The sequence below is a fragment of the Micromonospora sp. NPDC049559 genome (genome assembly GCF_040676675.1).
Taxonomy (GTDB): domain Bacteria; phylum Actinomycetota; class Actinomycetes; order Mycobacteriales; family Micromonosporaceae; genus JBFAPK01.
Genome location: NZ_JBFAPK010000041.1, coordinates 25,914 through 80,802, shown reverse-complemented (window position 1 = coordinate 80,802; position 54,889 = coordinate 25,914). Strand labels below are relative to the sequence as shown.

Below are 54,889 nucleotides of genomic sequence, written 5' to 3'. Positions count from 1 at the left end.
CGGGCCGAGCGCGCCCCCGGCCGCGGCGCGGGCGGGCCGCCGGGCCCCCGCGCGGCGCGGGGGGGGGTCGCGGCGGGGGGGGCGGCCCCGGCCGGGGCCCCCCCGGCGGTGCGGCGGCGGTCGGTCACCAGCCGACGGCGACCAGCAGGTACTGCGGGTCGCCGTGCGAGATGAACGAGGACTGGCTGGCGTAGTCGTCGTACGGGAAGCCGTACGCCAGGTGGTTGATGGCGTGGTCGTGCCAGAACTTGGCGTAGTAGTTCGCCGGCGGCGCCTGGTAGTACAGGCTCGGTGTGGACCACTGCGACTCGGGTAGGTGCGCCACGTGCCGGTTCAGCGCCGAGCACATCCCGGGCGCCTCGGCCAGCGGCCCCGCACAGCCGGTGATCTCCGAGGTGGCGGCCGAGACCCCGACCGACGCGGCGTAGTCGCGCAGGTAGTTGGCGTACTGTCCGCCGGCCCGGAAGGCGCTGTCGCTGCCCGGGGCGGGGATCCGGTACGGCGCCTGCACCTGCGCCAGGTGCTTGAACTCGGTCGGCACCTCGTCGACGAAGCGCTGGAAGGTGGCGGCCCGGTCCTCGGCGAAGATGCTCTGGTCCTCCCCCACCGAGACGTCGTACCCGTCGCGGGCGTGCAGCCGCATCGCCAGTTTCAGCCCGAAGGCGTCGACCCGGGTGGTGTTGCCGTTGAAGACCGACGGGCCGACCGTGAACTCGATGAAGTCGGCGTACTGGCTGTTCGGCGAGCCGAGGTAGAAGTACATCCGCCCGGCCGTGTTGACCGGCATGTCGAAGTACGGCTGCTCGGCGATCGAGTGGGCCTGGCCGTTGTAGCTCCAGTAGACCTGGCTGTCGGGGTAGCGGCCGTTGGTCCGGTTGAGGATCTTGAGCATGACCACGTTCCGCGCGGGCGGGATGGTGCTGGTGTCGCCCCAGAAGCCGCCCGGATCCGGGTTCCCCGTCGGGCTGGCGGTGGGGCTGGCGGTGGGGCCGCCCGCGACACGTACCGCGAACTCCCAGAGCGAGTAGCCGTACGCGGTGGCGCGGGCGGTGCCGTACAGCCGCACGTACCGGCCGGTGCCGCTCACGGTCAACGTCTGCGTGCCGCCCGTGCCGGTCGTGGTCGAGTAGACGCTGGTCCAACTCGTACCGTCGGCCGAGACCTGGAGCTGGAACGCGCGGGCGTACGCCGCCTCCCAGCTCAGCACCACCTGGCAGAGCTGCTGTGCGGCCCCGAGGTCCACCTGGAGCCACTGCGGATCGGCGAACGCGCTCGACCAGCGGGTGCCGGCGTTGCCGTCCACCGCCGCCGTGGCCGAGGTGGCGGCGCTCTCCGCCGAGGAGGCGGTCGCCGGGCGGTTGAGGGCCGCGTTCGTCGCGCCGCAGCCGGTACCGCCGCCGCCGGAGGTGCCGTAGACCTGGAGTTCGAAGAGCGAGTAGCCGTACGCGGTGGCGCGGGCGGTGCCGTACAGCCGCACGTACCGGCCGGTGCCGCTCACGGTCAACGTCTGCGTGCCACCCGTGCCGGTCGTGGTCGAGTAGACGCTGGTCCAACTCGTACCGTCGGCCGAGACCTGGAGCTGGAACGCGCGGGCGTACGCCGCCTCCCAGCTGAGCACCACCTGGTTGACGGTGGCCGGCGCGCCGAGGTCCACCTGGAGCCACTGTGGATCACCGAAGGCGCTGGACCAGCGGGTGGCGGGGTCGCCGTCCACGGCGGCCGAGGCGGGCACGGCGGCGTTCTCCACCGACGACGCGGTGGCGGGCCGGCCCTGGGAGAGCAGGGCGGGGGCGGCACTGGCCCGGGTGTCGGGGCTGACCGTGAGGTAGCCGAGCAGCAGTACGACCGCCGCGGCGGCGACCGCGAGCGGTCGCGCGGGCCGGCGGCGGCGGTGCGGGGTACGCGGGAGCGGTGGCATGGGACTCTCCCTGCTTCGGGGGTGGGGCCGGACGCGGCCGACCGGCCGGCGGGCGCGACGCGGGCGCCGGCGGGGTGGGTACGGGCCGGTGGTCCGGGCTGGTGGGTGCGGAGGTCACGGGGCTGGAGAGCGCTCTCACGCCGAGAATCGTCCCGGGATCGACTTCTGTCAAGACGAGAGACAAGTCGGCCGAACGGCCGAACGGAAGACGACCGGGAAGCAGTTGAACATATTTCCCTTTTATGCTATGATGGGAGTAAATGCGATCTAGCCTGGGGGCGTGCAGAACGCCAGCCAATCCCGCGGCCGGACCGGCCAGCCCAGCCAGACCGCCCTCACCGCCGCCGCCGCTCGCGCCGCCCACCCGATCGTCGACGCCGAGCCCTTGATCTTCACCGATCCGCTCGCCGCCCGCCTGCTCGGCGAGCGGGCCGAGGAGCTGATCGCCTACCACCGCCGGCGCGGCGACCATCCGGTCCTCGCCGGCGCCCGTACCCAGGTGACGCTGCGCAGCCGGTACGCCGAGGAGCGCGTCGCCGACGCCCTCGACCGCGGCGTCACCCAGTACGTCATCCTCGGCGCCGGGCTCGACTCCTTCGGCTACCGGTCGCCGCTGGCCGACCGACTCCGGGTCTTCGAGGTGGACCATTCCGCCAGCCAGCGATGGAAGCGGGATCGGCTGGCCGACGCCGGCATCCCGGTCCCCGGGACCGTCCACCTCGTACCGGTCGACTTCGAGACCGACGCACTGACCGAGCGCCTCGCCGACGGCGGCTTCGACCCGTCCCGGCCGGCGGTCGTCAGCTGGCTCGGCGTCACCCTCTACCTGACCCGGGCGGCGATCGACGCCACGCTCGCCGAGGTCTGTCGCTGGGCACCCGGTACCGAGATCGTGCTGGACTACCCGCTCTCCCCCGAGCTGCGGGACGCGGCCGGCCGGGCGTACGCCGAGGCCGTGGCGGGCTTCGCCGCCGAGCGCGGCGAACCGTGGCGGAGCGTCTTCACCCCCGGGGACCTCGCCGCGCTGCTGGCTCGGCACGGGTTCACGGTGGTCGAGCAGGCCCACCAGCGCGACCTGGGCCCCTGGGACCGCGCGGACGCCCTACGCCCCGCCGAGCTGTCCGTCCTCGTGCACGCCCGGCTCGCCCGCGCGGCCCGCTGACCCGCCGTCGTCGGGGAACGACCGTGGCACCGACCCCCCGGCCTCGGCCCGCTCGGCGCGGAGTCGGGCCGCGTCGCGTCCGGGCGGTACGCCGAACATGCGACGGTATTCGCGGCTGAACTGGGACGGGTTGTCGTAGCCCACCGCATAGCCGGTACTGGCCACGTCGCGGGAGCTGGCGAGCAGGCGGGCGCGCGCCTCGTGCAGGCGTAGGTGCTTCTGGTACTGCAGGGGCGTCATCTGGGTGATCGCCCGGAAGTGCCGGTGGAACGAGGTGACGCTCATCAGCGAGCGCGCGGCCAGCTCCTCCACGTGCAGCGGCCGGTTGTAGTGGGTGCGAATCCAACTGATCGCGTGGCCGAGCTGGGAGAGGTGGCTGTCCGGGAGGCCGACCTGGCGCACGGTCGCACCGTGCTGACTGGTGATCAACCGCCAGAGGATCTCCCGCTCGTACAGGGGGCCCAGCGCCGCGGCGTCCCCCGGGCGATCGAGCAGGCGCGCCATCCGCCCGATGACGTCGAGCAGGTCCGGGTCGGCGGTACCGGTCGCGAGCCCCGCGGCGCCGGTCGATCCGGTGCCCGTCTGCGGGACGGGAGAGGCGAGCAGGAGCTCCGCGATGATCGCGGGTTCGAGGCGCATCGCGAAGGCGAGATACGGTTCGCGGGCCGTCGCGCCGGTGATCGCACAGGTCACCGGAAGGTCGACCGCGACGACCACGAACTGCCCCGCGCGGTAGCGGATGGTCCGGTCGCGGAGAACGGTACGCACGTCGCCCTGTACCACGAGAATGACGCTCGGGCCCACCGTGTCACCGGCCGGCGCGGTGGCCGTGCTGGCGCGGGTCAACTGGACCCGCGGCAGCGCCGTGGCCACCCGCCCCTCCCGGGCGTGCCGGGCGATCACGTCCCGAACCTGTCGCAGCGCATGCACCTGCCCAAGTCAAGCACGCCGCCGGTGCGATCCGCCCGCCCCGGTGAAGCACGTCGCCGTCGCCATCGGCCCGAGCTTGGCAAGATCGTGCAACCGGCCGGTACCAATGGTCTAGGCGACGGGACCGAGCCCTGGTGACGTGGTGAGCATGAGTTCACGGGAGGCGGGCACACTCCACCGACCCGCCTCGCTTACCACCACAAAGCAGGAGAAACAACCCATGAACATCGTCATATTCGGTACAGGCTTCGCCGGCACCGCCATCGCGAGGGAACTCACCGGCCGGGGGCACCACGTCACCGCCGTCTCCCGTTCCGGCAACCGGGAGTTGCCCGAGGGGGTCGCCTCCGTCACCGGGAGCGTCCACGAGCCCGCGTTCGTCGACTCGGCGACGTCCGGGGCCGATGCCATCGTGTCGGCGCTGCCCGCCCTCAGCCCCGACGGAGACCTCGACACGTCCGTCACCGCACTCCTGCGGGCGGCGCGGACCGGCGGCGCGCGCCTCGGGGTCGTCGGCGGCGCCGCCGTCGTCCCCACGGAGCCGGGCGGCCCTCGCCTGGTCGACACCCCCGAGTTCCCCGCCAAGGCCGCCCCGGTCGTCGAGGCCCACCAGCGGGCCCTCGACGTCCTGAACTCGGCACCGAAGGGCGTCGACTGGTTCTACCTCGTACCCGCGCTGGAGTTCGGCGCCCACGCCCCGGGCACCCGTACCGGGTCCTATCGGACGAGCGATACCGCCCTGGTCCGCAACGACGAGGGCCGTTCGGCGATCGGCGGGGCCGACTACGCCATCGCGTTCGCCGACGAACTCGAAAACCCGCGCACCCATCGCGGCTGGCTCGCGATCGGTTACTGACGGACCAGTACGCCCAGCGGTACGCCGGCCAGCTCGCGCACGTCCCGGGAGAGGTGCGGCTGGTCGGCGTACCCGGCCCGGGCCGCCGCCTCGGCCGCCGGCACACCGGCCCGTACCAGCGCCAGGGCGCGCTGCATCCGCAGGATCCGGGCGAGCGTCTTGGCGCCGTACCCGAAGAGGTGGTGGCTGCGGCGGTGCAGCGCCCGCGCACCGAGCCCGAGCGCGGCGGCGGTCGCGGCCACCGGCCGCCCGGCGTCGAGGTGGGCTACCAGCGCCCCGGCGATCGGGTCCGGGCCACCGGCGGCGCGCAGCCGGTCCTGTGCGATCGACTCCAGCAGCGGGCCCGGGTCGCCGTCGAGGGCCCGCTCGGCGTACTCCCGGGCCAGCGCCGACGGCCAGAGCGCGTCGAGCGGTACCTGCCGGTCGCGCAGCTCGTACGCGGGCAGGCCGAGCACCGCCGGACCGGTGCCAGGCGGCAGGCGCAGCCCCACGTGGCGGACGCCGGGCAGGGCCTCGTCGAGCTTGGCCGTGCGGTCCGGTCCGGCCACGAAGAGCCCGTCGCGGTTCGACCAGATCAGGTCGATGCAGCCGTCCGGGAGGATCCGGGTCGCTGCCGCGCCCACCCCGGTCCAGCTGCGCCACAGCACCGCCCCGGCGACCCGGGATCCCGCCTCGCGATACACGCCTTCCAGGTTGCCACCTCCGCGCCGAGGGCGCTCAGGTCCAGCCGTGTCGGGTGGCGACGCGGCGGCCCAACCTGCCACCGCCGAGCCCGGGAGGGCTCAGATCCAGCCGTGCTCGGCGGCGACGCGGGCGGCCTCGTGCCGGTTGGCGACCCCCAGCTTCGCGATGGCGGCGGCAAGGTAGTTGCGCACCGTGCCGGGCGAGAGGGAGAGGCGCCGGGCGATCTCGTCGACGGGTGCGCCGTCGCGGGCGAGGGCGAGCACGTCGGCCTCGCGCGGCGTGAGGGGCGAGTCGCCGGCACTGATGGCCTCGGCGGCGAGTTCGGGGTCGACATGGCGTCCGCCCCCGGCGACCTTGCGTACGACCTGCGCGAGGGTACGCGCCGACACCGTCTTCGGCAGGAACCCGCGTACGCCGGCGGCGAGGGCGGACTTCAGGTAACCGGGACGGCCGTGCGAGGTGACGATGATGGATCGGCAGTCGGGCAGCTCGGCCGCGAGCCGGCGGGCCACCTCGATCCCGTCCGGCGCGGGCATCTGCAGGTCGAGCAGGGCCACGTCCGGACGCAGGCGCAGGGCGCGGGCGAGCGCCTCGTCGCCGGTCGCGGCCTGCCCGACGACCTCGAAGTCGTCCTCCAGGTCGAGCAGCCGGGCGATCGCGTCGCGGATGAGGTGCTCGTCGTCGGCGACGAGGATGCGGATCACGCTTTCTCCCTCCCCGGAAGCGGGACGACGGCGTCGACCAGGAACCAGTCTCCGTCACGTCGCGTCTCCATCCGGCCGCCGAACGCGCCGACGCGTTCGGCCATCGCGCGCAGCCCGGTGCCGGCGTTCGGGTCGGCGGGGCCCGGCTGCCCGGTACCGGCACCGTCGTTCGCGATGGTCAGCTGGGCCTCGCCGGCCTCGACGGAGGTGGCGATCGTGACCCGGGTGGCGGCCGAATGGCGCAGCACGTTCGTCACGCCCTCGCGCACCACCCAGGCCAGCGCGTCGGCGCCCGCCGCGGGCACCGGGTCGCCGGTGACCAGGCACTGGATGCCCGCGGAACCGAGCAGCGACCGCGCGCCGTCGAGCTCCGCCTGCCAGGTGGTCCGCAGTTCGCCCCGAACCACCCGGCGCACCTCCGTGCCGGCCTCCCCCGCCAGGCGGCGCACCTCGGCCATCTCGTCGGCGGCGCGCTCGGCGCGCCCGCGGCGCACCAGTTCCGAGGCGAGTTCGCTCTTCACGGCGATGGCGGCGAGGGTACGGCCGAAGACGTCGTGCAGGTCGCGGGAGATGCGCAGCCGCTCGTTGGCGAGGGCGAGCGCGGCCCGATCGGCGTGCGCGCCCTGCAGTTCGTGCAGCACCCGCAGCGTCCACACGCTCGACCAGCACGCCCAGAGGGCCACGCTGACGATCAGCGCGCTCACGACCAGCAGCGGAGGGTCGACGAGCACGGCGAGCGGGATCGCGAGCGCCCCGACGCCCGCGTTCAGCGCCAGCGTGCGGCGCGCGTCGAGGAGCGGTACGAGGCTCGCGGCGGCCGATCCGACGGCTGCGGCGACCGTGACGGCCGGTACGGGTCCCGGGATGGTGAGGAGCACGGCGACGGTCGCCACCAGCAGCCCGCCCCAAGCCACGAGGCCGGCGGCGGGTGGGCGCCGGCCCCGGCCGACGACCAGGTCGACGCTCCGCCGGCTCACGAGGACGTTGCCGACGACGAGCAGCACCGCGAGCACCGCCGCCGCGACGACCGTGTCGCGGTGCCCCCGGGTGGGGAATCCCGTCCCGGACAGGCCGCTGAGCAGCGTGACGAGCGGGGTGGTGACGACCGCGTACGTGGACCAGCGCACGAACGTCTCGAACCGTCGCGCGCTGACCACCGGCCAGTCGCTCATGCCCTCATTGTGCCTTTCGGGGTATCCGCCGCAGCCGGCCGCGTCCCGGGGCCCGGCGTGCGGGCGGGACCGGCGCGACGGGTGCGGACCCAGATCACGGTGGTGACGATCGCCAGCAGTGTGCACGGGATCAGGAAGATGACCGAGCCGACGCCGGACGAGCGGTCCGCGCCGGAGACGGGATCGCTGTGCGTCACGAGCATCAGCAGGAACGCGAGCGTGTTGTTCGTGGCGTGGATCACGATGGAGGTTTCCAGTCCCCCGGTACGCCAGGTGATGAGCGACCAGGTGACGCCCAGGCTGAGGTAGTAGACGTTCAGCCACGGGTCGGTGGAGGCGTGGATGACCGCGAACAGGAGCGTCGAGACGGCGACGCCGATCACGAGCGAGGTACGCGTTCCCCGGCCCCAGGAGGCGGCGACGCGGAACGCGAGCCCGCGGAAGCCGTACTCCTCCCCGGCGGACTGCAGCGGCTGGAGAACGATCGTGATCGCGAAGATCCAGAGCAGGTCGGACGTGGCCCACTCCGACACCCGGGACGGCGAGAGCGCCGTGAACACCGTCAGGTAGACGGCCCAGACCGGCAGCAGGATCAGCACGGCGCGGCCGACGAGGGCGGGGCGCAGCGTCGAGAGCACCGAGTGCAGCGAGGCGCCCCGTACCCCGTAGAGCCAGCGCTGGAGGAACATGCTCCACGGGATGAGCAGCGCGATCGAGACGACGTTGCCGAGGTGCGTGATCGGCGTGAACTCGGTGCCGCCGGCGATGACGCTGTGGCGGCCGAAGACGTGCAGGTCGAGCTGTCCCCCGGCGTAGGTGACGAGGCCGCCGAAGCCGAAGAGGCCGAGCAGCAGCAGCGCGAGGGCCAGCACGCCGCGCCCGACGCGCCTCCGGTCGCCGGCGAGGACGCGGTGGTACTCGACGCCCGGCGGCACGGGTCGGGGGCCGCGACGCGGGGTCGTGGCGCCGGCGGTTCCGGAGCCGGCGTCCGGCGCGGAGGGCGTGGTGCGGAAGTCGTTCTGGGTCACGCCTCCATCGTTTTCGGCCCCGCGTACGCCCGGCAGTGCCGTGGTTCACGAGATTCGGTGCGATCCGCACGGTCGGCGTACTGACATCTGTCACACCGCGCCCGTCGGGGGTCTCCGGCGGCTCTCCTGCCGACCCGGGCTCTCGTTCGGCCGGATGGATCCGGCATCGGCGGATCCGGCGGTCCGTGATCCGTCCGACCGGCTGGGGCGACCCGACACCGGACCAGCGGAAACCCTGCCAGGGTGGGTGGCATGGCGACCTTCGCTGGTCAGAAGATCGAGGCGTACGTCGGGCCGCGGGAACTCGGCGCCGCCGACGAACTGGAACGGGTGATCGTCGAGTTCGTCGCCGGCGCTCGGCACAGCCTCGACATCGCGGTACAGGAACTGGACTCGATGCCGATCGCGCAGGCGCTGCTGGACGCGCGGTTCCGGGGCGTGAGCGTACGGGTCGTGCTGGAGCAGGACTACCTCTGCACCGCGAAGCTGCCCAAGGTGGCGGCGCGGGCCGGCGAGTCGGCGGAGGCGGCGCGCCAGCGGGTGCAGTGGGCGGCCGAGCCGGGCAGCCGGAGCCTGGAGCCGAACCGCGAGATCCTGGCCGCGCTGCTGCGCTGCAACGTCGACGTGAAGGCCGACTACAACCCGGCGATCTTCCACCAGAAGTTCATCGTGCGCGACTACCGGGACCGCGCCGAGGGCGCCGCCGCGGTCCTCTCCGGCTCGGCGAACTTCACCGGTACGGACTGCCACCGCAACCTCAACCACGTGGTCGTCTTCCACGACGTCCGGATCTGCCGGGAGTACGCGGGCGAGTTCGCCCGCCTCCGGGCCGGGCGCTTCGGGCGCGGCGAGCACGGCGAGGTCCCCCGCAGCTACAACCTGGCCGGGGTACCGGTGAAGGTGCTCTTCGCGCCCGACCACACGCCCGAGCTTGAGATCATGAAGCAGATGCTGAAGGCGACCGACCGGGTCGACTTCGCGATCTTCACCTTCGCCGGTTCCTCCGGCATCGACGACGCCATGATCGCGCTGTCCAGCGCCGGGCGTACCGTGACCGGCGCGGTCGACCCGGGCCAGGGCGTACAGAAGTGGGCCGCCACGCACGACCTCGACCGGGCCAACATCGCCCTGTACGCCCCCGTGCGCTCCCCCGCCTTCGGCAAGCTGCACCACAAGCTCATGGTGGTCGACGACGCCACCGTGATCGCCGGCTCGTTCAACTACACGGCACCGGCGAACCAGTACAACGACGAGAACATCTTCGTGATCGGCAGCCCGTACCCGGACCTGCCGGCGCGCGAGGGCGGCCCGGTCGACCACGACCGCTGTGCCGAGATCGCCGGCTTCTTCCGTACCGAGATCGCGCGGATCGAGTCCGTCGGCGAGCGCTTCACCGGCCGCCGCTGACGGATCCGCACCGGGGCGGGGTCAGCGTCCGACCGCGCGCGAAGCCGGCGTGCTCGTCCTGCACGGCCTGCAGACGAGAGCGGGAGCACACCGCCCCCGCTCGACCGGGCAGTCCTGGCCCCCGGTGTTGCGACTCGCGGCGCTCCTGCTGCTGGCCTACGCCACCGCCGCCAGCCTGGCCGAGACCGGCCGGGTCGTCCCTCGGATGATCGCCGAGCGCGCGATCGAGTACCCACAGGAACTGCTCTATCCACTGGGTACCGCCGTCGCGGCCGTGGCGGTGGTGACGGTGGCGCGCGGACGGTACGTGGCGGGTCTGTTGGCGACGCTCGGCGCGCTCGCCGCAACGCTGGCCGCGCTGTTCTTCACCAGCGTGGGCGTCGACGTCGTCACCGGTGAACTCCACTACCCACCGATCGAACTCGCCGTGGATTTCGCGATGGCCGACGCGACGTTCTGGCCGCTGCCGCTCGCCCTGCCGTTGCTCGTACCGTTGATCCTCTGGCGGGCGACCGGCACGCGGCGGTCGCTGGCCTGGCTGCTCGCCGTCCCGGTCGCGGTACTCCTGTTGCCCACCGACTACGAGGTGACGATCGGCGTACAGCCGTGGGCGACCCTCGTGGTGATGGTCGGTTTCCTGTTGTGGATCGTCGTCGACGCCCGGGTCACCATTGCCGCGAGCCTGCTTCCCCTGTCGTTGACCATCGCGCCACTGACGATCTATGCCCAGGGCGGCCTGGGACAGCCCGACGTCCTCGGCAACGTATGGTTCTGGATGTTCGTCGTCGGCGCGGTGGTCCTGCTGACCGCCGGGACCGTCGGGCTGCACCGGCAAGCGCGCATCTAGGGCAGACGGCGGCCGGCCGGTCCCGGTGCGGTTGCCGGGATCGGCCAGCCGGTCGCCGCCCGCCGACACGGCGCCGGGGTCAGGGCGTGGTCAGGAGAGCCGCCGTTCGGTCGGCTGCTCGTCCGGACGCGTCATCAGCGCGGTGAACAGCGGGCTGGGCTCATCCGTACCCCCACCGCCGCGGAGTTGCCCTGACGTCGGCGTCAACGTCTAGCGTCACCGTCGCACCCGGCAATGGAAGAGGTACGGCGATGAGGTTCGCGGTCAGCTACAGCACTCCCTTCTACGGCGTCGATCCCGACCGGCTCGTCGGCTACGCCCGGCACGCCGAGGAGTGCGGCTTCGAGGGACTCTACCTGCCCGAACACGTCGTGCTCTATCCCGGCGCGACGTTCGGCGAGATGCCGCTGCCGCCGACGCTGCCGTACGGCGACCCGCTCGCCTGCCTGACCTTCGTCGCCGCCGCCACCGACCGGCTGCTGCTTGGTACGGGGGTGCTGCTGCTGCCGTACCACCATCCGGTGACCCTCGCCAAGCGCCTGGCCACCATCGACGTCCTCTCGAAGGGGCGGATGCGGCTGCTGACCGTGGGGCTCGGCTCGCTGCCGGGTGAGGCCCGGGCGGTGGGGGTGGACTTCGCCAGCCGGGGCCGGCGCACGGACGAGGCGATCGACGTGCTGCGGCTGCTCTGGGCCGGCGGCGCGGAGGGCGTGAGCTACCACGGCGAGTTCTTCGACTTCGACGACCTCGTCAGCTTCCCGAAGCCGTACCACGCCACCGGGCTGCCGATCCACGTCGGCGGTTCGAGCCGCGCCTCCGCGCGCCGCGCCGGCCGGCGGGGCGACGGCTACTTCCCCGGCGGGGCGCTCATGCCCCAGGAGCGCGCCGCCCAGCTCGACCTCGCCCGGTCGGCCGCCGCCGCGGCCGGCCGCGACCCGGACGCGTTGGAGTACACCCGGTGGGCCTCGATCGACCTGACCCCGGAGGGCGCCGAGGCGCTCGCCGCGCAGGGCGTGACCCGCCTCGTCGTCGCCCCCACCAGCCCCGATCCGGAAGAACAGCACGATCAGCTCTCCACCTTCGCCGACCGCTTCCGCCTCCGCTGACCCCGGCGCCCCGCACCTCGTTGGCGCCGCGCCACGTTGGCGCCGCACCTCGTGCGTTTAAACCGCTCCTCGCCGGGGACACCTCCGCCATTTGAGTGGCACGGGGGTGGTTATGGCCTTGGTGAACCCAGCTCCGGACTATTTCGAGCCCGAAGACGGCATGTTCCTCGCGACCCTGCTCATCGTCCGCGACCTGGACCGTTCCCGCGAGTACTACGAGCGGGTCTTCGGGGCGACGTGCGTACACGAGAGCAACCCGCTGATCATGAAGTTCTTCAACAGCTACATCATCATCAACGTCGAGGGTGGTCCGACGGACGACAAGCCGATGGTGCAGGCCAGGGCGCCTGTTGATCCCGACATCCTGAGCTGCGCGATGAACGTCCGGGTCCGGGACATCCGGAAGCTCTACACGGAGTGGAAGGCCAGGGGCGCGGACTTCATCACCGAGCCGAAGGACCACGGTACGGAGATCCGTTGCTATCTGCGCGACCCCGACGGGTATCTGGTGGAGGTCGGGCAGGGTCTCTGAGCACGACCATGGGGCATGGGCCTTTCGATGGACGTGAACCGGTCAGGCAGCCGGCGCCGCTGTCCTTTGTGCCGCAGCGACAGGACCGGGGTGGGGCCCGCCGTGCCACGCGAAGACATCAAGCCTGACGGGCTTCGCGGGGTACGGCGGGCCCCACCACGACCGCAACCGGGTCGAACCTCAGCGGGAAGCCCCCGCGCGCCGCTTGGTCCAGACGTCGAACGCGACGGCCGCGAGCAGCACCGCGCCCTTGACCAGCATGACCTGCTCGCTCGGCGCGCCGATCAGGGACATGCCGTTGTTGATCACGCCCATGATCAGGCCACCGGTGATCGCGCCGACGACCTTGCCGACGCCGCCCTGCACCGCGGCGCCGCCGATGAAGGCCGCCGCGATCGCGTCCAGCTCGAAGGAGGTACCGGCGGTCGGGCCGGCCTGGTTGAGCCGGCCGGCGAAGATGACCCCGGCGAGCGCGGCGAGCACGCCCATGTTGACGAAGAGCCAGAAGACCACGGACTTGACCTTGACGCCGGAGAGCGTGGCGGCCTGGAGGTTGCCGCCGACCGCGTAGATCTGGCGGCCGAAGACGGAGCGGTTGGAGAGGAACGAGTAGATCAGTACCAGCGCGGCGAGCAGCACCAGCACCCAGGGCAGGTTGCGGAACCGGGCGAGCTGCACCACCACGAAGACGACCAGCAGCGACGGTACGACGATCTTGGCGAGGAAGAGCGGCATCGGGTCGACGGTCTGCCGGTACCGCAGCCGGCCCGCCCGGGTGCGCCACTGGGTCAGCGCGATGCCGGCGATCGCCACCACGCCGACCAGCAGGCTGAACAGGTCGGCGCCGCCCAGCGCGTCGCCGAGACCGACGTTGCCGAGGTAGCCCTCGGTGAAGCCGTTCGACAGGGTACGCAGTTGGTCCGGGAACGGGCCGATGCCCTGGTTCTTGAGCACGGTCAGGGTGAGCGCGCGGAACAGCAGCATGCCGGCGAGCGTGACGATGAACGCCGGGATGCCGAAGTACGCGATCCAGTAGCCCTGCCACGCCCCGATCACGCCGCCGGCGATCAGGGCCGCCAGCAGCGCGAGCGGCCACGGTACGCCGTGTTCGACGGTGAGTACGGCGGTGATCGCACCGCAGACGGCGACCACCGAGCCCACGGAGAGGTCGATGTGGCCGGCGATGATGATCAGGATCATCCCGATCGCCAGGATCAGGACGTACGAGTTCTGCACGATGATGTTGCTGATGTTCTGCGGCTGCAACAGGTCGCCGCCGGTGAGCACCGCGAAGAGCGCGATGATCAGCGCGAAGGCGATGTAGATGCCGCTCTCGCGCAGGTTGAGCTGGAACCGCCGGGAGGATCCGGCGGCCGGGCTGCCGGCACCGCCCGGGGTGGGGTCGACCGCCAGGTCGGCATTGGTGGGTGCGACGCTGGTCATCGCGGTCTACTCCTGTCCCTTTGTCATGAAGGTCATGAGGCGTTCCTGGGTGGCCTCCGCCCGGGGCACCTCGCCGGTGATCCGCCCGGCGGAGAGCGTGTAGATCCGGTCGCAGAGGCCGATCAGCTCCGGCAGCTCCGACGAGATGACCAGGATCGCCTTACCCTCGTCGGCCAGCCGGTTGATGATCGTGTAGATCTCGTACTTGGCGCCGACGTCGATGCCGCGCGTCGGCTCGTCGAGGATCAGCACGTCCGGGTCGGTGAATATCCACTTCGACAGCACCACCTTCTGCTGGTTGCCGCCGGAGAGCTTGCCGGTGACGCTGAGCACGCTGGGCGCCTTGATGTTCATGCTGTGCCGGTACCCGTCGGCGACGCGGAACTCCTCCCGGTCGTCGACCCAGCCCCGGCGGGCCAGCTTGCCGAGGGCGGACGCGGAGACGTTGCGCTTGATGTCCTCGACGAGGTTCAGCCCGTACCGCTTGCGGTCCTCCGTGGCGTACGCGATGCGGTGCCGGATCGCGTCCCGTACCGAGCGCAGCACGATCTCCTTGCCGTCCTTGACGAGCCGGCCGGAGATGTTCGCCCCGTACGAGCGGCCGAAGACGCTCATCGCCAGCTCGGTACGGCCGGCGCCCATCAGGCCGGCCAGCCCGACGATCTCGCCTCGGCGCAGGGTGAGGTTGGCGTGGGAGACCACGACCCGCTCGCGCTGGGTCGGCGAGTGCACGGTCCAGTCCTCGATCCGCAGCACCTCGTCGCCGATGCGCGGCTCGTGCGGCGGGAACCGGTGCTCCAGGTCTCGGCCGACCATGCCGGAGATGATCCGGTCCTCGGTCACCCGGTCGTTCGCCATGTCCAGGGTCTCGACGGTGCGGCCGTCGCGCAGGATCGTGATCGAGTCGGCGATCGCGATCACCTCGTTGAGCTTGTGCGAGATGATCACGCAGGTGATCCCCTCGTCCCGCAGCCCGCGCAGCAGGTCGAGCAGGTGTGCCGAGTCCTCGTCGTTCAGCGCGGCGGTCGGCTCGTCCAGGATCAGCAGCCGGACCCGCTTCGACAGCGCCTTGGCGATCTCCACGAGCTGCTGCTTGCCGACCCCGATCTCGTTGACCGGGGTGACCGGGTTCTCCCGCAGCCCGACCCGGCGCAGCAGCTCGCCGGCCTCGTGGTTGGTGCGGTTCCAGTCGATGAAGCCACGGCGGGCGCGCTCGTTGCCGAGGAAGATGTTCTCCGCGATGGAGAGCTGCGGGCTCAGCGCCAACTCCTGGTGGATGATGACGATGCCGCGCTGCTCGCTGTCGCGGATGCCGGTGAACCGGCACGGCTCGCTGTCGAAGAGGATCTCACCGTCGTAGGAGCCGTGCGGATACACCCCGGACAGCACCTTCATCAGCGTCGACTTGCCGGCGCCGTTCTCTCCGCAGATCGCGTGGATCTCGCCCCGCCGCACCGACAGGTTCACGTCCTGGAGCGCCTTGACCCCGGGGAACGTCTTGGTGATGCCCTGCATCTGCAGGATGTTCTCGCTCATGTCTCTCCCCTCGCTCCGGCACCGCCGCCGGTCCGGGCCGACCGGGTCGGCCCGGACCGGCGGCGGCCGCCCCGGTCGCGACGCACCGCGACCGGGGCCGGCACGGATCAGCCCACCTGGGCCTGGGTGTAGGCGCCGGTGTCGATCAGGGCGGACTTGTAGTTGTTCTTGTCCACCACCACGAAGTCGAGCAGATTCGACGGGACGACCTTCTTGCCGTTGTTGTAGTCCGTGGTGTTGTTCACCTCGGGCTTGCCGCCCTTGAGCACGACGTCGGCCATCTTCACCGTGACGTCGGCGAGCTTGCGGGTGTCCTTGTAGATGGTCGAGTACTGCTCACCCTTGACGATCGACTTGACCGAGGCGAGCTCGGCGTCCTGGCCGGTGACGATCGGGTACGGCTGGCCGCCGGTGCCGTAGCCGCTGCTCTTCAGCGCCGACAGGATGCCGATCGACAGCCCGTCGTACGGCGAGAGCACGCCGTCGACCTTGGCCCCGCCCTTGTACGTCGAGGTCAGCAGGTCCTCCATGCGCCGCTGCGCGGTCGCCGGGTCCCACCGCAGGATGGCGATGGTGTCGAAGTCCTTCTGCCCACTCTTGACGACCAGGGTGCCCTTGTCGATGTACGGCTGGAGCACGCTCATCGCGCCGTTGAAGAAGTAGCTGGAGTTGTTGTCGTCCGGCGAGCCGGCGAAAAGCTCGATGTTGAACGGGCCCTTGGCCTCGCCCGGCGTACCGTCGGCCTTGAGCAGTTTCAGCCCCACCAGCAGCGAGGTGGCCTGCTGCACGCCGATCTTGAAGTTGTCGAAGGTGGCGTAGTAGTCCACGTTCGGGCTGTTCAGGATGAGCCGGTCGTAGGAGATGACCGGGATGTGGTTGGCCGCCGCCTGATCCACCTGGTTCGTCAGCGCCTTGCCGTTGATCGAGGCGATGATCAGCAGCTTCGCGCCCTTGGTGATCTGGTTCTCGATCTGGTTCACCTGGGTCGGGATGTCGTTCTCCGCGTACTGCAGGTCGACCTTGTAGCCCAGCTTCTCCAGCGCCCTCTTGACGTTGTCGCCGTCGTGGATCCACCGCTCCGAGGACCGCGTCGGCATGGTCACGCCGACCAGCGCGCCCGCGTTGTCGCCGGCCTGCGGCTGCTCGTCGACCTTCTTGGTGCTCGAACCGCAGCCGGCCAGGGCCACGGCGAGCACGACGGTACCCGCCACCGTCGCGAACCGTACGGATCTCATGTGCACTCCCTTGTGTCTGAGCTTCGTGTCTGTCGAGTCGGTTCTCATCGCCCGCCGGGCAGCCCCTCGGCCAGCCGGTAGTAGGCCTGGTTCCAGCGCAGCCGGTCGGCGACGTCCGCCGTGGTGGCCCGCTCGTCGATCAGCACCAGCTCGGTACGGAGCATCTGGGCGAAGTCGCGCAGCGCCTCGGCACCGACGGCCTGGGTCAGCACGGTGTGGTGCGGGCCGCCGGCCATCAGCCACGACTCGGCCGAGGTGGTCAGCGACGGGGCCGGCTTCCACACCGCCCGCGCCACCGGCAGTCGGGGCAGCGGCTCGTCCGGCGGTACCACCTCGATCTCGTTGGCCACCAGCCGGAACCGGTCGCCGAGGTCGGCCAGGCCGACCACCAGCCCGGCCCCGGGCGCGGCGTCGAAGACGAGCCGGACCGGGTCCTCCCGGCCGCCGATGCCGAGCGGGTGGATCTCGCAGGACGGCTGGCCGGCCGCGATGCTCGGGCAGACCTCCAGCATGTGCGCGCCGAGGATCTTCGGCTCGCCGGGGCCGAAGTGGTAGGTGTAGTCCTCCATGAAGGACGTGCCCGCGCCGGTGCCGGCGCCCATCGCCTTCACCGCGGCGAGCAGCGCGGAGGTCTTCCAGTCGCCCTCGCCGCCGAAGCCGTAGCCGTCGGCCATCAGCCGCTGCACCGCCAGGCCCGGGAGCTGGCGCAGGCCGCCGAGGTCCTCGAAGTTGGTGGTGAAGGCGCCGAAGTCGCCCTCGGTCAGGAACTCGCGCAGGCCCAACTCGATCCGCGCGGCGTAGCGCAGCGAGGAGTGCCGCTCGCCGCCGGCGTCGAGCCCGGGCGCGAGCCGGTACCGCTCGGCGTACTCGGCCACCAGCGCGTCGACCTCCGCGTCGGCCACCCGGTCGACCCGCGTGACGAGGTCGTTCACCCCGTACGTGTTGACCGAGACGCCGAAGCGCAGCTCCGCCTCGACCTTGTCCCCCTCGGTGACCGCGACGTCGCGCATGTTGTCGCCGAAGCGGGCCAGCCGCAGCTCGCGCAGGTGTTGTACGCCGATCGCGGCGCGCGCCCAGCCGTCGACGCGCGCGACCACGGACGGGTCCGAGGCGTGTCCGGCGACGGTCTTGCGCGGCACGCCCAGCCGGGTCTGCACGAACCCGAACTCGCGGTCGCCGTGCGCCGCCTGGTTCAGGTTCATGAAGTCCATGTCGATGGTGGACCAGGGCAGGGCCGCGTTGAGCTGCGTGTGCAGGTGCAGCAGCGGCTTGCGCAGCGCGTCCAGGCCGGTGATCCACATCTTGGCCGGCGAGAAGGTGTGCATCCACGCGATCACGCCGACGCACTCCGGGTCGGAGTTGGCGTCGAGCATCACCCGCCGGATCGCGGCGGCGTCGGTGAGCACCGGGCGCCAGACGATCTCGGCGGCGATGGCGCCGGAGCCGTCCAGCATCCGCTGGATCTGCTGCGACTGCTCGGCCACCTGCGCCAGGGTCTCCGGCCCGTACAGGTGCTGGCTGCCGGTGAGGAACCAGATCTGGGGTTTCACGCGGGTAGCGATGTCGGTTCCTTTCCTCGGGAGCATGGCTAGGACGCCTGCCCGTACACGTTCTGGTAGCGCGCGTAGAGCGCGTCCACGTCGGCCTGGTCGATGGCGAGCGGGGTACCGAGCTGCCGGGCGATGTGCACGGTGCGGGCCACGTCCTCGCACATCACCGCCGCCTTGACCGCGTCGCGCGCGGTACGGCCGATGGTGAAGACGCCGTGGTTGCGCATCAGCACCGCCGGGGAGCGGTGCCCGGCGAGCGTCTGCACGATGCCCCGGCCGATGGAGTCGTCCCCGATCAGGGCGAACGGGCCCACCGGGATCTCCCCGCCGAACTCGTCGGCGATCATCGTGAGCACGCAGGGGATCGCCTCCCCCCGCGCGGACCAGGCGGTGGCGTAGGTGGAGTGGGTGTGCACCACTCCCCCGACGTGCGGCATGTGCCGGTAGACGTAGGCGTGCGCGGCGGTGTCCGACGAGGGCGCCAGGTCGCCCTCGACGAGCCGGCCGTCGAGGTCGGTGACGACCATGTTGTCGGGGGTGATCTCGTCGTAGCCGACGCCGGACGGCTTGATGACCAGCAGGTCGGCGTCGGGCACCCGGGCCGAGACGTTGCCGGCGGTCCAGACCACCAGCGCGTTGCGGGGCAGCTCGGCATGGAGCGCGGCCACCTGTTCGCGCAGCCGCCGCACGGTCGCGCCGACCGCGCCCGTGATCGTCATCGGGACGTCACCGCCCGCCGCTGGATGGCCCGCAGTCTGCGCATCACGCCGTTGCCTCCTCGTCCGAAGTAGTCGTGCAGCCGCCGGTACTCCTCGAACAGCTCGTCGTAGCGGGCCGCGGCGTCCGGGTCCGGGGTGTAGACGGCGCGCTCGACGCGCCCCATCGCCGCGGCGGCGGTACGGACGTCGGGGTAGAGCCCGGCGGCCACCGCCGCGTGGATCGCCGAACCGAGCGCCGGCCCCTGCTCCGAGGTGATCAGCGAGAGCGGCAGCCGGGTCACGTCGCTGTAGATCTGCATCAGCAGCTCGTTCTTGACCAGACCGCCGACCACGAACAGCTCCGAGACCGGCACGCCGGCCGCCGTGAAGGTCTCGATGATCGTGCGGGTACCGAACGCGGTCGCCTCGATCAGCGCCCGGTAGATGTCCTCGGGGCGGGTGGCGAGCGTCTCGCCGACCAGCACCCCGGAGAGTTCGTGGTCCACCAACACCGAGCGGTTGCCGCTGTGCCAGTCCAGCGCGATCAGGCCGTGCTCGCCCACGCGCTGCCGGGCGGCGAGCCGGGTCAGGTACTCGTGCACCGAGACGCCCTCGGCCTCGGCGGCGTGCCGGTACTCGGCCGGCACGTGGGTCCGTACGAAGTGGGCGAAGATGTCGCCGACGCCGCTCTGGCCGGCCTCGTAGCCCCAGCTGCCGGAAACGATCCCGCCGTCGACGACCCCGCACATGCCCGGTACGGTCCGCAGCTCGTCGCCGTTCATTACGTGGCAGGTCGAGGTCCCCATGATGGCGACCATCTGGCCGGGCGCCAGCGCGTTGCCGGCGGCGGCGGTGACGTGGGCGTCCACGTTGCCCACCGCGACCGCGATGCCGGCCGGCAGCCCGGTCCAGCCGGCCGCCTGCTCGGTCAGCCGTCCCGCCGCCGCGCCGAGCTGCCCGATCGGCTGCTCCAGCCGGGTCTTCACGAAGTCGGCGAAGGCCGGGTTCAGCTCGGCCAGGAACTCCGGGTCGGGGTACCGGCCGTCCTGGAGGATGCCCTTGTAGCCGGCGCTGCACGCGTTGCGGACGTAGCTGCCGGTGAGCTGCCAGACGATCCAGTCGGCGGCCTCGACCCAGCGCTCGATGCGGGCGTAGACCTCGGGGTCCTCCTCCAGCACCTGCAACGCCTTGGCGAACTCCCACTCCGAGGAGATCATGCCGCCGTACCGGGCCAGCCACGGCTCCTGCCGCCGGGCGGCCAGCTCGTTGATCCGATCGGCCTGCGGCTGGGCCGCGTGGTGGCGCCAGAGCTTGACGTACGCGTGCGGCCGGTCGGCGAACTCCGGCAGCTCCGACAGGGGCGTGCCGTCGGCCAGGGTGGGCACCATCGTGCAGGCGGTGAAGTCGGTGGCGATGCCGACGACCCGGGCGGGGTCCACACCGGCCCGCTCGACCGCCTCCGGTACCGCGTGCCGCAGCACCTCGACGTAGTCGTTCGGCACCTGGAGCGCCCAGTCCACGCCGAGCCGGACGTCGTGGCCGGGCAGCGTCTCGGTCAGCACCGCGTGCGGGTACTCGAAGACCGCGGAGCCCAGTTCGGCCCCGTCGGCCGCGCGTACCACCACGGCACGTCCCGAGAGCGTGCCGAAGTCGACTCCCACCAGCAGCGCATCCGCGGCGTCGAGCGGCATGGCGGCACCTTTCGTCGCAGGGCCCCGGACCGGTGGCAGCGCCGACCGCGCGGGGACGGTGATTGGTGATGGTGGAACTTTCGGACGATGTTATCGCTAACAATTGCCCGGTCAACCGCTGGCCGTAACAGTCCGGTAACGAAGGTCAGACCGCGTCGATCATGGAGCGGTGGCGGCGACATAGGCCGCCAATAGGGCGTACCGCCGACCACAACTCCATGCTCGACCGTGCCCGGCAGACCACGGGGCGCGCGGCCCGGGGTCAGGCGGCGGGTGGTGCGACGCTGTCGCGGGTCACCAGGGTCGGTGCGATCGTCTCCCGGCGCGACGCCGGGCGACCCGACTCGATCTGCTCCAGCAGCAGCGCCAGCCCCGCGCGGGCGACCGCCGGGAAGTCCGGGCGGATGGTCGTCAGCGGCGGGATGAAGTACGCGGCCTCCGGTACGTCGTCGAAGCCGACGATGCTGACGTCCTCCGGCACCCGCCGGCCCCGCTCGCTCATCGCCCGCAGGATGCCGAGCGCCAGATGGTCGTTTGCCGCGAAGATCGCGGTCGCCTCCGGCACGCGGGCCAGCATCTGGCCGGCGCGGTAGCCGGCCGCCGCGGTCCAGTCGCCGGAGACCAGGGGCGGAACCTCCGCGCCGGCCTCCCGGAGGGCCTGCTGCCAGCCCTCGATCCGGCCGGCGCTGTCGAACCAGTCCGGCGGGCCGGAGACGTGCCAGACGGTCCGGTGGCCCGCCGCCAGCAGGCAGCGCGTGGCGTCCCGGGCGCCGGCGACCTGGTCGACGGTGACCAGCGCGGTCGTCGAGGCGGGATCGCCGTCGACGCTCACCAGCGGGACGTCGGTACGCAGGCCGTCGAGGGCCGCCGTCGCCGAGGTGACCGGGGCGATGACCATGATCCCGGCGACCCGCTGGTCGAGATGGCGCTCCACCGCCTCGGCGATCGAGCGGTGGTCCAGCAGCCGTACGCTGCCGACGCTCACCGCGAAGCCGGCCTCGGCGGCCACCTGCTCGAAGGCGGCGAGCAGCGAGGCGGGCCCGTAGAGGGTCGAGTTCTGCGCCACCACGCCGATCAACTGGGACCGGCCGGTGACCAGCGTCCGGGCGGCCCGGTTCGGCCGGTACCCCAGTTCGGCGATGGCCGCACGGACCCGTAACCGGGTCTGTTCGCGGACGTTCGGGTGGTCGTTGAGCACCCGGGAGACGGTCTGGTGCGAGACGCCGGCGAGCCGGGCTACGTCGGTCATCGCGGGGCTGCGGAGCGTTCTGTCACTCACCGTCTTGTCACTCACCTGGTACCTCTTCCGACGTCCGGCCCGGACCGCCGCGCCGGGACGCCGTTCAGCGTACGACCCCCGCGCGGCACACCCGGCCGCGACGGATCATGCCGGCGACGACCGCCCGTCCGGCCACCGTCGCCCGGCCGGACCCGGCGTGGTGCAGCCGCTCCACCAGCGGTTTTGTGGCTGTACCGGGCCGGCTGATCTTGTTAGCGATAACATTACCTCGCCCTCCGCCGGAATCGGCGGCGCGACCCGCCGGACGCGCGTACCGCCCGCCCACCCGGACAACCCGTCACGCCGGCGCACCCGCGCCGACCGGGCCGGTCGGTCGCGCCAGCGTCGTGAAAGCCGCGTGCAAGCCGGACCTGGAAGCCTCGGGTGTGGTCCGGCGCCGAGCGGCGCCGGAGCGGCGGACGGAGAGGAAGTCGAGACATGAAGAGAACCGGTCGGGCGACCGCCCTGGCCCTGACGGTGGCGGCCGGGGTCCTCGCACTCGGCGCGCCGGCGGCGGCAGCGACCACCACCGCGGCCGAGGCGCCGCGCGAGCGGGTCAGCGTCTCCGCGCCCGCCACGGCCGAGGGCTTCTGGGCCCTCTCGCCGTTCTTCTCGGACTACGGCACGTGCGAGGTGTACCGCATCGTCGCGTCGTTCGACTACGAGACCGACGGCTGCTACTTCGACCGGGGCGCCGGCGGCTGGTACTTCTGGTATCTGATTCCGTGACCCGGTCGCGAGCGCGGCGGGCGACCGTACCGGCGTGGGCGAAGGTTCGATCGGCCGGCTGTCGGTACCAGCGCCCGATCTCCTAGGCTCGCCGGCATGGCTGACGCTGTCGTCGTTCCCGGCCTATGGTTCGGACCCGGGGCACCGCTGCTCATGTACTCCGGCGACGCGGCCGAGCGGCGGGGCGCGACGGTGCACCGGCACTCGTGGTCGCAGGAGCCGCCCGAGCCGCTCGACGACGCGCGGACGGAGGGCTGGGTACGCGGCGAGGTCGCCCCGCTGCTCGACAGGCTCGACGGGCGCGGCCCGCACGAGGTGCCCGACCGGCGTCCGCTGCTGATCGCCAAGTCGCTGGGGTCGAACGCCGCGGCGCTGGCCGCGGAGCGCTCGTTGCCCGCCGTGTGGATCACGCCGCTGCTGCACCTGCCGTGGGTCGCCGCCGCCCTGGCCCGGGCGAGCGCGCCGTTCCTGCTGGTGGGTGGCACCGCCGACAGGAGTTGGGACGGCGCCCTGGCCCGCCGGCTCTCCCCGCACGTCTTCGAGGTCGAGGGTGCCAACCACGGGATGTACGTGCCCGGCCCGCTGACCGACTCGGTGGCGGTGCTGGGCCGGGTGGTCGTGGCGGTGGAGGAGTTCCTCGACGCGATCGCCTGGCCCGGTTGATCCATCCCGGATCGCCGCCGCGCCTTCCACCGCTGGCTACCCGGTGGTAACTTGCCGGAGACGACCGGTGGGCGCGATCACCCGACACCGGCAGGCGCGGTGAGAGCGGCGGCGCTCACCGCCGGGCGGCGGTGGGAGCGGCCGTGACAACCGACGACGGGCGTCAGCGGGTCCGGATCGCCATCCTGGGCGCCGGCTTCGGCGGCATCGGCGCGGCGATCCGGCTCCGCCAGCGTGGCCACCACGACCTGGTGATCCTCGAACGCGGCGACGAGGTCGGCGGCACGTGGCGGGACAACTCGTACCCGGGGTGCGCCTGCGACGTGCCGTCGCGCCTCTACTCGCTGTCGTTCGCCCCGAACCCCGACTGGTCGCACCGCTTCTCCGGACAGCCGGAGATCTGGGCGTACCTGCGGGACTGCGTGTCGCGGTACGGGCTCGCGCCGTACCTGCGGCTGGGCCACGAGGTCACCGGCGCGACCTGGGACGGCGACAGCGGCACCTGGCTGGTCGACACCTCCCGTGGCGGCTACCGGGCACAGGTCCTGGTGCTGGCCACCGGGCCGTTCTCGGCGCCGGCGGTGCCACGGCTGCCCGGGCTCGACCGCTTCGCCGGGGAGGTCTTCCACTCGGCCCGCTGGAACCACGGGTACGACCTGCGCGACCGCCGGGTGGCGGTGGTCGGTACGGGCGCCTCGGCGGTCCAGTTCGTGCCCCGGATCGCCCCGGCCGTACGGCGGCTGCACCTCTTCCAGCGGACCCCGCCCTGGATCCTGCCGCGCCACGACCGGCCCACCGGGACGGCCGCCCGGCGGCTGTTGCGGGCCGCCCCGGTCGCGGGGTGGGCGGCCCGCGCGGCCGTCTACTGGGGACGGGAGTGGCGGGCCGCCGCCTTCCTGCACCCCGCCGCCATGCGCCTCGGGCAGGCGATGGCGCGCCGGCACCTGCGCGCCGCCGTCGCCGACCCGACGCTGCGCGCCGCGCTCACGCCGAGCTACACGATGGGCTGCAAGCGGGTGCTGCTCTCGGACGACTTCTATCCCGCCCTGCTCCGCGACAACGTCGAGCTGGTCACCGACGGGATCGCCGAGGTACGCCCCGACGCCGTGGTCACCCGCGACGGCACGGTCCGCGCCGTCGACGCGATCATCCTCGGTACCGGTTTCCGGGTCACCGAGGTGCCGCTGGCCGCGCGGATCCGCGGCCGGGACGGGCAGCGCCTCGCGGACGCGTGGCGGGACGGGATGCGCGCCTACCGGGGCACCTCGGTGGCCGGCTTCCCCAACCTGTTCCTGCTGCTGGGTCCGAACACCGGCCTCGGGCACACCTCCGTGGTCTTCATGATCGAAAGTCAGCTGCACTACCTGCTCGGCCTGCTGCGGCACCTGGACCGCACCGGCACCCGGGCGGTCGAGCCGACCCTGGCCGCGCAGGACGCGTTCGTCGCGGCGGTGGACCGGCGGATGCGCGGTACGGTCTGGCTGCGCGGCGGCTGCCGGAGCTGGTACCTCGACGCGAACGGGCGCAACTCCACCGTCTGGCCCGGCTACACCTGGTCGTACTGGCTGCGGACGCGCCGCTTCGACGCCCGCGCGTTCCGCGGCGTACCGGTCGGCCCGGACCGCCGGGGCGTGCCGGTGCGCGGAGCACGACGAGAGGGGGCGACGTGGGACGAGGGCTGACCGGCGAGGTCGTGCTGATCACCGGGGCGGCGCGGGGCATCGGCGAGCACACCGCCCGGCTCGCCGCCGCCCGCGGCGCCCGGCTCGCGCTGGTGGGGCTGGAGCCGGAACGGCTGGCGGCGCTGCGGGCCGAACTCGGCCCCGACCACGTCTGGTTCGGCGCGGACGTCACCGACCAGGCCGCGCTCACGGCGGCCGTGCGGGGCACCCTCGCGGCATTCGGCCGGCTCGACGCGGTCGTCGCCAACGCCGGCGTCGCCAACCGGGGTACCGTCGCCGCCGGCGACGTCGAGGCGCAGGTCCGTACCGTCGAGGTGAACCTGATCGGCGTCATGCGTACCGCCGCCGCCACCGCGCCGGCGCTCATCGCCAGCCGGGGATACCTGCTGCTCGTCTCGTCGGCGGCGGCCTTCGCGGCGCTGCCGGGGATGGCCGCGTACTGCGCCTCGAAGGCCGGGGTGGAGCAGTTCGGCAACGCGATCCGGCTCGAACTGGCCCACCACGGCGTACGCGTCGGCACCGCCCACCCGTCCTGGGTCGACACCGACCTGGTCCGCGACGCGCGGGAGGACCTTCCCTCGTTCCGGGCCGCGCTGGACCGGCTGCCCTGGCCGGTCGGCTCGACCACCTCGGTCACCGCCTGCGCCGAGGCCATGGTGGACGCCGTCGAGCGGCGCCGCCGCCGGGTCTACGTACCACGGGCCGTCGGGCTGGTGCAGGCCGCCCGGACCCTGGTGCTCAGCCCGGTGAGCGACCTGGTGCTCGGCCGCGGCGCCCGCCGGTCGGTACCGGTGCTGGAGGAGCAGGTCCGCGCCCTGGGTCGCTCGTTCGGGCGGCACACCGCGGCGCGGGAGGGCACGCCGGCCCCCGCGCCGGTTCCCGCGCCGCGCCCCGGCGCCGCGCAGTCCGCCGACGCCCGCCCCGAGGGGGCGTGACGGTGCTGCCCGACGTCGTCTTCGACCGGCGCGGCGCCGGCGAGCCGCTGGTGCTGCTGCACGGCATCGGGCACCACCGGCGGGCCTGGCAGCCGGTGCTGGACCGGCTCGCCGCCCGGCACGACGTGATCGCGCTGGACCTGCCGGGTTTCGGCGGCTCGCCGGTACCGGCCGCCGGGCTGCCCCGGGACATGGCCGAGGTGGTCGCCGCGGTGGCGGCGGTCTGCGCCGCGCTCGGCCTGGACCGCCCGCACGTGGCGGGCAACAGCCTGGGCGGGGCGATCGCCCTGGAGCTGGCCGCCGCCGGCCGGGCCGCCTCCGCGACGGCGATCTCCCCCGCCGGGTTCTGCACCCCGGCGGAGCTGCGCTGGGCGGTAGGCGTACTGCGGGCGCACCGGCTCGGTACCCGGCTGCCGGCGCCGCTGCTGCGCGGCCTGTTCCGGGTGGGCCCGCTGCGCGCGCTCTCGTTCGGCATGCTGCTCGCCCGCCCCGGCCGGCTGGCGCCGGAGGCCGCGTTCGCCGACGCGCGGGCGCTGCGCCTCGGCCGCGCCTTCGAGGCGGTGGCGCGGGCCGGTCGCGGGTACGTCTTCCGGGGCGAGCCGACGGTGCCGGTGACGGTCGCCTGGGGCACCCGGGACCGGATCCTGCCGTACCGGCAGGCGGCGCTGGCCCGGCACCGGCTGCCGCTGGCCCGGCACGTCGAGCTGAGCGGCTGCGGGCACGTACCGATGCACGACGACCCGGACCTGGTGGCCGAGGTGATCCTGGCGACCACCGCGGCGGCCGGCGACGGCGGGTTTCGGGCCGGAGGCACCGGGTAGCCCGCGGAAGACCGACGGGGGGGGACCGCGAATGCCGGAAACGGAGTCCTGGGTACGCGCCGCCGTGGCCACCGCCGAGGGCGGCCGGTTGCGTACCGACGACGGCGAACTCTCGACCGCGCTGGCCTCGCCGCTCGCGCCGCACTGCACGGGGCTCGCGCCCGAGCAGCTGCTGGCGGCGGCCTTCGCCTCCTGCCTGCACCACGCGGCGGTCGAGGCGGCGAGCGAGATCACCGACGAGGCGCACACGGTACGGGTGAGCGCCGAGGCCCGGCTCGGGCGCGACGAGGACGGCAACTACCACGCCGACGTACAGGCCCGGATCTCGTCGACCGGGTTGACCCGCCAGCAGCTCAGCGACCTGGCCGAATACGCCGACCGGCTCTGGCCGTTCTCCAGCGACGGCGCCGGCCGGCACACCGTCAGCGTCGAGCCGGTCGGGGTGCGCAACCAGCAGCCGTAGCGGGCCCGCGCGGCCAGCGGCGCCCCCCGCGCCGTTCTACGATCTTCGACATGCCGGAACAGCCCCCAGCGAACCAGGTCCACCAGTTGCGCGTGGTCGTCGAGGCCGCCGACTACGAGGCCGCCGTGGCGTTGTACCGGGACGTCCTCGACCTGCGGCCGCAGGCCGCCTTCCAGGGCGAGGGCGGCGCGCGCGTCGTCATCCTCGACGCCGGCCGGGCCACGCTGGAGATCGCCAATCCGGCGCAGCGCGAAATGATCGACCGGGTCGAGGTGGGCCGGCCGGTGAGCCCGCACATCCGCCTCGCCTTCCAGGTGGACCGGGCGGAGGCCGCCACGGACGCGCTGGTCGCGGGCGGAGCCGCCCTCGTCGCCCCGCCGACTCGTACGCCCTGGAACTCGCTGAACTCCCGGCTGGAGACCCCCGGCGACCTGCAGATCACCCTGTTTCAGGAGCTGGCCGAGCGTCCGGCCGACCCGGAGCCGGCCGGCGGGCGGCTGCCCTTCGCGCTGGTGGACGTCTTCGGCGACGGCCCGCTGACCGGCAACCCGCTCGCCGTCGTCGACCTGACCGGCTGGCCGGGGACGGTACCCGAGGCGTGGTACGCCGCCGTCGCCCGCGAGCTGAACCAGTCGGAGACCACGTTCGTGCTGCCCGGGCGGGACGGGGCGACGCGGGAACTGCGCTCGTTCACGGCCGGCGGGGTGGAGGTCTTCGGCGCCGGCCACAACGCGCTCGGGGCCTGGTGGTGGCTCTTCGAGACGGGTCGGGTCGCCCGTCCGGGCCCGGGCGGTGCCGTCGTCCAGCTGATCGGCACCGAGCGCCTGCCGGTCGCGGTCGGCGCCGACGGGCTGCTGGAGCTGCGCCAGACGGCCGCGCGCTTCGGCGCGTACGCCGATCCCGAGCTGGTCGCCCGCGCGGTCGGCCTCGGCCGGGACGACGTCTCCGACCTCTTCGCCCCGCAGGTGGCCGACACCGGCGCCGCCCACCTGATGGTGCCGCTGCGCGCCCGCGACGCGCTCGCGGCCGCGACCCCGGACCGGGCGGCCCTGATCGCGCTCGCCGAAGCGCTCGACTTCGAGGGGGTCTACCTGGCCTGGCTGGACCCGAACGCGACCGGGGCCCGGGCGCACACGCGTTTCTTCAACCCGAGGATGGGGCTCGACGAGGACCCGGCGACCGGTACCGCCGCCGGACCGCTCGCCGCCCTGCTGCACCGGGACGGCCGGCTCGGTCCGGACCGGACCCTCACCATCGTGCAGGGCGAGGCGATGGGGCGGCCGAGCACCATCCGCGCCACGCTCGACGGGGACGGCGTGGTGAGCGTCGCCGGCGGGGGCCACGTCACCCTGACCGGCGCGCTGCACCCGCCCGCCGCGTAGCCGTCACCGCGCCGCGTCAGCCGCCGAGGGTCGCCACGTAGCCGAGCGCCGAGCCGGAAGGGCAGGACGCGGCCTAGCCGCGGAAGGCGGCGGTGACCGCGCGGTGGTCGCTGGCCGGGGTACGCAGCACGCCGGCCGAGGTGGCGGTGAGCCCCCGGTACAGCACGTGGTCGGGGCGGATCAGCGGCAGCGCCGCCGGCCAGGTGAAACCGGGCCCGCGCCCGGCGTCGGCCTGGGCGTCGCCGAGCAGGTCGGTCAGGGGCGTGATCACCCGGTCGGTGGTGGCGGTGTTGAGGTCGCCGAGCACGATGAGCCGCCCGGCGGGGTCGGCCCGTACCGCGGCGGCGAGCATCGCGAGGGTGTGGTCCCGGGTGCCGGTCCGCCCCGCCCGGGCCGACCCGAGGTGCGCCACGTAGACGACGACGTCGCCGCCGGGCGCGGCGACCACGGCCCGCAGGGCGCGGGTCCACTCCAGCCCCGTGTCGACCCCGACGTACTCCCGGATCGGAAACCTGCTCCAGAGCGCCACGGTGCTCTTGCTGGCCTGGTACGGGTACCGCTCGCGCAGCCCGGGCCCGACCCGGTCCCGGGTTCCCGGCTCCAGCTCCTGCAACGCGATCAGATCCGGGTCGCTGGCCGCGAGCCTGGTCACGGTGGCGGCCTGGTCCGGGTTGGCGGCGAGCAGGTTCTGGCTGGCCACCCGGAGCTGGGCCGGGCCGGCGTGCCCGCGGGGCAGCCAGGCCGGGCCGAAGAGTCCGGCCCAGACGAGGGCGGGCAGCAGCAGCGCGGCGAGGGCGAGCCAGGCCCGGCGTAGCAGCGCGGCCAGCGCCAGGACGGGGACGCCGAGGCCGAAAAAGGGCGTCACGCTGTCGACCATGCTGCCGATGCCGCGCACGTTGGGGACGAGCCGGTGCCCGGCGAGGAGCGCCGTCAGCAGCAGCGCGGCCAGGGTGATCAGGAGGCCGCGCCGGCGGCGCGGCGTACCCGCCGGCCCCCCGTCGGACGGTTCGATCATGCTCGCGGCCACCAGGACGAGCCTATCGGAGCCGCTGATGATCAAACCCGTAACGACGGGAGACCGGGTCGGGACGTTCTGTCGATCATGTCGCGCCGAGGCGGGACCCGGGCTGGTCGCCGCGTTCATCCGGCACGCCGGTCGGCGACGTACCGGCGTGACGTCCCACGGGCCGCTCGTCGCGACGTGCTTCAATGCCTGCTCATGCCGCCCGCACTTTGATCTCCTATTGACGACAGTGGAGATCACCGATACGTTCGAGATCTGCCACTTAGGGGGTCATCAATGGTCGTCTCAGCACGTCCAATTTGGCCATTCGGGCCGCTATGAGCGCCACAGATAGCGTCCTGATATGCGGCAACGTCGTCCTGGCCACACTGTTGATACGTGCCAGTGCCGGCAAGCTGGTCACGCCAGGGCTGACCGCCTCCGCACTTTCCGAGTTGTTCCCCGGGCTCATGCGATCCGGTAGCGGCATTGTGCGCGCGACCGCCTTGGCGGAGGGCTTGGCCGCGCTCTCGACCGTCATCGCGACCCTGCGGCTTCCAGGCCAAATCCTGGTGGCGTTGCTCGGCGCGGGCTTCGTGCTGCTCGGTGTCGCGGGGCTCCTGAAGGGCAGCCAGCAGCCGTGCGGCTGCTTCGGTGCCAGTAGCACGAGGCCGCTGGGCACTGTCAATATCGCGGCGGGCCTGCTCCTGCTTCTGGTGGCCGCCGTGAACTTCTGGGCACCGCCGCCGGCGGAGCCCGCGAACGTAGCCGCCTACACCTCGATGTGCACGGCGATCGCGTCGATCGGATGGCTGTTCTGGTCGAACCGTGACCGCATCCGAGTGATGGTCAGTGCTCTGCGCGCAAGAACGGAGTAGTCGTCATGGGTGTCATCCTGCCGATCGCCTTCCTGCTCATCACCCTCGCCATCGTCGTGCTGTACGCCATGGTGGGCGAGCTGGCGCGACGCATCCCGGACGGCGAGCCGGCCGAGGACCCCGTGCGGCCGCTCACGGAGTTCCAGCAGGGCACGGCCCCGACACACTGGCCCGACGACCTGAGCGCGCTCGGGGATGCTCCGCAGGCGCTGATTCTGGTCCTGAGTCCGGTCTGCAGCACCTGCACCAACGTGGCCAAGGAACTGGCGCTGCTCGCCCCCGACAAGCTGGACATCCCGATCGGTGTCCTCGTTTCGGCGGCGGGGCGGAACATCGGCGAGGAGTTCGCCGCGCGCCACTCGCTGGCCCGTTACCCACACCTGGTCGACGAGAAAGGAGCGTGGATTTCCGGCAACTTCGGCGTGAACATCAGTCCGACCGGACTGCTGATGGAGAGAGGAGCACTGGCCCAGGCGTACTCGTTCACGAAGGCTACCGACCTTATCCAGACTGTCGTCAAGGCACGGGAAGTCAAGGCACGGGAAGGAGTGTCATGAGCAAGAAAAAGCTCATCAGCACGATCCGGGGATCACGTCGCGGTGTTCTCCGCGGGATCGGGGCGGGCGCCATCGCCTCCGCCGCCACCCTGTTCGCGGCCAAGCCCGAGATGGCCGGCGCCGCTCCGCGGGCCCCGCAGTGCTGCAACCTCGAGCACCCCCCGGGGGATCCGAACTACATCGACTACAACGACTGCCACGCCAGAGCCTCGTACATCTGGGGCTGCGCGGTGAGTGGTTCGCTGTACTGCACCTGCTGTGAGACGGCGGGCAACGCCCAGTCGTCCGCACAATGCCTGCACAGCTAATCGTTTGAAGTGATCAAAAATGGTCACGTGGCTGGTCGTCGCGGGAGTCGGAGCAGTCCTGCAGGTCCTGAGCCCTTGAGGACAGTCCATGGCCGGGGTCGCCGGCCCGATGCTTCGACGCAGCAAGGCCGACGGTAGCCGGTTCCTCGCCGGACTCATGGTCGGCGAGTTGGTCTCGGCCATGTTGCTTGCTACGGCACTCTACGCGCTGGCCACCGCCGTGGCGCTGGTGGTACCCGCGTTCGTTCGCGAGGTCCTGCTGGGAATCCTCGTCGCGGCCTTCGGCGTCGCCGACATGAGAAACCGAACGCCGCACGTGTGGCGTCAGGTGCCTCAGAAGTATGTCCGTTCCATGGCGCCCGGTCGGCTCGGGCTGGTCTGGGGTCTCGATCTCGGCCTGCTGTTCACCACGCAGAAGTCGACCTCGCTGCTGTGGGTGGGGTTGGCGGCGGTGGGTCTGCTGTCCCCGGGCTCCGCTTGGTTTGTGCTGCCTGCCATGGCGTTGATCAGCGTCATCGCGGTCGTGGTGCGCAGCGTCTACTGGGCGCTGCCCAAGGTGGTCGACATCAGTCGTCCATGGTTCGCCCCGATGCGACGGACGCTGGGCGTCGCGCAGGTCGGCCTGGCCGTCGTCGTAATGGTGGGAGCGTGGTCGTGACTGGAGTCGGACGGGTCAGTGACCCTCGCAGCCAGGTGGTCATCACACGTTTCGAATGCCCAAGCCTATGGCGGCTGCTGGTCATCCTGGCCAAGCATTACCGGCTGAAAAAGGAGATACGGCGCGTGGCGGAGGGCTACCTCGGCGGCACCGTACTCGTGCAGTGGAAACAACGAACGCTGTTGAGCTTTTCGCTGTGGCGGAGCCTCGACAGCATCTACGACATGGGTCACTCGAACGGCCACATCGAAGCGTCCCGGGTGCCGGCCAGATTGGGAGTGGCTACGTCCTGCGGCATCTACGCGTACTCCGGCGACTGGCGGCAGGTCATGTTCGGCGTGCCCGTCGCCGCCAACGAGCCGCTGTTCGCCACCGGAGAAACCCGTATCCAGACCGATAGGAGCCCGTTATGACCAGAACACCGACCGATCGCGGTTACGCCTTCATCAAGAACAACCTGGACGGGACGAAAACCGTCTACGTGGCGGGGGCCGTCGCGGGCACCCAGCCGGTGGATGTCTTCGCCACGCACTTTTCGCGACCGGGTGTCCAGATCACCCCGGGAGTCCATACCGTCCCGGCCGGCGACATGGTGCGCACCAGCGGCATCGTGCACGTAACCTCCACCGACGGGGACTTTGTGCTGATTCGAGGCCTACGGAGCGGCCCCGGACCGATCCTGGGCGCGTAGCCCGGTCGCCAAGCCAGATGGGCGCCCTCCCGATCCGATACGGGAGGGCGCCATCCGCGTGACCAACGCCGCCACCAGGCGCGAGCGAGACGAGCCCACTACGCACGCCGCCTCAGCCTCGAACTCCAGCCATGATCTCGAATGGCGGTTGTTGCGCGCGCTAGGAGCTGATGGTGTACGGATCTCCGTAGACCCGCCAGCTCAGCGGCGGGTCGAGGTCGAGGTTGCCGTTGTTGAGGAAGACCCGCTGGGCGGTGTCGACGCGGCTGGTGTCGCTGTGCGCCTCCTCGGTCTTCATGGCCGCCACTCGCGCGTCCAGGAACGCGTGCAGGTACGTGACCTCGCTGCCGCCCTGCGACGGCGGCCGGGCCCGGCTCAGGGCGGTGGCCCGGATGCCACCGAAGCTGACCGGGTCGCTGCCGGGGCCGTGCATCACGATCGCGTCGTAGTAGACGAACTGGCCCAGCGCGCGCAGCCCGTCCTGCTTGGCCTGGTTGACGGCCGGGTTGAAGTACGTCTCGTCCCGCTCGGCGTCCTGCGCCCGCTGGAAGGCCGGGTCCCGGGCGGCGGTACGCCAGTCGCCGGGGAAGCCGGGGTCCAGGCCGGCGTGCGAGTCGGTGCCGTTGACGGCCCGCAGCGCGGGGAGGTACTTGGCGAGCACGTTGCCCGGTACCGCGTTGGTGTAGCGCTGCACCACCTCCAGCATGTCGCCGGTGCCGGAGCAGAATCCGATTATGCCGGCGGTGTAGCCGCGCCCGTCACCGATGTCCTCGATGTACCCGTACTGCGCCCGCCAGTCCAGCGAGGAGTTCTCCGCGCTGGAGACGATCTGCATGGCGATGTCCTTCTTGTGCGGGTCGAAGAGATCCACGCCCGTCCCGGGCCCGGTCGGGGTCGGGCTGGGCGTCGCAGCGCCGCCGGTGCCGTAGACCGTCAGCTCCCACACGGAGTACCCCCACTCGGTGCCCCGGACCGTGCCGTAGAGCCGCACGTAACGGCCGGAGGCGGCCAGTCCGGTCAGGTCGTCCACCCCGCCGTCGCCGCCGCCGGTCGAGTAGACGGTGGTCCAGGCCGCGCCGTCGGTCGAGGTCTGGATCTGGTACGCCCGGGCGAAGGCCGTCTCCCACGCGACGGTCACGTGGGTGATCGTACGGACCGCGCCGAGGTCGACCCGGAGCCACTGCGGGTCGGCGCCCTCGGCGCTGGCCCACCGGGTTCCGGCGTCGCCGTCGACGGCGTTCCCGGCCGCGTACTCCGCCGCCTCGACGGACGAACTGGTCGCGGGTCTGCCCCGGGAGAGGACCGACTCCTCCGCCGCGTCGGCGGGTGCGGTGGAGAGGACGGGTACCGCCGCCACCGCGGCGAGCGCGGCGGTGACCAGGGCCAGTCGTACCGGTGGCTTCACCATGACCTCCGGAAACTATTAAGAGTATTAACACATAGATGGAAGCATCTTTCTCGATCTCCCGTCAACGGCCCGCGACCCCTTCGGCCCAACCCGGCGCGACCCGACCCGCCGGCGTACCCATCAGCCGAACGGCCGACCCGCCCGACGCGGCGGCGGGCGCGGACCGGCGCGCCCGATCTGCCCCGGGGTCGTGCCCCCACAGGTCGCAATCCGGACATTCCCGCCTTGCGTCGGGCGACCCCGGCTGCCCCTGGCCGACCCGACTGCCCGCCTGAACTGCGGAAACTGTGACGCAGGGCACGCCGGGAGAAGATGAGATCGATCTGAACGATGTTTAACCTCACCGGGTGCTTGGCAAGGAGACGGAAAACCAGGAAGTCATCGACGGCGGCGCGGACAACCGGGCGGTGGAACCCCCCTCCCCCGTTCGGTCGATCGCCACCGGGCGGCACCGGGCCGCGCGCATGCGCGGCGACCTGCGCCGGCGGCTCGCGCCCGTCTACTCGGCGCTGCCGGTGCGGCTGGGCCTGGCCGCGATGATGGCCGGCGGCCTGGCCTTCGTCGTCACGAACGAGTCGAGGTCGGCGGTGGACCGCCAGGACACGCTGGACAGCGCGCTCGCGGCGCAGCGGGCCGACGAGCTCGCCGACCAACGGGCGTCGCGGTACGAGCGGGAGCCGATCGAGCCGATCGCCACCCCGAGCGCGACCGCCACCGCCCCACCGGTCACCCCGTCACCGTCGCCCAGCAAAACGGTCAAGCGCGCGCCGAAGCCGGCCAAGCCGGCGCGCCCGAAGCCGGTGGCCGGGCTGACCCAGGCCCAGATGGACAACGCGAACACCATCGTCAAGGTGGGCGTGCGGATGAAGGTCCCCCGGAAGGGCCTGATCGTCGCGATCGCCACCGCGATGCAGGAGAGCAACCTCTACAACCTGGCCAACGCCTCGGTCCCCGAGTCGCTCGACTACCCCAACCAGGGCGTCGGGTACGACAACGACTCCGTCGGCCTGTTCCAGCAGCGCAGCAGCAGCGGCTGGGGCGCGGTCGCCGACCTGATGCGGCCGGCGTACGCCGCCGAGCAGTTCTTCGCGGCGCTGCTCCAGATCCCCGGTTGGCAGCAGATGAGCGTCACCAGCGCCGCCCAGGCGGTGCAGGTTTCAGCATTCCCCGACGCCTACGCCCCGCACGAGGGTCCGGCGACCACCGTCGTCTCCGCCCTGCTCGCCTGAGGCCGCGGGCGCGCCCTGGACGCACCCGCGCCCGGCGTCCGGGCCGGCCGGTGATCGGCGGCCGGCCCGGTCGGCGGCCAGCCCGGTCGCCGGCCGGACGTCGCTGATCGACGTCCGGGCCGGTCAGCGCTCGGTGGCCCGCTCCGCCGCCCCGCTGGCCGCCACCCGGGTCGCGGGCACCCCCGTCGGCGCGGGGGTCGGCTCGACCGGCTCCGGCACGATGGTGACCTCGCGCAGGATCTCGTCGACCCGCTGCTCCCGCTGGCGCCGGGCGTAGAGCGCGGCCTCGAAGTCCCGCCGCGCCTGCACCGCCTCGGCGTAGACCCGGTCCCGTACCAGCCGGGCCTCCTCGCGCGCCGCGGTCAGCTCCTCGCGGGCCCGCGCCAGGATCTCGGCCGCCTCCGTCTCCGCACGGGCCACCGTCAGCCCCGCCGGGGCCGGCACGGGACCCGGCCCGGGTTCGGGGCGGCTGCCCCCCAGTAGCCCGCGCAGCCGATCCACACCGGCCCGTACCGCGTCGATCTCCGGATCGAGTCCGGCGGCGCTCTCCGCCCGCGCCGCCATCCGCGTCAACCGCTCGTCCAGTTCGTCCAGGCAGCAGTCGACCTGATCCTGGTCGTACCCGATGTGCACGACGGAGAACTCCATGCTTTCGCCCCCCAGGCAGCTGGCTCCCTCTTCCCACCTCAGATTCTGGCGAGCCGCGCCCGGCAAATCCGGCTAAGTCAAGAAAAATATTCATTATTCGAGGCGCCGGGGGCGGGTTACCGAAGCCCACACGGCGACGCCCGGGAGCGGGGACAATGCCGGCCACGGCCGGCCTCGGGGCCGACCTCGGGCTGTGGCCGGACCGCCGGGTCGGGCGTCGAGCCAGGGCCGACCCGTGGGGTCGGAGCCGGCGCGTCGGGCCCGGTCAGGGCTGGTCAGCGGCCGATCAGGACTGCTTGGGCAGCACCACGACGCGGCCGAAGAACTCGTCGATCCGGCGTACCACGTCGTTGAAGTCGTCCAGGTCGATCGGCTTGGTCACGTACGCGTTGGCCTGGAGGGTGTAGCTGCCGATGACGTCCGTGTCGGAGCTGGACGTGGTGAGCACGACGATCGGGATCGTCCGCAGGTCCGGGTCGCCCTTGACCTCGCCGAGCACCTGGCGCCCGTCCATCTTCGGCATGTTCAGGTCGAGCAGGACGAGGTCCGGACGCGGGGCGCCGGCGTGCCGCCCCTGCCCGCGCAGGAACTCCATCGCCTCCTGACCGTCGCTCACCACATCGATGACCTTGTCGACGTCGGAGTCGGCCAGGGCCTCCTCGATCATCAGCACGTCCCCCGGGTCGTCGTCCACCACGAGAATCCGTACCGGTCCCGACCTGCCTGCCACCATGTGAGAAACCTGCCTTGATCCGGGGTCGGGTCGGAGAACGATCGGCGCGTTTCGTCCGCCGGCGGGCAATCTATCCCATCACCCGTCGCCGCCGCGATCCTCACCCGGTCCATGCACCGGACGCAGCAGGGCGATCGGGTCGTCGCCTTCCCCGTCGTAGCCGAGGACGTCACCGAGGCCGCTGATCCGCAGCACCCGGGCCACCCGGCCGGTCGCACCCGTGATCCGCAGCCACCCGCCCGCCGCCGTGCCGAGGTTGTCGCCGCGGACCAGGGCACCCATCCCGATGGAGTCGCAGAAGTCCAGTTCGGCCAGGTCGACCAGCAGCCGGTACCAGCCCGTGCCGATCAGGCGGTCGACCGCCTCGTTGAACTCCGGCGCGCTGGTCATGTCGAGCTCACCGGTCAACCGCAGCCGAGCGATCCCCTCCCGCTCGGCGTACGTGACACTGAAGCCCACAGCGTCGCCCTCTCGTCCCGGGACCGCCCGCCGGATGCTTGCAGTCCAGCAATTATAGGGGCGGCGCCGGCGCGGCCGGCAACGCCGAGGTGGGGGTGCCCGGCGCCGCGACGACGACGAGCTCGCCCACCGCGGCCGCCAGCGCCTCCCGCCCCGCCGCCGGCAGCCCCGCGTCGGTGACCAGCGTCTGCACGTCGGTCAGCCGGGCCATCGACGAGATCCCCACGACCCCCCACTTGGTGTGGTCGGCGAGGACCACGACGCGCTGCGCGGCGCCGATCAGCGCCCGGTTCGTCTCGGCCTCCAGCAGGTTCGGCGTGGTGAGCCCGGCCCGCTCGCTCATCCCGTGCACGCCGAGGAAGAGCAGGTCCAGGTGCAGGGAGCGGATCGCCGCCTCGGCGACCGGCCCGACCAGCGCGTCCGAGGGCGTACGGACCCCGCCGGTCAGCACGGTGGTCTGGTCGGCGCGCCCGGACCGGTGGAACGCCTCCGCGACCGGGATCGAGTTGGTCACCACGGTCAGCCCCGGCACCGCCGCCAGCCGGTACGCCAGCTCGGCGGTGGTCGTACCGGCCGAGAGCGCCACGGCCATGCCGGGCGCGACGAGCCGGGCGGCCCGCGCCGCGATCGCCGCCTTCTCGGCGCGCTGGCGCGCCGACTTCGCCGCGAACCCCGGCTCGTCGGTCGAGCCCGGCGCGGCGGCGGTCGCCCCGCCGTGCACCTTCGACAGCAGGCCCCGGTCCGCCAGCGACTCCAGGTCCCGCCGGATGGTCATGTCGGACACGCCGAACTCACTCGCCAGGTCGCTGACCCGGACCCCGCCGGCGACCCGGACCCGGTCCAGGATCGCCGCCTGGCGCTGCTTGGCGAGCATCGCCACACCTCCGTTCGCCCCACCACCGGCCGCGGGTCGCGGCACGGCGCACCGGTCCGCCCCGGGCGTCGCGCCGGGCCCGGGACCGGTCACCGCGACCCGATCCGCCGCAGCTTCGCCAACCTGACCACACTGCCACCCGGGTGCAGGGTCGGTGCCAGGGCACCCGGCACCCCGCCGAAGCCGCGCCGCAGCGTGGCCAGCAGGCCGGCCGTGCTCAGCGGGGTGACGCCGAAGAGGCTGCCCTGCCCTCCGGTGCAGCCCAGCTCCCAGAGCAGGCTGCGGTGCTCCGGATTCTCCAGGCCGCCGGCGATGACGGTCAGGTTGAGGCTGCGGCCGAGCTCCACCAGCGAGCGCAGCGCCGCGCTCGGGGCGCCGCTGACCGCCGCCACCAGCTCATGATGGATCTTGGCCTGGTGCACCGGCAACCGGAACAGCGCCGACAGCGAGGTACGCGGCGCGCCGAGGTCGTCCAGGGCGATCCGTACGCCGGCGTCGCGCAGCAGCATGAGGACCCGTACGACGGTGTCGAGGTTGCCGATGGTGGTGGTGTCGACGAGGTCGACGACCAGCCGCTCGGCGGCGACCCGGTGCCGTTCCAGCCGGTCCAGGAGCTGGGCGGGAAAGGTCGGGTCGAGCAGGCTGCGCGGCGAGACGGTGACCGCGACGGGCAGGTCGAACCCGGCGTCCTGCCAGGCCCGTACGGCGGCCAGGGACTCGTCGAGCACCGCCCGGGTGAAGTCGCCGAGCAGGCCCGAGCGCTCGACCAGCGCCAGAAACCGGCCCGGGGCCAGCGGGCCGAGGTCCGGGTGGTCCCAGCTCGCGACCGCCTCCGCGGCGATGACCCGCCCGGTGCTGAGGTCGACCGTGGGGGCGAAGCCGACCACGAACTGCTGGGCGGCGACCGCGCCGGAGACCTCGCCGCCGAGCGCCAGGCCGGTCAGGTCCGCCGTGTCCCGGCCCCGGGCGTACGTGGCCAGGGGGTGGCCGCTGTCCTTGGCCTGGTACATCGCGACGTCGGCGCGGCGCAGCAGTTCCTCCGGGGAGGCGGTGCCCGCGGTGGCCAGGCCGGCGCTCGCCCCGACGCTGACGCGTACCCCGTCCAGGTCCATCGGGGTACGCAGCACCGACAGGACCTGCCGGGCCCGGTGTTCGGTACGGGCCGGCGGGGCGACGCCCGGGAAGAGCACGGCGAACTCGTCGCCGCCGAGCCGGGCGACCAGCGCGCCCGAGGCGACGGTACGCAGCCGGTCGGCGACCTCGACCAGCACCCGGTCCCCCGCCCCGTGCCCCAGCGTGTCGTTGATCTCCTTGAAGTGGTTCAGGTCGATCAGCAGCAGCGCGGCGCCGGAGCGGCCGCCCCGACCCGAGAGCGCGCCGGCCAGCCGGTCGTGCAGCTGGCGACGGTTGGCCAGGCCGGTCAACGGGTCATGCGCGGCGTCGTGCGCGTGCTGCGCCGCCAGCCGGGTCACCTCCTCGTAGGCGGTGGCGTTGCGGATGGCGGTGGAGAGGGCGGCGGCGAAGGTCCGCAGCGTGTACTGCTCGCGGTCGGAGAGGGTGTTCCCCGCCCCGAGGCCGAGCCGCAGCTCGCCGCGGCCGTCGCCGGCGTTCTCCGCGCCGAACGGGATGGCGACGTACCGGGAGTCGGCCGGCGGCGCGGCGTCGGCCGGACCGTCGTACCGGATGCCGGTGCCGTCGCCGCGGACCAGGCGGCGCCGCCCCGGCGGGCCCAGCTCGACCGCCACGTACTGGGCGGAGAAGAGGTCGGCGGCGCCGCGCACGGCGGTACCGAGGACGGAGTCCAGGTCGACGCTGTTGAGGGCATCGGTGGTCTCGGCCAGCCGCCGCCAGGCCAGACGCTCCTCGCGCAGGTGCAGCCGCCGGCTGTAGCCGGAGTGCAGCAGCAGGACGACCAGCGGGGTGGCGATGAGCAGCCGCGCGTCGACGGCGATGACGCCGATGGTCGCCGCGGCCAGCAGCATGGTGACGACCTTCACCGCTATGCGCACCTCGACGCCCCGGCGCAGCACCTGCCACCACGGGGTGCGGTTGGCGAGGGCGAGCACCGGCAGGGCCACCGTCTCGTCGACGGCCGCGTACGCGAGCGCCGCCGCGCCGAGTCCGATCAGGATGGTCCGCAGCGAGTCCAGCCGCTCGACCGAGCCGAGCACCGGGTGTGCGCCCGCCCAGCCGGCCGCCGCGCTCGCCGCGGTGGCGGTGATGGTCTCCTTGCCGATGGCGAACGCCGCCTTCACCGGCCGGAGCCGGACCACGGCCTGCGCGACCGCGATGCCGACCGCGGTGCAGAGCACCAGCCACGGTGCGGGCAGGATGGTGACGCCGACCAGCACGGCCGCGCTGGTGGTGGAGACGGACTGGGCGCTGCGGATCTCGGTGCGGATGACCCAGCCGTTCGCCACGGCGACCAGAGTGGTCACGAGCAGCGGATAGAGCAGGGTCCGCGCCGGTACCGGTGGGGGGAGGTGGGTCACCGCCCAGATGAGACAGAGCAGCGCTCCGGAGACGACGAGGCCGACGATCGGGATGACCCGGCCGTCGGCCTCGCTATCACGCATCGTGGGGACCTTCTCGCCATGTGTCGAACTGCCGGCTGGCTGTTGTTGCTCAGCGTCTCACGAACCGGCACGGAAGGCGATGGCCCGGCTATTCAACGCCACTCTTGGTCGCGCATCTCCCGCTCCTTTCCGCTCCTCTTTGCTCAGTGGAGAGTAGGCGGAGAGCCGGGTGATACCTACATATAAATGTCGTTTAGCGCGTTAAGCGCCAATAACGGCGTTGACTACGTTGCGTCCGTTTCACCGGTACTAAGCGTAAGCCCGCGTATCGGCGTTCACCTGGTGTTTGTCCCGGTCGACGGCGGGAAGGCGCGCGCTGTCAGACGGCCGCACGGTAGCGCCGTACGGCGGCGGTGTCCAAGGAGACCTCATGACACAGCCGGAGAACTCCACCATCACGTTCCCGTCCCGGGAGGCTATTCCGCGGCTCGGCCAGGGCACCTGGGGGCTCGGCGAGGACCCGGGGCGCCGGGACGACGAGATCGACGCGCTGCGTACCGGCATCGACCTCGGGCTCACCGTCATCGACACGGCCGAGTCGTACGCCGACGGCAACGCCGAGACGCTCGTCGGCACGGCGCTCGGCAACCGGCGCGAGGACGTCTTCCTGATCACCAAGGTCTCGGCCGAGAACGCGGCCGGCACGGGCGCCGCCGACGCCTGCGAGCGCAGCCTGCGGCGGCTCGGTACGGACCGGATCGACCTGTACCTGCTGCACTGGCGGGGCGCCTCGGCATTGGACGAGACGGTCGAGACGTTCAACAGTCTGATCGCCCAGGGAAAGATCCGGCACTGGGGAGTGAGCAATTTCGACGTACCGGACTTGTCGGAGCTGACCGCCATTTCCGGCGGTACCGCCGTCGAGACCGACCAGGTCCTCTACAACCTCGCCCGGCGGAGCATCGAATGGGACCTGCTCCCCCGCTGCCGGGAGGCACACCTGCCGGTGATGGCCTACTCGCCGCTGGAGCGGGGCCGGATGCTCGACCATCCGGCGCTGCGCACCGTCGCCGAGCGGCACGACGCCACGCCCGCCCAGGTGGGTCTGGCCTGGGTCCTGCACCAGGACGGGGTCTGCGCCATCCCGAGGGCGGGCAACGTCGAGCACGTACGGCAGAACCACGCCGCCCTCCGGATCGACCTCACCCCCGACGACCTCGCCGAACTCGACCGCGCCTTCCCGCCGCCGACCGGCCCGACCCCGCTGCCGATCATCTAGCTAGTCGGAACCGGCCGGCACGGGTCGCTCGCCCGAAATGGGCCCACCGCAACGGGCCGGCTGGACCCTTCCCCCCGAAACGGACCGGTACGTGGCCCCCGGCGCCGTTGCCGGAAACCACGTACCGGGGTTCGTCCCGCCCCACCGGTGGGGCGGCGCCGGGATGTCGGTCAGGTCGCCGGCTCCAGCAGCGAGGGCGGTACGCCGCTGCCGGAGGTGCTCCGCGTGCGCTGGTGGGCGTCGTCGGGCTCGCCCGTCTCCGGTGGTTGGAAGAGGTAGCGGACGAAGTCCGCGCCCGCCTCGTTGTCGTCCCCGCCCGGCCACTGCCCGATCGAGTCGACCCCGACCACCTCACGGCTGGCCTGCTCGGTGTCCTCCACCAGGGCCCAGACCGTCACGGGATAGGAGCGGGTGGCGTCGGGTGCGAAGCGCCAGCGGGCGTACCAGCCGGGCCTGGCAGGGACGATCTCGATGATCCTCTTCATGACGACCTACCCTTCCGCGAACGTCGGAAGTTCTCCTGGTCCAGCTCGATGATGGGGTCGCCGTGGGTGAGCATCCCTCACCCCGCCCGGGTGATCCGCCGTCGGCGTAGCCACCGCCCGGCGCCGCCGGCGCCTCGGCCACCCGGTCGGCCGGGCTCCGCCTCGGGCGGCGTTTCGCCGAGGCGTACCGGGGAAGGCGACGAGCGGCGCGACGAGCCGGCGCGGCCGGACCCCGCGCGGGCCACGCCCGGGACACCGACGACGTACGCCACGACGCCCGGGACACCGACGTGCGAAGCGAGGCGCAGGCATGGGCAGGAAGCAGATGGAGGGCGACAACCAGCGCCGCCGCGCGCTGGCCCGGCAGGCACGCCAGCAGGGCCAGCAGCCCGCCGGCACGGGCGCCACGTTCGGCTCCTCGAAACAGATCAACACCCGGGACCGGTCCGAACGGGACGGACCACCGCCGGTCGGGGGTCGCAAGCCCGTTCCCGGGCGCGGCGCTCTGCCGCCGGAGACGCCCGCGCCGCCGGTCGAGCCGACCCGGCCGCGGCCGGACGAGGCCACCGCGCTGCCCGCCCCGGGCGCCATCCGGTACCGGGACCTGGTCACCGACGTGGGGCGCCGCGCCGGAGTCGACTTCGAACAGGCCCGAGCCGCCGCCGAGGCCACCGTGCTGGTACTGGCCCAGGCGCTCGACGAGGCCGGCCGGCAGCGGCTGCTCGACGCGGTACCCACCGAGTTGCAGGAGGACCTGCCGGCGGACGCCGCCAACCGCCGCCCCGACCTGGCCGGCTTCCTGGAGGAGATCGCCCGGCTGAGCCGCCGTACCCCGGAACAGGCCCGCTACCAGGCGCAGGCGACGCTGAGCGCGATCGCCGACCGGGACGGGGCGCTGATGGAGTCGCTCGACCTGCCGACCGGCCTGCGGGAGCTGCTGGCTCCCCCGGGGGCCGGCGGCGGCCTGGTCGAGCCGGACGGCCGGCCGACCGTCGCGCTCACCGACGACGAGCTGCGCGCCGCCCTGGCCGAACTGCCGTACTGGTCGGGTGGGCGGGAGTCGCTGTCGCGTACCGTGATCCTCCCACCGGACAGCCTCGACCGGGTGCTGGCGCGCCTCGACGGGCTGGCCGGCGAGTCCGGCTACCGGCCCAGCGTCGGGCGGGCCCCGAGCATCGGGCGCCCGGAGCCGAACACCGCGGTGATCACCGTACGGACCAAGAGCATCAACGCGGTCACCGCCGTGGACGTCGACCTCGCCCACCGGGTGGACGAGGCGATCGACGAGGCCGGCGCGGGCCTCGCCTGAGGGTGCGGATGCTCGGAGCCGACGACCGGGTCACGGCGCGCCGGGTCTTGATCAGCATCGGTCTCCTGCTCGCCACCCTGCTGGTCCTGCTCTTCGTCTACGCCACCCAGCGGATCCTGATCTGGATCATCATCGCGGTCTTCTTCGCGGTGGCGCTGAACCCCGTGGTGAACTGGACCCAGCGGCACGTGGTGCATCGGCGCACGATCGCCACCCTGCTGGTCTTCCTCGCCGCCCTGGTGCTGCTCGCGGCCCTCACCGCGGTGATCATCATCCCGCTGGTGGACCAGGCCAGCGCCGCGATCGCGAACCTGCCCCAGCTGGTACGCGAGGCACCGGCCGGCAAGGGCCCGATCGGTCACATCCTGCAACGGCTGCACCTGCAACGCTTCATCGAGGCGCACCAGGACCAGATCCGCGACAACCTGTCCCGGTTGCAGCAGCCGACCGTGAACGTGCTGCGCGGGGCGGTCACCTCCGTGGCCGGTACGATCACCGTGGCGGTGCTGGCGTACCTGATGGTGCTCCAGGCGCCCCGGTTCGTGGAGAACACGCTCGGCCTGGTCAACGACGAGCGCGGCCGGCGGCTGCGGCGGGTCGGCCAGGAGTGCGCCCGGACCGTCACCGGCTACCTCAGCGGCAACCTGCTGATCAGCCTGATCTGCGGCGTGCTGACCTTCCTGACGCTGGCCATCGCCGGGGTGCCGTACGCCGGGGTGATCGCCCTGCTGGTGGCGGTCGCGGACCTGCTGCCGCTGATCGGGGCGGCGATCGGCGGCGCGGTCGCGGTCGGCGCCGGCCTCATTCACTCGACCCGGGCCGGCATCATCGTGCTGGTCTTCTTCATCCTGTACCAGCTCTTCGAGAACCACGTGCTGCAACCGCTGATCCTGGCCCGGACGGTACGGCTCAGCCCGCTCACCGTGCTGGTCAGCGTCCTGCTCGCCACCGAGCTGGCCGGGATTCTCGGCGCGCTGCTCGCCATTCCGGCAGCCGGGATCATCCAGATCGTCTACCGGGAGCTGCGCTACGCGCGGGGCGGCCCGCCGGACGGGGTACCGCCGCCGCCCGTACGACCGCCACCCGCGTCCGGGGAGCCCTGAGCCCGTGCCGTGCCGGGTTGGTGTCCGGTGGAAGCGATCTTCCTTGCTATCCGGAGACTTCTCCAGTACCTTATCTGGAGACCTCTCCGGATACTCTATGGGAGTCATCATGCGGTACATCAAGCTCGGCACCACCGGCCTCGACGTCTCCCCGATCGCCATCGGGGCGATGACCTACGGCGACCCCGACCGCGGCCACCCGGTCTGGTCGCTGGACGAGGAGAGCAGCCGGCCGCTCATCAGGCACGCGCTGGAAGCCGGGATCAACTTCTTCGACACCGCGAACCTGTACTCGCTCGGGTCGAGCGAGGAGATCCTGGGCCGGGCGCTCAGGGACTTCGCGAACCGCGACGAGGTGGTGATCGCCACCAAGCTGCGGCACCCGATGCGGCCCGGCCCCAACGGCCGGGGCCTCTCCCGCAAGGCGATCATGACCGAGGTCGACCACTCGCTCCGGCGGCTCGGCACCGACTACATCGACCTCTACCAGATCCACCGCAACGACCACGCGACGCCGCTGGAGGAGACCCTCGACGCGCTCGACGACCTCGTGCAGGCCGGCAAGGTGCGCTACCTCGGCGCCTCCTCGATGCCCGCCTGGGAGTTCGCGAAGGCCCTGCACCTGCAGCAGCGGCACGGCTGGGCGCGGTTCGTCTCGATGCAGAACCACTACAACCTGCTCGCCCGCGAGGAGGAGCGCGAGATGATCCCGCTCTGCCTCGACGAGGGCGTCGGCACCGTCGTCTGGAGCCCGCTGGCCCGCGGCCGGCTCGCCCGGGCCTGGGACGACGCGAAGTCCACGGCACGCTCCGCGACGGACGGGTCGTACGCCGACTGGCTGTACACGCCGGCGGAGGAGGCGTCGAACCGCGCGATCGTGGACGCGGTCGGGCGGATCGCCGACGCCCGTGGCGTGAGCCGCGCCCAGATCGCCCTGGCGTGGCTGCGCCGCCAGCCCGTCGTCACCGCCCCGCTGGTCGGGGCCGGCTCGGTGCACCAGATCGACGACGCCCTCGCCTCGCTGGACGTCGCGCTGACCGACGACGAGGTGCGCGCGCTCGAGGCGCCGTACACGCCCCGGTACGACTTCCAGGGCATCTCGGACGAGGCCGAGCTCGAGGCGGTCCGGGCCCGCATCCCCGGCATGGCCCTGCGGTGACCGTCGACGCCCGCTCCGGCCCGACCACTTTGAGTTTTCTCTGAAACCGCGACGGCAGGCTGTCGTATCCAGGGCGGTGAGTCTTGTGACGACGACGCTGGGGTCGGCCGCCCGTCGAACGAGCCTTGGAGGCCTCGATGTCGCGATCGACCTTCGGCGTCGCCCGGCTGGCGCTCGGGCTGGTCACCGCGGTGACCCTCGCACTCGTCGGCGGCCAGCCGGCCGTGGCGGCGGATCGCACCACCCCGACCGAGACGTGGCAGCTGAGCAACATCGGACAGCGCATCTGTATCCCGGCCGGCCAGACCTGGTGGACGTACTTCTGGATCACCATCAAGGGCGAGTGGTCGACGCCCATCGAGGTCGGGGCGCGGAACCTGCCCGCCGGCACGACCACGAGCCTGCCGCACGCACCGATCCCGCCCGGATCGAGCGACGGCCACGCCGCGCTCAACCTGATCGCGATGACCCTGCCCCCGCTGCCGTTCGGGGTCTACCAACCGGAGCTGACGGCGTCGGACGGGGTGCGGACGGATAGCGTCCCGGTCACGATCCAGGTCCAGGAGAGCTGGGGCTGCTCCTGACGTCCGGGGCAGCCCCGGTCGTGCGCCCCGCCGGTGCCGGTCCGGCGCGGGCGCACGGTCGGCACCGGTCCGGCGCGGGCGCAGGTCGGTGCCCCTCCCCGGACTACCGGGCGACTCGGGCCGGCGACTCGGGCCGGCGACTCGGGCCGGCGACTCGGGCCGGCGACTCGGGCCGGCGACTCGGGCCACCGGGCCATCAGGCTCAGCGGCGCAGGGCGGGGACCTCCGGCGAGGCGCTCTCCAGCGGTACCACGTTCGCCGGCACCAGCCCCAGCCGTACGTTCTGCCGGGACTGCACCGCGTCCAGCAGCCAGTCCGCGCCGACCCGGGCCCGGTTGGCGGGCATCGAGTAGAGGTGGTAGCCGCGGGTCACGGCCTTGGCGGCCAGCCCGGAGAGCGGCACCTGCAGCGGGTTGGCGGCGGCGTCGATCCCGCCGAGGTCCACCACGAAGCCCAGGTCGTGGTGGCGGTACGCCCGCCGGCGCCCCTGACCGTACGAGGCGGCGACGTTGTGCGCGGCCAGCTTGCCCTGCCGCTCGGCGTGCTGGGCGGTCATCGCGGTCACCTCGCCGGGGCGGGTCAGGTCCGGCACGGCGGCGGCGTCGCCGCAGGCGAAGACCTCCGGGAAGCCCGGTACGTTGAGGAACTCGTCCACCACGAGCCGGCCCTTCTCCGTACGCAGTCCCAGTTCGGCGACGAGCGGGTCGGGGCGTACCCCGACGCACCAGATCAGCGAGCGGGTACGGACGTACTCGCCGTCGCTGAGGCGTACCCCGTCGGCGGTGGCCTCCTTCACCGAGGTGCCGCAGCGCACGTCCACGCCCCGCGAGGTGAGCACCCGGTGGGCGGTCTCCGACATCCGCGGGTCCAGCTCGGGCAGCACCCGCTCGGCCACGTCGAGCAGCATCCACCGGGGCCGGGTGTTCAGCCACGGGTTCTGCGCGGCCAGCGCGTCGGTGAAGAGCTGCCCGTGCGCGGCCACCTCGGTACCGGTGTACCCGGCGCCGACCACCACGAAGGTGCAGCGGGCGTCGCGTTCGGCGGTGTCCGCCAGGCCGCTGGCCAGTTCGAGCTGGCTGACGATGTGGTCGTGCAGGTACAGCGCCTCGGGCAAACCCCGGAAGCCGTGCGCGTGCTCGGTGACGCCGGGGATCGGCAGCAGCTTGTTCACGCTGCCCACCGAGATGATCAGCCGGTCGTAGCTCAGCTCGCCGGGGTCGCCCTCGGGCCCGGTGTAGCCGACCCGGCGCTCGCGCAGGTCGATCCGGTTCGCCTCGCCGATGACGATCCGCACCCCGTCGAGCGTCCGGGCGAGCGGTACCGAGATCCGGGTGGGTTCGAGGATGCCGGCCGCGACCTCGGGCAGCAGCGGCAGGTAGAGGAAGTAGTCGGTGGGGTTCAACAGGATGATCTCGGCACGGCCGCCCGCGAGCCGGACCAGGCGCTTCGCCGCGTGGTAACCGGCGAAGCCGGCTCCGACGATCACGACACGTGGTTTCGTCATGAGGTGTGCCGTTCCCGGCGGGAAGCCGGGCAAACCTCGGCCTCCCGGGCAAACCCGGCCGCCGACCCGAAACGATTCATTGACAATCGTCTCGATCGTTGATGGCATGCGACGTATGCCAACCCCCGCACACGAGGGCGTCGAGCCCACGAGGTCGTCGCGCCGTACCTTCCTGTCCGCCTCCGCGGCGGCGGTCGCCGTACCGCTGCTCGCGGAGCCCGCCACCGCCGCCGAGCGCGCCGACGGGCGCTCCGACGAGCGGGACCCGGGCCGCCGGGTGACCGCGCAGTCCCCCGACCGGGAACTCCGGGAGCTGCTGCGCGAGGTCGACCAGCGCCGGATCGAGGCGACCGTCCGCCGGCTCGCCGCGTTCGGTACCCGGCACACCCTGTCGAGCCAGGACGATCCCGAGCGGGGCATCGGCGCCGCCCGGGACTGGATCTTCCAGGAGATGCGGGGCTACGCGGCCCGCTCGAACGGTCGGATGACGGTCGAACTCCAGTCGTACGTCCAGGAGCCGGCCACCCGGATCCCCGTACCCACGAAGATCACCAACGTGGTCGCCACGCTGCGCGGCCAGACCTCCCCCGAGCGGGTCTACGTGATCACCGGACACTACGACTCGCGCTGCACCGACGTGATGGACGCGACCAGCGACGCGCCGGGCGCCGACGACGACGCGTCGGGCGTGGCGGTCGTGATGGAGCTGGCCCGGGTGCTGGCGACCCGCCCCACCGCCGCCACCATCGTCTTCGCCGCCGTCGCCGGCGAGGAGCAGAACCTGTACGGCTCGACCTACCTGGCCAAGCAGCTCAAGGCGGCCGGCGCGGACGTGCAGGGCATGTTCAGCAACGACATCGTGGGCAGCAGCAAGGCCGACGACGGTACGCGCGACCCGTACCGGGTCCGGCTCTTCGCCGAGGGCGTGCCGACCGCGGAGACCCCGGCCGAGGCGTCCACCCGCCAGTCGGTCGGCGGCGAGAACGACTCCCCCTCGCGCCAGCTCGCCCGCTTCGCCTGCGACGTGGCCAGCAACGGCGCCACCGGCATGGACGTCTGGGTGATCTACCGCCGGGACCGCTACCTGCGCGGCAGCGACCACATCTCGTTCCTGCGCGAGGGCTGGCCCGCCGGCCGCTTCACCGAACCGCACGAGGACTTCGCCCACCAGCACCAGGACGTCCGGGTGGTCGACGGCAAGCAGTACGGCGACCTGCCGGAGTTCTGCGACTTCGGGTACATCACCCGGGTCGCCAGGGTCAACGGGGCGGTCCTCTGGTCGCTCGCCCAGGCACCCGGCACCCCGAAGAACACGACCGTGCTGACCACCTCGCTGACGAACGACACCACCCTGCGCTGGCAGCGCGGCACCGAGCCGGACCTGGCCGGGTACGAGCTGGTGTGGCGGGAGACGACCGCGTCGGAGTGGCAGCGGGTGCTGCCGGTCGGCGACGTCACCGAGGCGACCGTCGACCTGTCGAAGGACAACGTCTTCTTCGGCGTACGGGCGGTCGGGCGCAACGGCTACCGCAGCCCGGTCGCGTTTCCGAAGCCCGGGAGCTGACGCCGCACGGCGGTCAGCTGACGCCGCACGGCGCGCCCGTCCGGTGCGTACCGGATCGCGGCGGATATCGGATCACGCAGAGTGCCCAACCCGACAGCGGTCGCCGTTGCGGGTTGGGCACGATCACTCCACCTGTCGCGCGTACGAACGGAGGAGTGATGCGATTCCGTCCCATCGTCATCGCCACCACGCTGGTCGCCGCCCTGGTGGCCAGCGCGCTCGGCCCCACCGGCCCGGCCCGGGCCGCCACCGCGGACCGGTGGGGATACGCCTACGTCGACAACCCGACGGCGCCGGTCTGGACGGTGCTCGACCCGACCCGGCAGTGGGGCAGCTGGAAGACCGCCTTCCCCGGGCTCTCCGCCGAGGGGATGTGGCTCGCACCCGGCCGCTTCCTGGTGAAGTTCCCGCAGGTCGGCACCGGTTCGCGAGGCAACGTCCACGTCACCCCGGTGAACCGGACGGGCCACTACTGCGACATCGTCCGCTGGTACCAGTCCGGGGTGGACGAGATCGTCGACGTGCAGTGCTTCAAGCCGGGCGGCGCCCGGGACGACACCCCGTTCACGGTGCTCTGGACGCTGAGCACCGGGGTGCTACCGGCCGGCTCCGGCAGCTACGCCTCGCTCCAGTACGGCGCGGGCGGCCTCGTCCAGTGGTACAACTCGACGGGTGGCGGGGTCGCCGTGGTGCCCGGTCCGCCGGGGCAGTACCAGGTGCGGCTCGGCGGCGTCGGCTCGCTGGCCGCGCTCGCCGGCAACCTTCAGGTCAGCGCCGTACACCCGAACGCGGCGCCGCGCCGCTGCAAGGTGTTCAGCTGGTCGGCCAGCGGTACCGACATCATCGCCACGGTCTTCTGCTTCGACGCGACCGGGGTGCTGGCGTCCAGCGAGTTCACCCTCTCGTACCACCGCGAGCGGGCCGTCTTCGGCTCGTTCGGGCCGCCGAAGTACTTCGGCTACGTCTGGTCCGCCGGCGCCGGACAGACCAACTTCAACTACCCGGCCGGCGGGTTCGGCTTCAACGGCATCGGCGCCATCGCCCCGCCCGGACGCTACCTGGTGAAGTACCCGTTCCTCGGCCTGGCCGAGACGCACAGCCAGGTCACCGCGTTCGGCGAGGGCCCGCACTACTGCCACCTCACCCAGCCGTGGTCACACGTCGGCTCGGACGCCGAGGTCGACGTGCTCTGCTTCGACAACGCCGGCAATCCCGCCCCGTACCGATTCTTCAACTCCTTCACCTCCTGGGTCTGACCCGACCCGTGCTCGCCGACCGTCCCGGGCCGCCCGCCCGGCGACGCTCGCCGGCCCCGCTCGCCCGACGGCGGGCGGGGCCGGCTCGCGCCGGTCCGGAGCGGCCGTCCGGCGGGCCGAGCCGGCGCTACCGGGTCACCCGTCGGCGCGGCGCCCGGGTCACCCGTCGGCGCGGCGCTCGGCGAGCCAGCGCTCGAACTCGACGGCGACGATGCGCTCGTCGTGCACGCCGGCCGCCGCCGCCGAGGCCAGCCAGACGATGGGCGGGCCCATCACCGCGGCCTCCAGGAACCGGCCCGCGCGGGGTACGGCGTCCGGCGGCAGCATTCCCGTGACGGTGGGACCTCCCGGCAGCAGCAGGTTGACGGTGACGCCCGTGCCCAGCAGGTCGGCGGCCATGATCCGGGAGAGCGACTCGCTGCCGGCGCGCGACGGCCCGTACGGGACGAAGCCGGTCCGGCTCATGGTCGATTCGCTCACCGAGATGTTGACGATGCGGCCACCGCCCGCGGCCAGCATCCGGGGCGTGACCTCGCGCGCCACCAGGAAATAGCCGGTCAGGTTGGTCTCCACCACCGCGCGGAAGCCGCTGGCCGGCACCTCCCAGAAGCCCTGGGGGCGGGTCATGAAGTGCGGGTTGACCGTACGCATGCCAAGCCCGGCGTTGTTCACCAACAGGTCGATCCCGCCGAGCCGCGACCACGCCTCGTCGACCGCGCCGGCCACCGACGCCTCGTCCCGTACATCCAGTTCGATGCCGAACGCGCCCGGCAGTTCGGCGGCGACGGCGCTGGCGCGCTCGCCGGAGCGGCCGGTCACCGCGACCGTCGCCCCCGCCTCGGCCAGCGCCGACGCCATGGCGAGTCCCAGCCCGCTCGTACCGCCGGTCACCAGCACCCTCGTCTTGTCCAACAGCAGGTCACTCATGATCATGACGCTAGGGCTTCGAGCGCACTCGAAGGCAAACACGGCAGATGTTCGCCACCACGGCTACTGCTTCATCTGGGCGAGCGCCGCCTGGACGCAGTCCGCGTAGATCGCGACACCGACGCGGTTCGGGTGGATGCCGTCGGAGGCGAGGCCACCCGGGCGCGCGCGGATGGCGGCGTCCCACTCGGCGACGCGTACGTTCGGGTACCGCCCGACGACCGCGCGCAGCGCGTCGTTGTTCGCGCGCACCCAGTCCCGGGCCGCGTGGGCCGTCACGAAGACGACCTTCCGCTCCTTGCCGACCTCGCTCAGCAGCCGGTCCAGGTTCCCGTCGCCGAAGGCGCCGTTCGTCCCGAGCGCGACGACGAGGACGCGGCGCAGGCTGCCCGCCGACCGCAGCCGCTCGATGGTCTCCAGCCCGCCCTGGCGCATGGAGCGCGACACCTTGGCGTCGATGTAGATGCCCGGGAACCGGGCCTGCAGCTCGCCCGCGCTGGCCAGCGCCACCGAGTCGCCGACCAGCGTGATGCTGCTGCCGGTGATCGGGTGGTAGGGCTGCGGCGCGAGCGGCGCCGGGGGCGTCGAGGTGGCCGCCGGGTGCTGCTCGGGCCGCCGCGCCGGGACCGGACCCGCGTGCGCGATCACCCGCTGCCCCTCCGCCACCTGCCGCTGCGCCTGGGTGGTGGCGGGCGCGCCGACGACGGCGGCCGTCGTCATGGCCACGAGCGCGCAGGCGACCAGCAGGAACGGGTGGGCGGGCAGGCGCCACCCCGTCCCGGACCGCCCGGCGACGATCGCCTCCTTGCGTACGCCACGCCGCAGGAAGGCCCGTACGCCGAGCCGGCGGACGGGCTCCTCAAGGTGCCGGTAGCTGGCCGCCGCCGCGGCGAGCGTCGCCACGCCCGCGACGAGGGCCGTCGTCGACCCGGGTACGTCCGCCGGCAGCGCGTGTCGCAGTAGGACGATCACCGGCCAGTGCCAGAGGTAGATGCCGTAGGAGTGGAGGCCGAGCCACCTCAGCGGCGCGGATTCGAGGAGGCGCCGCAGCACGCCCCGCTGGCCGACGCTCGCCACGATGACCACGGCCGTCAGCAGGCTCGCCAGCGCGAGACCGCCGCGATAGGTGACGGCGGCCCGTTCCGGCAGCCAGATCATGAGCCCGACCAGCGCCGCGAGCGAGAGCAGGCCGAGCGCCTGGGTGAGCCGGCGCCGCGCCGGGCCGGACCCGGGATCGCCGGTCGGCGTGGCGTGGCGGCGGTCGCGCCGGAAGGCGAGCGCCGCGCCGAGCATGAGCCCGACGGCGTGGGTGTCCGTGCCGTAGTGGACGCGGGTCGCGTTGGCGCCGTCGAAGACGACGGCCATCCAGGCGGCGGAGCCGAGCGCCAGGAGCAGTGCGGTCAGCGCGCCGGCGCGGTGCCGCCACGCCAGGACGGGGAGGCCGAGCAGCCCGACGACGACGAACGGCCAGACGGCGTAGAACTGTTCCTCGACCGCGAGCGACCAGAAATTGGTGAAGACGTGCAGGGTCGTGGCGTCGAAATAGTCGGAGCCCGCCGCCATCTCCAGCCAGTTGTTGGTGAACGTACCCGCGCCGACGATCTGGCGGTCGAGGCCGACGAGCACGTCGCCGCCGACGAGCAGCGCGACCGAGGAGGCGACGCCGATCACGAGGAAGAGCGCCGGCAGGAGCCGGCGGGCTCGTCGTACCCAGAACTCCCGCAGGCGGACGCGTCCCGTCCGGGCGTGTTCGGCGAGGAGCAGTGTCGTGATCAGAAAGCCGCTGATGACGAAGAAGACGTCGACACCGACGAAGCCGCCGGGCAGCAGCGCGGGAAAGAGGTGGTAGAGGACGACGGCGGTGACGGCGATGGCGCGCAGTCCGTCGAGACCCGCGAGGTAGGGCTTGGTCGTACCCGTGTCATCGCCCGTCATGGCGTCCTGTTACCCGTAGCCCGATTCGATATATTATCGCCCGTTGCATCCGTCGAGTCCAGGTTACCGCCATACCGGCACCTCGCAAATGATCGACAACCTACCCCGACCGTACAAGCGCGGTTAATGGCACATAACCGGAATCCACCGAAAACAATCAAGCACATCTGGGCAGGTCAAGCGGCGTGTCGCACACCTCACTCGGTACCGGACTCGCCTGTCCGGTACTGTCACCGACAACCGGACACGCGAGTCCGGATAGCTATGGAGGTTGCCTGTGACACCGGTACGCATCAGCGACGCCATCCGCGACGTGGCGTTCGCGCCCCGCCTCGAACTGTCCGAGGCCCTCGACCGGTACTACGCGCCGGACCTGGTCCACCACAGCGACGGCCGGACGCGCGACCGCGCGGAGTTCGCGCAGATGGTCGCCGGCATCCGCGACCGGGTCGCCGAGGGCGAGGTCACCGTGCTCGACGAGCTGTACGACGGCGCGCACTACGCCGAGCGGCACCGGTACCGGATGACGTTGACCGACGGGACGGTCGTGCACCGGGAGATGTACTACTTCGCGACGCTGGCCGAGGACGGCCGCTTCCAGCGGGTGTACGAGACCGGCTTTGACGTCGTCGACTGACCAGGGGCGCCGTGATGCGCCGGAATCCGATACGACCGCGACGGGAACCGTGCCGCGACGCGCGGACGCGCTGCGCAACCACGGGCGCGTGCTGGCGGCGGCCCGGGAGCTGTTCGCCGAGCGCGGGCTGGAGGTAACCGTGCCCGAGGTGGCCGCGCGGGCGGGAGTCGGGCGCGCGACCGTCTACCGCAGCTACCCGACCAAGGACGAGCTGGTGCTGGCCGTCGCGCGGGAGAACTTCGGCGAGCTGGAGGCCCGTACGCAGGCAGCCCTCGCCGCCGACGACGCCTACCGCGCGTTCGCCGACTACGTGCCGGACCTGTTCGATCGGCTCTCCCGCGACCGCGGCCTCGCGGCGGTGCTGCTCGAAGCCCGGCTCGTTCCCGCCGCCCGGATCGTCGAGCTGATCGGCCGGCTGGTCGAGGCCGCGAAGGGCTCCGGTCTCGTCCGCCCGGACGCCGGCGTCCTCGATGTCCGCGTCGTCCTCTGTGGCGTGCTCCGCCAGCTCATCGTGCTGGACGAGCACGACCCGGCCGTCTGGCGGCGGTACGCGGACCTCGTCCTCGCCGCCTTCCGCCCCTGACCGCACCCGGCGAGCGCCGGATGCGACGGGTTGTGGGGGGGGGGGGGGGGGGGCCCCGGGGGGGGGGGGGGGGTGGGGGGGGGGGGGGGGGGGGGGTGGGGGGGTGGGGGGGGGGGCGGGCCCCCGGGGCTAGGGGGGGGGGGCGGCGC

Annotated in this window: 53 protein-coding genes; 29 read left to right on the top strand and 24 right to left on the bottom strand. The window is 72.6% G+C overall.

Going from position 1 to position 54,889, the window contains the following annotated elements; translation table 11 throughout:
* Positions 1–124 precede the first annotated feature (124 nt).
* Positions 125–1,918 carry a discoidin domain-containing protein gene (locus tag AB0J86_RS32380; protein WP_363861473.1) on the bottom strand — a complete coding sequence of 598 codons (1,794 nt, stop codon included), beginning with the start codon at positions 1,916–1,918 and terminating at the stop codon, positions 125–127.
* 280 nt (positions 1,919–2,198) lie between these two features.
* Here AB0J86_RS32380 and AB0J86_RS32375 point away from each other — a divergent pair, with 280 nt between their 5' ends.
* Positions 2,199–3,080: an SAM-dependent methyltransferase gene (locus tag AB0J86_RS32375; RefSeq protein WP_363861472.1), complete on the top strand. Its 882-nt coding sequence runs from the start codon at positions 2,199–2,201 to the stop codon at positions 3,078–3,080.
* Here the strand turns inward: AB0J86_RS32375 and AB0J86_RS32370 are convergent.
* A complete protein-coding gene (locus AB0J86_RS32370; protein ID WP_363861471.1) occupies positions 3,021–4,010 on the bottom strand; it encodes an AraC family transcriptional regulator in 990 nt (329 codons plus the stop codon). The two genes, AB0J86_RS32375 and AB0J86_RS32370, sit on opposite strands and share 60 nt — an antisense overlap.
* 220 nt (positions 4,011–4,230) lie before the next feature.
* Between AB0J86_RS32370 and AB0J86_RS32365 the strand changes: the two genes are divergently transcribed.
* Positions 4,231–4,866 carry an NAD(P)H-binding protein gene (locus AB0J86_RS32365; protein WP_363861470.1) on the top strand — a complete coding sequence of 212 codons (636 nt, stop codon included), beginning with the start codon at positions 4,231–4,233 and terminating at the stop codon, positions 4,864–4,866.
* Here the strand turns inward: AB0J86_RS32365 and AB0J86_RS32360 are convergent.
* The 4 genes from AB0J86_RS32360 to AB0J86_RS32345 form a co-directional block, all read right to left on the bottom strand.
* A complete protein-coding gene (locus AB0J86_RS32360; RefSeq protein WP_363861469.1) occupies positions 4,860–5,549 on the bottom strand; it encodes a helix-turn-helix domain-containing protein in 690 nt (229 codons plus the stop codon). The two genes, AB0J86_RS32365 and AB0J86_RS32360, sit on opposite strands and share 7 nt — an antisense overlap.
* Before the next feature lie 99 nt (positions 5,550–5,648).
* Complete coding sequence (locus tag AB0J86_RS32355; protein WP_363861468.1) at positions 5,649–6,254, bottom strand: response regulator transcription factor; 606 nt, start codon at positions 6,252–6,254, stop codon at positions 5,649–5,651.
* Complete coding sequence (locus AB0J86_RS32350; protein WP_363861467.1) at positions 6,251–7,426, bottom strand: histidine kinase; 1,176 nt, start codon at positions 7,424–7,426, stop codon at positions 6,251–6,253. Before AB0J86_RS32350 ends, AB0J86_RS32355 begins: the two co-directional genes overlap by 4 nt.
* A complete protein-coding gene (locus AB0J86_RS32345) occupies positions 7,423–8,454 on the bottom strand; it encodes a CPBP family intramembrane glutamic endopeptidase (RefSeq protein WP_363861466.1) in 1,032 nt (343 codons plus the stop codon). The genes AB0J86_RS32350 and AB0J86_RS32345 overlap by 4 nt, the downstream gene beginning before the upstream one ends.
* Before the next feature lie 252 nt (positions 8,455–8,706).
* Between AB0J86_RS32345 and AB0J86_RS32340 the strand changes: the two genes are divergently transcribed.
* The 4 genes from AB0J86_RS32340 (at position 8,707) to AB0J86_RS32325 (ending at position 12,346) form a co-directional block, all read left to right on the top strand.
* On the top strand, positions 8,707–9,861 hold the full coding sequence (locus tag AB0J86_RS32340) for a phospholipase D-like domain-containing protein (protein WP_363861465.1): 1,155 nt from the start codon (positions 8,707–8,709) through the stop codon (positions 9,859–9,861).
* 49 nt (positions 9,862–9,910) lie between these two features.
* Positions 9,911–10,708 carry a hypothetical protein gene (locus AB0J86_RS32335; RefSeq protein ID WP_363861464.1) on the top strand — a complete coding sequence of 266 codons (798 nt, stop codon included), beginning with the start codon at positions 9,911–9,913 and terminating at the stop codon, positions 10,706–10,708.
* Positions 10,709–10,959: 251 nt separating this feature from the next.
* A complete protein-coding gene (locus AB0J86_RS32330) occupies positions 10,960–11,814 on the top strand; it encodes a TIGR03619 family F420-dependent LLM class oxidoreductase (RefSeq protein ID WP_363861463.1) in 855 nt (284 codons plus the stop codon).
* A gap of 112 nt (positions 11,815–11,926) precedes the next feature.
* A complete protein-coding gene (locus AB0J86_RS32325) occupies positions 11,927–12,346 on the top strand; it encodes a VOC family protein (protein WP_363861462.1) in 420 nt (139 codons plus the stop codon).
* A gap of 180 nt (positions 12,347–12,526) precedes the next feature.
* Here the strand turns inward: AB0J86_RS32325 and mmsB are convergent, their stop codons facing one another.
* The 7 genes from mmsB to AB0J86_RS32290 all read right to left on the bottom strand — a co-directional run bounded on the left by mmsB (position 12,527) and on the right by AB0J86_RS32290 (position 21,748).
* A complete protein-coding gene (gene mmsB, locus AB0J86_RS32320; RefSeq protein WP_363861461.1) occupies positions 12,527–13,789 on the bottom strand; it encodes a multiple monosaccharide ABC transporter permease in 1,263 nt (420 codons plus the stop codon).
* A 6-nt stretch (positions 13,790–13,795) separates the two neighbouring features.
* Positions 13,796–15,325: a multiple monosaccharide ABC transporter ATP-binding protein gene (gene mmsA / locus AB0J86_RS32315; RefSeq protein ID WP_363861460.1), complete on the bottom strand. Its 1,530-nt coding sequence runs from the start codon at positions 15,323–15,325 to the stop codon at positions 13,796–13,798.
* A 107-nt stretch (positions 15,326–15,432) separates the two neighbouring features.
* A complete protein-coding gene (gene chvE, locus AB0J86_RS32310) occupies positions 15,433–16,560 on the bottom strand; it encodes a multiple monosaccharide ABC transporter substrate-binding protein (RefSeq protein ID WP_363861459.1) in 1,128 nt (375 codons plus the stop codon).
* A 44-nt stretch (positions 16,561–16,604) separates the two neighbouring features.
* On the bottom strand, positions 16,605–18,146 hold the full coding sequence (araA, locus tag AB0J86_RS32305; protein WP_363861458.1) for an L-arabinose isomerase: 1,542 nt from the start codon (positions 18,144–18,146) through the stop codon (positions 16,605–16,607).
* Positions 18,147–18,148: 2 nt separating this feature from the next.
* Positions 18,149–18,829: an L-ribulose-5-phosphate 4-epimerase gene (locus tag AB0J86_RS32300; protein WP_363861457.1), complete on the bottom strand. Its 681-nt coding sequence runs from the start codon at positions 18,827–18,829 to the stop codon at positions 18,149–18,151.
* Positions 18,826–20,499 (bottom strand): ribulokinase, encoded by a 1,674-nt coding sequence (gene araB, locus AB0J86_RS32295; protein WP_363861456.1) that lies wholly within the window; start codon positions 20,497–20,499, stop codon positions 18,826–18,828. Before araB ends, AB0J86_RS32300 begins: the two co-directional genes overlap by 4 nt.
* A gap of 262 nt (positions 20,500–20,761) precedes the next feature.
* Positions 20,762–21,748 (bottom strand): LacI family DNA-binding transcriptional regulator, encoded by a 987-nt coding sequence (locus AB0J86_RS32290; protein ID WP_363861455.1) that lies wholly within the window; start codon positions 21,746–21,748, stop codon positions 20,762–20,764.
* A gap of 468 nt (positions 21,749–22,216) precedes the next feature.
* Here AB0J86_RS32290 and AB0J86_RS32285 point away from each other — a divergent pair, with 468 nt between their 5' ends.
* The 7 genes from AB0J86_RS32285 to AB0J86_RS32255 all read left to right on the top strand — a co-directional run bounded on the left by AB0J86_RS32285 (position 22,217) and on the right by AB0J86_RS32255 (position 28,453).
* The gene (locus AB0J86_RS32285; protein WP_363861454.1) at positions 22,217–22,507 is read left to right on the top strand and encodes a hypothetical protein; all 291 of its coding nucleotides are present in this window, start codon (positions 22,217–22,219) and stop codon (positions 22,505–22,507) included.
* 96 nt (positions 22,508–22,603) lie between these two features.
* Positions 22,604–23,170 (top strand): alpha/beta hydrolase, encoded by a 567-nt coding sequence (locus AB0J86_RS32280; protein WP_363861453.1) that lies wholly within the window; start codon positions 22,604–22,606, stop codon positions 23,168–23,170.
* A 143-nt stretch (positions 23,171–23,313) separates the two neighbouring features.
* Positions 23,314–24,852 carry an NAD(P)/FAD-dependent oxidoreductase gene (locus AB0J86_RS32275; protein ID WP_363861452.1) on the top strand — a complete coding sequence of 513 codons (1,539 nt, stop codon included), beginning with the start codon at positions 23,314–23,316 and terminating at the stop codon, positions 24,850–24,852.
* Positions 24,837–25,787 carry a short-chain dehydrogenase/reductase gene (locus tag AB0J86_RS32270; RefSeq protein ID WP_363861451.1) on the top strand — a complete coding sequence of 317 codons (951 nt, stop codon included), beginning with the start codon at positions 24,837–24,839 and terminating at the stop codon, positions 25,785–25,787. Before AB0J86_RS32275 ends, AB0J86_RS32270 begins: the two co-directional genes overlap by 16 nt.
* Positions 25,784–26,608 (top strand): alpha/beta fold hydrolase, encoded by an 825-nt coding sequence (locus tag AB0J86_RS32265; protein WP_363861450.1) that lies wholly within the window; start codon positions 25,784–25,786, stop codon positions 26,606–26,608. The genes AB0J86_RS32270 and AB0J86_RS32265 overlap by 4 nt, the downstream gene beginning before the upstream one ends.
* A gap of 31 nt (positions 26,609–26,639) precedes the next feature.
* Entirely contained in the window at positions 26,640–27,071 is a 432-nt protein-coding gene (locus AB0J86_RS32260; protein WP_363861449.1) for an OsmC family protein, read from the top strand.
* Positions 27,072–27,121: 50 nt separating this feature from the next.
* Entirely contained in the window at positions 27,122–28,453 is a 1,332-nt protein-coding gene (locus tag AB0J86_RS32255; RefSeq protein ID WP_363861448.1) for a PhzF family phenazine biosynthesis isomerase, read from the top strand.
* Positions 28,454–28,526: 73 nt separating this feature from the next.
* Here the strand turns inward: AB0J86_RS32255 and AB0J86_RS32250 are convergent, their stop codons facing one another.
* Positions 28,527–29,480, bottom strand: coding sequence for an endonuclease/exonuclease/phosphatase family protein (locus tag AB0J86_RS32250; RefSeq protein ID WP_363861447.1), 954 nt, complete (start codon positions 29,478–29,480; stop codon positions 28,527–28,529).
* A 314-nt stretch (positions 29,481–29,794) separates the two neighbouring features.
* On the opposite strand from AB0J86_RS32250, the gene AB0J86_RS32245 reads away from it, so the two are divergent.
* The 6 genes from AB0J86_RS32245 to AB0J86_RS32220 all read left to right on the top strand — a co-directional run bounded on the left by AB0J86_RS32245 (position 29,795) and on the right by AB0J86_RS32220 (position 32,548).
* Positions 29,795–30,334 carry a MauE/DoxX family redox-associated membrane protein gene (locus tag AB0J86_RS32245; protein WP_363861446.1) on the top strand — a complete coding sequence of 180 codons (540 nt, stop codon included), beginning with the start codon at positions 29,795–29,797 and terminating at the stop codon, positions 30,332–30,334.
* A gap of 5 nt (positions 30,335–30,339) precedes the next feature.
* Entirely contained in the window at positions 30,340–30,891 is a 552-nt protein-coding gene (locus tag AB0J86_RS32240) for a hypothetical protein (protein WP_363861445.1), read from the top strand.
* Entirely contained in the window at positions 30,888–31,199 is a 312-nt protein-coding gene (locus AB0J86_RS32235) for a hypothetical protein (RefSeq protein ID WP_363861444.1), read from the top strand. Before AB0J86_RS32240 ends, AB0J86_RS32235 begins: the two co-directional genes overlap by 4 nt.
* An 88-nt stretch (positions 31,200–31,287) precedes the next feature.
* Positions 31,288–31,857, top strand: coding sequence for a hypothetical protein (locus tag AB0J86_RS32230; protein ID WP_363861442.1), 570 nt, complete (start codon positions 31,288–31,290; stop codon positions 31,855–31,857).
* Entirely contained in the window at positions 31,854–32,270 is a 417-nt protein-coding gene (locus AB0J86_RS32225; RefSeq protein WP_363861441.1) for a hypothetical protein, read from the top strand. Before AB0J86_RS32230 ends, AB0J86_RS32225 begins: the two co-directional genes overlap by 4 nt.
* Positions 32,267–32,548: a hypothetical protein gene (locus AB0J86_RS32220; RefSeq protein WP_363861440.1), complete on the top strand. Its 282-nt coding sequence runs from the start codon at positions 32,267–32,269 to the stop codon at positions 32,546–32,548. Before AB0J86_RS32225 ends, AB0J86_RS32220 begins: the two co-directional genes overlap by 4 nt.
* A 160-nt stretch (positions 32,549–32,708) precedes the next feature.
* Here AB0J86_RS32220 and AB0J86_RS32215 read toward each other — a convergent pair whose 3' ends face one another.
* Positions 32,709–33,956, bottom strand: a complete 1,248-nt coding sequence (locus AB0J86_RS32215) for a chitosanase (RefSeq protein WP_363861439.1) — start codon at positions 33,954–33,956, stop codon at positions 32,709–32,711.
* A gap of 347 nt (positions 33,957–34,303) precedes the next feature.
* Between AB0J86_RS32215 and AB0J86_RS32210 the strand changes: the two genes are divergently transcribed.
* Positions 34,304–35,185: a hypothetical protein gene (locus AB0J86_RS32210; RefSeq protein WP_363861438.1), complete on the top strand. Its 882-nt coding sequence runs from the start codon at positions 34,304–34,306 to the stop codon at positions 35,183–35,185.
* Positions 35,186–35,308: 123 nt separating this feature from the next.
* On the opposite strand, the gene AB0J86_RS32205 is transcribed toward AB0J86_RS32210, so the two are convergent.
* The 5 genes from AB0J86_RS32205 to AB0J86_RS32185 form a co-directional block, all read right to left on the bottom strand.
* Complete coding sequence (locus tag AB0J86_RS32205) at positions 35,309–35,833, bottom strand: ATPase (protein ID WP_363861437.1); 525 nt, start codon at positions 35,831–35,833, stop codon at positions 35,309–35,311.
* 286 nt (positions 35,834–36,119) lie between these two features.
* The gene (locus AB0J86_RS32200) at positions 36,120–36,566 is read right to left on the bottom strand and encodes a response regulator (protein ID WP_363861436.1); all 447 of its coding nucleotides are present in this window, start codon (positions 36,564–36,566) and stop codon (positions 36,120–36,122) included.
* 78 nt (positions 36,567–36,644) lie between these two features.
* Positions 36,645–37,025 carry an STAS domain-containing protein gene (locus AB0J86_RS32195; protein WP_363861435.1) on the bottom strand — a complete coding sequence of 127 codons (381 nt, stop codon included), beginning with the start codon at positions 37,023–37,025 and terminating at the stop codon, positions 36,645–36,647.
* A 52-nt stretch (positions 37,026–37,077) separates the two neighbouring features.
* The gene (locus AB0J86_RS32190; RefSeq protein WP_363861434.1) at positions 37,078–37,899 is read right to left on the bottom strand and encodes a DeoR/GlpR family DNA-binding transcription regulator; all 822 of its coding nucleotides are present in this window, start codon (positions 37,897–37,899) and stop codon (positions 37,078–37,080) included.
* 89 nt (positions 37,900–37,988) lie between these two features.
* Positions 37,989–40,475 (bottom strand): EAL domain-containing protein, encoded by a 2,487-nt coding sequence (locus AB0J86_RS32185; RefSeq protein WP_363861433.1) that lies wholly within the window; start codon positions 40,473–40,475, stop codon positions 37,989–37,991.
* A gap of 370 nt (positions 40,476–40,845) precedes the next feature.
* On the opposite strand from AB0J86_RS32185, the gene AB0J86_RS32180 reads away from it, so the two are divergent.
* The gene (locus AB0J86_RS32180) at positions 40,846–41,694 is read left to right on the top strand and encodes an aldo/keto reductase (protein ID WP_363861432.1); all 849 of its coding nucleotides are present in this window, start codon (positions 40,846–40,848) and stop codon (positions 41,692–41,694) included.
* A gap of 170 nt (positions 41,695–41,864) precedes the next feature.
* Here AB0J86_RS32180 and AB0J86_RS32175 read toward each other — a convergent pair whose 3' ends face one another.
* Positions 41,865–42,179: a hypothetical protein gene (locus AB0J86_RS32175; RefSeq protein WP_363861431.1), complete on the bottom strand. Its 315-nt coding sequence runs from the start codon at positions 42,177–42,179 to the stop codon at positions 41,865–41,867.
* Between the two features lie 310 nt (positions 42,180–42,489).
* Here AB0J86_RS32175 and AB0J86_RS32170 point away from each other — a divergent pair, with 310 nt between their 5' ends.
* The 4 genes from AB0J86_RS32170 (at position 42,490) to AB0J86_RS32155 (ending at position 46,334) form a co-directional block, all read left to right on the top strand.
* Positions 42,490–43,488, top strand: a complete 999-nt coding sequence (locus AB0J86_RS32170) for a DUF2267 domain-containing protein (RefSeq protein WP_363861430.1) — start codon at positions 42,490–42,492, stop codon at positions 43,486–43,488.
* Between the two features lie 8 nt (positions 43,489–43,496).
* Positions 43,497–44,591: an AI-2E family transporter gene (locus tag AB0J86_RS32165; protein ID WP_363861429.1), complete on the top strand. Its 1,095-nt coding sequence runs from the start codon at positions 43,497–43,499 to the stop codon at positions 44,589–44,591.
* Positions 44,592–44,700: 109 nt separating this feature from the next.
* Positions 44,701–45,750 (top strand): aldo/keto reductase, encoded by a 1,050-nt coding sequence (locus AB0J86_RS32160; RefSeq protein ID WP_363861428.1) that lies wholly within the window; start codon positions 44,701–44,703, stop codon positions 45,748–45,750.
* 137 nt (positions 45,751–45,887) lie between these two features.
* Positions 45,888–46,334: a DUF5980 family protein gene (locus tag AB0J86_RS32155; RefSeq protein WP_363861427.1), complete on the top strand. Its 447-nt coding sequence runs from the start codon at positions 45,888–45,890 to the stop codon at positions 46,332–46,334.
* A 202-nt stretch (positions 46,335–46,536) separates the two neighbouring features.
* Here the strand turns inward: AB0J86_RS32155 and AB0J86_RS32150 are convergent, their stop codons facing one another.
* On the bottom strand, positions 46,537–47,838 hold the full coding sequence (locus AB0J86_RS32150) for an NAD(P)/FAD-dependent oxidoreductase (RefSeq protein ID WP_363861426.1): 1,302 nt from the start codon (positions 47,836–47,838) through the stop codon (positions 46,537–46,539).
* Between the two features lie 106 nt (positions 47,839–47,944).
* Here AB0J86_RS32150 and AB0J86_RS32145 point away from each other — a divergent pair, with 106 nt between their 5' ends.
* Entirely contained in the window at positions 47,945–49,402 is a 1,458-nt protein-coding gene (locus AB0J86_RS32145) for a M20/M25/M40 family metallo-hydrolase (RefSeq protein WP_363861425.1), read from the top strand.
* Positions 49,403–49,560: 158 nt separating this feature from the next.
* Positions 49,561–50,658, top strand: a complete 1,098-nt coding sequence (locus AB0J86_RS32140; protein ID WP_363861424.1) for a hypothetical protein — start codon at positions 49,561–49,563, stop codon at positions 50,656–50,658.
* A gap of 159 nt (positions 50,659–50,817) precedes the next feature.
* Here AB0J86_RS32140 and AB0J86_RS32135 read toward each other — a convergent pair whose 3' ends face one another.
* Positions 50,818–51,585: an SDR family oxidoreductase gene (locus tag AB0J86_RS32135; RefSeq protein WP_363861423.1), complete on the bottom strand. Its 768-nt coding sequence runs from the start codon at positions 51,583–51,585 to the stop codon at positions 50,818–50,820.
* Between the two features lie 63 nt (positions 51,586–51,648).
* The gene (locus tag AB0J86_RS32130; RefSeq protein WP_363861422.1) at positions 51,649–53,520 is read right to left on the bottom strand and encodes an acyltransferase family protein; all 1,872 of its coding nucleotides are present in this window, start codon (positions 53,518–53,520) and stop codon (positions 51,649–51,651) included.
* Positions 53,521–53,797: 277 nt separating this feature from the next.
* Here AB0J86_RS32130 and AB0J86_RS32125 point away from each other — a divergent pair, with 277 nt between their 5' ends.
* On the top strand, positions 53,798–54,157 hold the full coding sequence (locus tag AB0J86_RS32125) for a nuclear transport factor 2 family protein (protein WP_363861421.1): 360 nt from the start codon (positions 53,798–53,800) through the stop codon (positions 54,155–54,157).
* A 49-nt stretch (positions 54,158–54,206) separates the two neighbouring features.
* Complete coding sequence (locus AB0J86_RS32120; protein ID WP_363861420.1) at positions 54,207–54,740, top strand: helix-turn-helix domain-containing protein; 534 nt, start codon at positions 54,207–54,209, stop codon at positions 54,738–54,740.
* The last annotated feature ends 149 nt before the right edge of the window (positions 54,741–54,889 follow it).

What these genes read in the sequence shown, in the direction of transcription:
- AB0J86_RS32240 (WP_363861445.1), top strand. Translation starts at nt 30,340, where the DNA reads ATGGGTGTCATCCTGCCGATCGCCTTCCTGCTCATCACCCTCGCCATC.
- araB (WP_363861456.1), bottom strand. Translation starts at nt 20,499, where the DNA reads ATGCCGCTCGACGCCGCGGATGCGCTGCTGGTGGGAGTCGACTTCGGC.
- AB0J86_RS32150 (WP_363861426.1), bottom strand. Translation starts at nt 47,838, where the DNA reads ATGACGAAACCACGTGTCGTGATCGTCGGAGCCGGCTTCGCCGGTTAC.
- AB0J86_RS32255 (WP_363861448.1), top strand. Translation starts at nt 27,122, where the DNA reads ATGCCGGAACAGCCCCCAGCGAACCAGGTCCACCAGTTGCGCGTGGTC.
- AB0J86_RS32200 (WP_363861436.1), bottom strand. Translation starts at nt 36,566, where the DNA reads ATGGTGGCAGGCAGGTCGGGACCGGTACGGATTCTCGTGGTGGACGAC.
- AB0J86_RS32325 (WP_363861462.1), top strand. Translation starts at nt 11,927, where the DNA reads ATGGCCTTGGTGAACCCAGCTCCGGACTATTTCGAGCCCGAAGACGGC.
- AB0J86_RS32140 (WP_363861424.1), top strand. Translation starts at nt 49,561, where the DNA reads ATGCGATTCCGTCCCATCGTCATCGCCACCACGCTGGTCGCCGCCCTG.
- AB0J86_RS32245 (WP_363861446.1), top strand. Translation starts at nt 29,795, where the DNA reads ATGAGCGCCACAGATAGCGTCCTGATATGCGGCAACGTCGTCCTGGCC.
- AB0J86_RS32280 (WP_363861453.1), top strand. Translation starts at nt 22,604, where the DNA reads ATGGCTGACGCTGTCGTCGTTCCCGGCCTATGGTTCGGACCCGGGGCA.
- AB0J86_RS32205 (WP_363861437.1), bottom strand. Translation starts at nt 35,833, where the DNA reads ATGGAGTTCTCCGTCGTGCACATCGGGTACGACCAGGATCAGGTCGAC.
- AB0J86_RS32290 (WP_363861455.1), bottom strand. Translation starts at nt 21,748, where the DNA reads ATGACCGACGTAGCCCGGCTCGCCGGCGTCTCGCACCAGACCGTCTCC.
- AB0J86_RS32215 (WP_363861439.1), bottom strand. Translation starts at nt 33,956, where the DNA reads ATGGTGAAGCCACCGGTACGACTGGCCCTGGTCACCGCCGCGCTCGCC.
- AB0J86_RS32365 (WP_363861470.1), top strand. Translation starts at nt 4,231, where the DNA reads ATGAACATCGTCATATTCGGTACAGGCTTCGCCGGCACCGCCATCGCG.
- araA (WP_363861458.1), bottom strand. Translation starts at nt 18,146, where the DNA reads ATGCTCCCGAGGAAAGGAACCGACATCGCTACCCGCGTGAAACCCCAG.
- AB0J86_RS32180 (WP_363861432.1), top strand. Translation starts at nt 40,846, where the DNA reads ATGACACAGCCGGAGAACTCCACCATCACGTTCCCGTCCCGGGAGGCT.
- AB0J86_RS32300 (WP_363861457.1), bottom strand. Translation starts at nt 18,829, where the DNA reads ATGACGATCACGGGCGCGGTCGGCGCGACCGTGCGGCGGCTGCGCGAA.
- AB0J86_RS32260 (WP_363861449.1), top strand. Translation starts at nt 26,640, where the DNA reads ATGCCGGAAACGGAGTCCTGGGTACGCGCCGCCGTGGCCACCGCCGAG.
- AB0J86_RS32185 (WP_363861433.1), bottom strand. Translation starts at nt 40,475, where the DNA reads ATGCGTGATAGCGAGGCCGACGGCCGGGTCATCCCGATCGTCGGCCTC.
- AB0J86_RS32235 (WP_363861444.1), top strand. Translation starts at nt 30,888, where the DNA reads ATGAGCAAGAAAAAGCTCATCAGCACGATCCGGGGATCACGTCGCGGT.
- AB0J86_RS32155 (WP_363861427.1), top strand. Translation starts at nt 45,888, where the DNA reads ATGTCGCGATCGACCTTCGGCGTCGCCCGGCTGGCGCTCGGGCTGGTC.
- AB0J86_RS32170 (WP_363861430.1), top strand. Translation starts at nt 42,490, where the DNA reads ATGGGCAGGAAGCAGATGGAGGGCGACAACCAGCGCCGCCGCGCGCTG.
- mmsB (WP_363861461.1), bottom strand. Translation starts at nt 13,789, where the DNA reads ATGACCAGCGTCGCACCCACCAATGCCGACCTGGCGGTCGACCCCACC.
- AB0J86_RS32340 (WP_363861465.1), top strand. Translation starts at nt 8,707, where the DNA reads ATGGCGACCTTCGCTGGTCAGAAGATCGAGGCGTACGTCGGGCCGCGG.
- AB0J86_RS32350 (WP_363861467.1), bottom strand. Translation starts at nt 7,426, where the DNA reads ATGAGCGACTGGCCGGTGGTCAGCGCGCGACGGTTCGAGACGTTCGTG.
- AB0J86_RS32160 (WP_363861428.1), top strand. Translation starts at nt 44,701, where the DNA reads ATGCGGTACATCAAGCTCGGCACCACCGGCCTCGACGTCTCCCCGATC.
- AB0J86_RS32165 (WP_363861429.1), top strand. Translation starts at nt 43,497, where the DNA reads ATGCTCGGAGCCGACGACCGGGTCACGGCGCGCCGGGTCTTGATCAGC.
- mmsA (WP_363861460.1), bottom strand. Translation starts at nt 15,325, where the DNA reads ATGAGCGAGAACATCCTGCAGATGCAGGGCATCACCAAGACGTTCCCC.
- AB0J86_RS32135 (WP_363861423.1), bottom strand. Translation starts at nt 51,585, where the DNA reads ATGAGTGACCTGCTGTTGGACAAGACGAGGGTGCTGGTGACCGGCGGT.
- AB0J86_RS32145 (WP_363861425.1), top strand. Translation starts at nt 47,945, where the DNA reads ATGCGACGTATGCCAACCCCCGCACACGAGGGCGTCGAGCCCACGAGG.
- AB0J86_RS32285 (WP_363861454.1), top strand. Translation starts at nt 22,217, where the DNA reads ATGAAGAGAACCGGTCGGGCGACCGCCCTGGCCCTGACGGTGGCGGCC.
- AB0J86_RS32190 (WP_363861434.1), bottom strand. Translation starts at nt 37,899, where the DNA reads ATGCTCGCCAAGCAGCGCCAGGCGGCGATCCTGGACCGGGTCCGGGTC.
- AB0J86_RS32330 (WP_363861463.1), top strand. Translation starts at nt 10,960, where the DNA reads ATGAGGTTCGCGGTCAGCTACAGCACTCCCTTCTACGGCGTCGATCCC.
- AB0J86_RS32230 (WP_363861442.1), top strand. Translation starts at nt 31,288, where the DNA reads ATGGCCGGGGTCGCCGGCCCGATGCTTCGACGCAGCAAGGCCGACGGT.
- AB0J86_RS32175 (WP_363861431.1), bottom strand. Translation starts at nt 42,179, where the DNA reads ATGAAGAGGATCATCGAGATCGTCCCTGCCAGGCCCGGCTGGTACGCC.
- AB0J86_RS32220 (WP_363861440.1), top strand. Translation starts at nt 32,267, where the DNA reads ATGACCAGAACACCGACCGATCGCGGTTACGCCTTCATCAAGAACAAC.
- chvE (WP_363861459.1), bottom strand. Translation starts at nt 16,560, where the DNA reads ATGAGATCCGTACGGTTCGCGACGGTGGCGGGTACCGTCGTGCTCGCC.
- AB0J86_RS32380 (WP_363861473.1), bottom strand. Translation starts at nt 1,918, where the DNA reads ATGCCACCGCTCCCGCGTACCCCGCACCGCCGCCGCCGGCCCGCGCGA.
- AB0J86_RS32130 (WP_363861422.1), bottom strand. Translation starts at nt 53,520, where the DNA reads ATGACGGGCGATGACACGGGTACGACCAAGCCCTACCTCGCGGGTCTC.